The following is a 57,671-nucleotide window of genomic DNA, read 5'->3' as shown; positions in this document are numbered from 1 at the left end:
AGGTCGCCCGGCTGCGGGCCGCCGACAGCCCCGAGGAGGTCTCCCACACCCTGTTAGTGGTGGACCGGTAGTTTGATGCTCGTGGATTCCGTCACTCGGCAGAGTCACATCGTGGAGCTCGCCCGCGCCAACGGACGGGTGGAGGTCAACAGCCTCGCCGACGAACTCGACGTGGCCAGCGAGACCATTCGGCGCGACCTCAAAGCGCTGGCCGGCCGTCGACTCCTCAAGCGCGTCCATGGCGGGGCGGTCCCGGTGGAGACGGCCGGATTCGAATCCGGAGTCGAGTACCGCAGTCAGGTCGATCTCGCCCAGAAGCAGCGCATCGCCAAGGCGACCGTGGGGTTGCTCGACGGCGCGGAAACCGTCTACCTCGACGAGGGTTTCACGCCACGTCTGATCGCCGAGCGGCTTGCCGACCGCCACCTGACCGTGGTCACGTCGTCGCTACTGGCCGCGCAGGCGCTGTCGCACTCGACCACCGTCACCGTGCTACTGCTCGGCGGCCGAATGCGTGGCCGGACCATGGCGGTCGTCGATCACTGGGCCACGCAGATGTTGCGTGGCCTGGTGATCGACGTGGCTTTCCTCGGGACCAACGCGATCTCGCTGGAACACGGCCTGACGACGTCGGACCCGGCGGTCGCCGCGGTGAAGAGCACGGCGATCGAAGTGGCCCGCCGGTCGGTCCTGGTGGCTGCGCATTCGAAGTTCGGGGAGAGCAACTTCTGCCGGTTCGCCGAGATCTCGGAATTCGAATCCATTATCAGCGGAGTCGAACTCGATGCCGCCCAAGCCCGCCGATACGAAGTCGAAGGGCCGGTCGTCCTGCGTGTGTGAGCACGTCCCCGCCCAGACCGTTCGGCGGCCGTTGTCCGCGTCGGATCGCTCGTAGCGTGCGGCGGCTGCCGTGCTTGATGCGAGGTCGATCACTGTGTGTTCGAGGAGATCGGTGTTGTCTTCGAGGCGGGTGGCGAAGTCCGCGAACGCGACTCGCGCGTCATTCATCCGCACCGTGATGTTCTCCTAACGAGATGTACTCAATGGCTCTCTCGACCAACGGTCAGCCACTCGCACCGTCGGAGCCGTCGTCACCGGAGGCGCCTGAACTCCCCGCGCTACCCGTAGCACCGTTGGCGAAGGTGCCGGCACCGGCGCCGCCGCCGGCGCCCGCGCCGCCACCCTGACCACCGGCCGCGGCGCTGCCGCCCTCGCCGCCGGTGCCGCTGGTGCCGTCGCCGCCGAACACCCCTGCGTCACCGCCCGCGCCGCCCGCACCGCCGGGGCCGCCATCACCACCTTGGCCACCTTGGCCACCATTGCCGCCGTCACCGCCATCGCCGCCGAGGCCGCCAAAGTTCGCGTCGGCGTCCCCGCCGTCGCCGCCGTTGCCGCCATCTCCACCCGGAAGTCCGGCACTGCCGTCGCCGCCGTTGCCGCCCTCGCCGCCCTCGCCGCCGTCGCCACTGATCAGCCCGCCGCGGCCACCTTGGCCGCCCGCGCCGCCCGCAGCGCCGGTATTGCCCGCGATCCCGGTGCCGCCGTTGCCGCCGGTGCCGCCGTCGCCGCCAGTGGCGTACGCGACGCCGAAACCACCGTCGCCGCCGCTACCGCCGTCGCCACCGTCTGCGCCGGTTCCGCCGTTGCCCCCGGCGCCGCCATCTCCGCCGGTGGCGTATGAGCCGGTGGCCGAACCCTGACCGTTGCCACCGTCACCGCCGGCCTCGCCCGCGACGGTGCCCGGGTCGCCATCGCCACCGTTGGTTCCGGTCTCCTCGTCCGAATATGGGGTTCCGCCCGGCAGCGCGTACGTCGGATCACCGTCGGCGGCCTGCGTCGGCGTCGCGGCCACGGCATCAGCGGCCTCCGCCCCGTCTCCGCCGGAGCCGCCCGCACCCCCGATGCCGAACAGGAGTGCGGCGTTGCCGCCCTGACCGCCGTCACCACCGGCGACCATATCGAGGATCATCAACGCCGCCATAGCGCCGTCGCCACCATTACCGCCGTTGCCGCCGTTACCGAACAGCGCCCACCGCCCGGCGTCCCCGCCGTTTCCACCGTTGCTGCCGAGATATCCGTCGCCGCCGTCGCCGCCGTCGCCGAAGAAGGCCCCGCCGGTCCCGCCGGCACCGCCGTCCTGGCCCACAGCGGTGGCATCGCCGCCGTCGCCGCCGTCGCCGACCAGACCGGCCCGGCCGCCGGACCCGCCATTGGCTCCGTTACCGCCCTTGCCATACAGGAATCCGGCGTCGCCGCCGTTGCAGTCGGTGCCGGTGCAGTCTGCGGCGGCATCGATTCCATCGCCGATCAGCCAGCCACCGGGTCCGATCATCGGCGCATCGATCGTCGCACTGCCGTTGAACGGGAGAACCGCCGAGGCCCACGCCGCTGTCGATCTGTGTGGCGTTGCCGAGCAGTTCGCATTCCACCACGAACAGAAGGCACCCGGCGCTGCCAGCGGCACGCCGAGCGAGGCCGGCTGCACCGCGGGTGTCGTCGCGCCGTCGGCGGGTACGGTCACCTGCAGGACAGCGGCACCGACTATCGACGCGCCGGCCACTCCCGCGGTGAGGGCCGGGAGGGCATAGCCCAGCCGCCGAACAGGTCCCGCTTCTCGATGCTTGGCCTTGGTCGAAGTCATAATCGAAACTTCCGTTCGCCAGAACGCCGTCGCCGTCAGGTTCTGCGAATTACGCTAGGCCATTCACTACGTTCCCAAGACCGAAACGCGCCGTTTGTCTTACTCATGGCTGCGGACAGTCGCGTCTTTGGCGACAAGTCTGTTCGTTGAGCATCTGCTCTCGACGCGCCGGCGCGGTCGGGCTCGACCCCGTTGACGATCAAGCAGATGATGACGTCGGGGGCCGTCCTCCCTGAACCCGCGATCACAGAACTCGGCGCGTTCCCCAGCCCGGACTCCCGGCGAATCGACGGTGATCCGCGTCACCGATCCAGATCGGGGCCGTTGCCACCCGGACCGACCATGATGGCGGAGGTCGCGGCACAGGGGTCCTTGTACCCCTGTGCGCGTACCCGCCCCAGTCATATCGTTGGTGTAGTAGTCCACTGCCGCCAGCGTCGTCGGCCGGTCATCCGGGGAGAATCCATCTGACAAGGAGCACAGCTCATGACCGCTCATGCAGCCGACCGTCGCACCCCACCTGGCACAGATGACCCGCGCGGTATCGCATGGCGCGGTTTCACTCCCGGTGACTGGTGCGATGCGATCGATGTCCGGGACTTCATCCAACGCAACCACACGCCCTACGAGGGGGATGACTCGTTCCTGCGCGGACCCACCGCACGCACCGTCGAACTGTGGGAGAAGCTATCCGCGATGTTCCCGGAGGAACGCCGGAAAGGCGTCTACGACATAGATTTCCAGACGCCCGCTGCCATCACTGCGCACGGCCCCGGCTACATCGACCGGCACCGAGAGGTCATCGTCGGGTTGCAGACCGACGCACCGCTGAAACGGGCGATCATGCCCTTCGGCGGCTGGCGCATGGTGGTCAATGCACTTGAGACATATGGCTATCCGGTCGATCCGAATCTCGAGAAGGTCTTCACCGCATACCGCAAGACCCACAACGACGGCGTCTTCGACGTCTACCCACCAGCGGTGCGCGCCGCACGCGCGAACCACATCGTCACCGGACTTCCCGACGCCTACGGGCGTGGGCGGATCATCGGCGACTACCGGCGCGTCGCCCTCTACGGCGTCGATGCCCTGATCGAAGGCAAGAAGATCGATCGCCTCGAACTGGACATGGAGCGCTCGACCTCCGAGGTCATCCGCGACCGTGAGGAGAACTCCGAGCAGATCGCCGCACTCGGGGAGCTCAAGCAGATGGCGTCGGCCTACGGCTTCGACATCTCCGGTCCCGCGACCAATGCGCGAGAAGCAGTGCAGTGGATGTACTTCGGCTATCTCGCTGCGGTCAAGGAGCAGAATGGCGCCGCGATGTCGCTCGGCCGCACCTCGACGTTCGTCGATGTGTTCATCGAGCGTGATCTCGCGGAGAACACGTTGTCGGAAACCGAGGCGCAGGAGATCATCGACGATTTCGTCATCAAATTGCGCATCGTGCGGTTCCTGCGGACCCCGGAATACGATGCCCTGTTCTCCGGTGACCCGACCTGGGTGACCGAGACAATCGGCGGGATGGGCGAGGACGGCCGCGCGCTCGTGACCCGGACATCGTTTCGATATCTGCAGACGCTCTACAACCTGGGACCGGCGCCCGAGCCGAACATGACCGTGTTCTGGTCGGATCGGCTTCCGCAGGGGTTCAAGGAGTTCTGCGCCCGGGTCTCGATCGACACCTCGGCCATCCAGTACGAGTCCGACGACCTCATCCGTGACTGCTGGGGTGACGACTCCGCGATCGCCTGCTGTGTGTCGGCCATGGAGGTCGGCAAGCAGATGCAGTTCTTCGGTGCCCGGGTGAATCTGGCGAAAGCTCTGCTCTATGCGATCAACGGTGGCCGTGACGAGTTGTCCGGCAAGCAGGTCGCCCTTGCGTCGGCGCCGGTGGAGGGCGATGTTCTCGACTACGCCACGGTGATGGCGGCCTATGACAGGCTGCTGGACTGGCTGGCCGAAACCTATGTGGATGCCCTCAACTGCATCCACTACATGCACGACAAGTACGCCTATGAGCGGCTGGAGATGGCGCTGCACGACCGTGACATCCTCCGCACGATGGCATGCGGCGTCGCCGGGCTGTCGGTGGCCGCCGACTCCCTCTCGGCGATCAAGTACGCCACCGTGACTCCTGTCCGGGACGACTCGGGTCTCGTCGTCGACTATCGGGTGAGTGGCGAGTTTCCTTGTTACGGAAACGATGACGACCGCGCCGACGAGATCGCGGTGGATCTCGTAGGCCGATTCATGGACAAGGTGCGGCGCCAGCCGACCTACCGCAACGCGACCCACACCCAGTCGGTGCTGACGATCACCTCGAACGTGGTCTACGGCAAGCACACCGGCAACACCCCGGATGGGCGGCGTATGGGTGAGCCGTTCGCGCCCGGGGCCAACCCGATGAACGGTCGCGACGTGCACGGTGTGATGGCCTCCGCGCTGTCGGTGGCCAAGCTGCCCTACTCCCAGGCACAGGACGGAATCTCACTGACCACCTCGATCGTGCCGGAGGGGCTCGGGCGCACTGCGACCGAGCAGGTGACGAATCTGGTGGGCATTCTCGATGCGTACATGGTGTCGCGGGGATTCCACGTGAACATCAACGTGCTCAGCCGGGAGGTGTTGACGGACGCGATGGAGCATCCGGAGAAATACCCGCAGTTGACGATCCGGGTATCCGGATATGCCGTGAACTTCGTCCGCCTGACCCGTGAGCAGCAGCTCGACGTCCTCTCCCGCACCTTCCACGCCGGGCTGTAGGGATGCCGGTGACACGGCCGGACTCACCCCCGATGCAGGTCGCGGACCGGGAGGTCGCCGCGAGCGCACAGATCTCCGATCACCAGGTGGGATCGATTCATTCGTGGGATCTGTCCACCGCCGTCGACGGCCCCGGCACCAGGATGACGTTGTTCATGGCCGGCTGCGGAATGCGTTGCCAGTACTGTCAGAATCCCGACTCGTGGCGGATGGCCGACGGTGTCCGGCACACCGTGGACGAGGTGATGGAACGGGTGCTCCGCTATCGGACCGTCATGCAGGTCACCGGCGGCGGACTGACGATCTCCGGGGGAGAACCGCTCCTGCAGACGCGGTTCGTGATGAACGTCATCCGGCGCTGCCACGAGCTCGATATCCACACCGCACTGGACACCTCCGGTCTGTTCGGTGCCCGTCTGCACGACGTGGATCTCGACCTGGTGGATCTGGTTCTGCTCGACATCAAGTCGGGCCTGCCGGAGACGTATCGGCGGGTGACCGGCCGGCAGCTGCAGCCCACCCTCGACTTCGCGCGCCGGCTGTCCGACCGGGGGCGGCCGATGTGGATTCGCTTCGTGCTGGTCCCGGGGCTCACCGATGACGTGGACAACGTCGAGGCGATCGCAGATCTGGTGGCCGGTCTCGACGGTGTCGAACGTCTTGAGGTGCTGCCTTTTCATCAGCTGGGGCGCGAGAAGTGGGTTGCCACCGGTGAGCCCTACTTGTTGGAGGACACCCGGGCGCCGAGCGTGGACCTGCTCGCGCGTGTCCACGAGCAGTTCGCCGCTCGCGGCATCACCGTCGTCTGAGGCGCGGCCCGCCGCCGTTCTGTCGGTCGGCTGTGACTTCCATACGGCGCGCAAGACGTCACCTTCATCTTCGACGACGATCCGATGCCCCGATTTGCCCACGCGATGAGTGTTCACGCGGGTCTGATATTCCGTCCCCGACTTCGCCTGCGGCCCCGAATCGCCCCAGGTACCGCGGAAGCCACAGTCAAATAGCTCTGACCTGGGCTTTCTCGGAGCCGATGACGGGAATCGAACCCGCGTATTCAGCTTGGGAAGCTGATGTTCTGCCATTGAACTACATCGGCGTGCGAGCCGAGACTCGCGATCGACAGCGTAGCAAACGGGTCGAAGTGCGGTGATGTCGGCGCCCCGATGGATGGTGTGACGGATCGCTCGGTGGCGGAGCGGCCGTTCGGCAGACGTGGGGTGCGGGTCGGTTCCATACTCAACTGACCGCACCTGCCCGACAAAGGAGTCACGCGTGGATTACCGCGACAAGACCGTCCTGATCACCGGCGCCAGTGGAGGTATCGGCGCCGCATTTGCGAGGGCGCTCGCCGCCCGCGGATCGCACGTCATCCTGGTCGCGCGCAATGAGGCCAAGCTCAAAGAGCTCGCCACCGACCTGCACGACAGCCACGGCATACGTGCGGAATACCTGGCGGCGGATCTGTCGGAGCCCTGCGCTTCCGACGACGTCGTCGAGGAGATCGACCGGCGGGGACTCAGTGTGGACATCCTGATCAACAATGCCGGGGTCGGCATGCACTCCGATTTCGCGGACTCGGATCCGGCGCGGATTCGTCGGGAGGTCGCACTCAATGTCGGGGTGCTCACCGACCTCGCCGCCGTCTACATGTCGCGGATGACACAGCAGGGCACCGGCGCGATCATCAACGTGGCGAGTGTCGCTGCCTTCCAACCGGTCCCACACTTGGCCGTCTACGCGGCCAGCAAGGCGTATGTCCTGTCGCTCAGTGAGGCACTGTGGTGGGAGGGGAAACAGCACGGGGTCAAGGTGCTCGCCGTGTGTCCGGGCGCGACCGACACCGGGTTCTTCGAGGCGGCCGGCGCCAACGCCGACTCCGTCGGACCGCGACGGTCCACGAGTCAGGTGGTCAACACCGCGCTGCGGGCGCTCGAGGCGGGCAAGCCCAGCGTTGTGGACGGGCTCTACAACGCGGTGGCCGTCGCCATCAGCCAGGTCGTACCGCGTCGACTCGCGCTTGCCGTTGCCGAACTGGCGGTCCGGGCCAGCGGCCAGGGCTGAGCAGGAGAAACCGCCGAAACAATGGGTAAACCTACCGGAAGGTTTGTAAAAACCGACCGGCAGGTTTATTATTGGGATCGTGAGTCCTGCGCAACCATCCACGGCGAAGGGTGTCGCGACCCGGGCCCGATTGCTCGAGGTGGCTGCCGTCGGATTCGCCGAAAAAGGCTATTCGGCAACGAAATTCAGTGAACTCATCACTGCCTCCGGCCTCACCAAGGGGGCGTTCTACTTCTACTTCCCATCCAAGGCGGCGTTGGCCGCGGCCGTGATCGCCGACCAGGAACGCCGATGGGTCGAGCAGGTGGAGTGTCGGGTGTTGGCACACCCGACGCCGACCGAGCAACTGGCCGACCTGCTGCCGGCGATGCTCGATCTGCTCGAGCGCGAACCCGGCGCCTGGAGTGTGGTGCGGTTGGCCAACGAGCTCGGGGCCGACGACGTGCTGGAGGACGTGACCCAACCGACCGAGGCGTGGGTGGAGTTGCTCACCGGCATCATTCGCGCCGGCCAGCAGACGCGAGAATTCCGTGCCGAACTCGACGCCGAGGGGCTGGCGACGGTCCTGGTGGGCGCCTTCCATGGCATCAAGGGCCTCGTCGACGTCGGCACACCCGCCGACCGTGGCCCGCAGCTGGCCCGGCACGCCGACATCCTCGCCGACCTGGCGTTCGCCGGCCTCGGCATCCTCCACCATCCGACACCCTGACCGACAGGAGCGACCCGATGGACTATCGGGACAAGACCGCATTGATCACCGGCGCCAGCGGCGGCATCGGCGCCGAGTTCGCACACACGTTGGCGGCCGAAGGATCTCACCTGATCCTCGTGGCCCGCAGCGAGGACAAGCTCGCCGCACTCGCCGACGAACTGGCCGCTCGGCACGGCATTCGTGTCGAGGTCATCCCAGCCGACCTGTCCCTGCCAGGCGCGGCCGAAACCCTGATCACCGAGGTGGACAAGCGAGACCTGACCGTCGACATGCTGATCAACAACGCCGGTTTCGGCACACACGGCGACCTCGTCGACGCCGACCCCGGTCGCATCAGCGACGAGGTGGCGCTCAACGTCGCCACCCTGACCGACCTCACCACGGTCTACTTCCAGCGGATGGCCCACCGTGGCGTCGGTGCCATCGTCAATGTGGCCAGTACCGCTGGGTTCCAACCGATCCCACACATGGCCGTCTACGGCGCCACGAAGGCCTACGTCCTGTCGTTGAGTGAGGCGCTGTGGTGGGAGGGCCGACAGCTCGGCGTGAAGGTTCTCGCACTGTGCCCGGGGGCGACCGATACCGATTTCTTCGACGTGGCCGGCTCCGCGGATGCGGCCGTCGGCGCGCGGCGCACGACGCGGCAGGTGGTCGACACCGCGCTGCGTGCGCTGGACGGCGGCAAACCTAGCGTGGTCGACGGGGTGCCGAACCGGATCATGGCCGCGTCGAACCGCTTTGCGCCGCGCCGACTGGTGCTGGCGATCACCGAGCGGGCGGTGCGGCCGCGCCGCCGCGCCTGATTGCGCGCATCACCACCGCGCAGCCGACACCGGCACCCGATTTGTCGACGCCTTCGGTGCGGCCGGGCGCGTGTCCTCGGCGAGACACATCGAACGCAACACGTTGTGGTACACGACGAGTCCGTACAGGTTGGGTGCGCCGAGGAGACCGGTGGACTTCGGGATCATGTCGGCGGTGATGCCGGCGTCGGGGAACAAATCGTTGAGCAGAGCCGCGGCAGGGTCCACCCCGCCCTGGGACCAGGCCAACTCGACCATGTGCGCGGCCAACGCGTAGGCGTAGTACGCCGCGGTCAGCGTCTTGGTCACCGACAGGTCGGCGATCGGTACCGTCGCGGCGAAGTCGTCACCCTGATTGCGGTTGTGGCTCAATCCGATCACCACGTCGAGGGGCGCGCCACCGACGTACGGGATCAGCACGCCGATCTGAGAGATGACGTATTCGGCGGTGTTGTAGTCGGCGGGATCGGCCGGGATGAGGTTCTGATGTACTCGGGTCTGCTGCATCCACTGCCGCACATCGTCGCCCATCGCAGCGATCCGGCGATCGGTCGCCGCGTCGGAGGTAATCGACTGGAGGTACGTCGAGGTCCGCTCGACGATCCGCGACAGCGGCAAGGTGCCGATCGCGGGGCACGTCTCCGGGTCGGCGAGGTCCACCTGATCGGCGATGTCGCGCAGCAGCGCGGGCACCGACCCGGTGAAACGGAGATCCTTGACAGCCTTGCCCGCGTTCTCCTTCTCCGAGCGGGACACCGAGACGATGCACGCATCGATCAGACGCGCACTGACGGCCTGGTACACCTGCGTCGCGGCGAATACCCCGAGCAGGATCGGCAGGGTGATCAGGGTGCCGACGCTGATCGGCCCGGCCACGGTCGCGATCGACGGCACGGTCCGACGGGCGATCGTCAAGGGCACCATCACTGTCACATATAGGTACAGCCACACCGTCTCCACGGCCTGCGCGACGGTCAGGTTCTCCACTGGGATCGCCTCGGTCGCATCACCCTCGCGCACGTTGAGCAACTGGGTCACGATCCACTGCGAGATCGGATCCCGATAGGTCATGATCGGGCTCTCGTCGTCGGCGCCCATGTCATAGGGGTGATTGGAGACCGCGAGCTTCGAGATCCGCAGTCCCTGCATGTCCCGATGGGCCCGCGCTTTGATCGACGGGGCCCGTTTCTGCATCTCGGGTGGCATCGTCGGTAGCAGAGAATCAAAGATCGCGTCGTAGACGGCCCCGAACGTCGCGAACCGTGAGCCGACGCACTCCTCGGGCTCGTCCCTGGCGTCCGCAGGCCGCGGACTCGCCGTGGACGGCGAGACCGGGGCGGCCGACGCCACTGCGCCGACACCGCGTTCGGCACCGAAGGACACCGTGACCGCGGTCACCACCAGCATGACAACCGCGACCACCAGCGCGCGTCGGCGCGCACGACCATCGACCACCAAACCGAAACCCCCACGCCCGCGCATCTACCTCTGCCACCTGTGTCTCGCACACATCACGCGCTGATCACGTGACAGTCACGCGGGTCACTGTAAAAGAGGATTCGGGCGGTTGGCCATGCTTCGGGCAGATTCGCATCTGGTTCGACAGCCGGCGGTCATCGGTCGTTCACCAACCCGCGTCGGCTAACCTCACAGCGTGCTCCTCTCCGACCGCGACATCCGCGCCGAGATCGCCGACGGACGGTTGGCGCTCGAGCCGTTCGATCCCGCCTTGGTGCAGCCGTCCAGCGTGGATGTGCGGCTGGATCGGCTCTTCCGGGTCTTCAACAACACGAAGTACACCCACATCGATCCGGCGCAGCGTCAGGACGAACTGACCTCTCTCGTCGAACCCGCCGAGGGTGAGCCGTTCGTGCTGCATCCGGGAGAGTTCGTGCTCGGCTCCACCCTGGAGGTCTGCAGCCTGCCCGACGACCTCGCCGGGCGGCTGGAGGGCAAGTCATCGCTGGGTCGGCTGGGACTGCTCACCCACTCGACGGCGGGCTTCATCGACCCGGGCTTCTCCGGCCACATCACCCTGGAGTTGTCGAACGTCGCCAACCTCCCGATCACCCTCTGGCCCGGGATGAAGATCGGCCAGCTCTGTCTCATCAGACTGTCGAGCCCGGCCGAACACCCCTACGGCAGCTCGTCGGTCGGCTCGAAATACCAGGGGCAGCGCGGACCGACGCCGTCACGCGCCTATCTGAACTTCACGCGACCCGCCGACTGACGGCGCAGCGTCCGATTCTGATCGCATTCACCTTCGACTTTCCGTGTTCACCCGCTCGATCGGGGCGGGTCACGTCGCCGTAGCGTCAAGGACGGAAACCCCGCGTACCCAAAGAGTCATGAAGCTGACTGTGATCGGGTGCGGCTACCTCGGAGCCACCCACGCGGCCTGCATGGCCGAGTTGGGACACGACGTGCTGGGTGTGGACGTCGACGCGGAAAAGGTGGCCCGTCTGCAGGCCGGCGAGGTGCCGTTCTTCGAACCCGGCCTGTCCGACGTGCTGCGTCGCAACCTGGCCGCGGGACGGCTGCGTTTCACCACCGACCACCGCGAGGCCGCCGACTTCGCGTCCGTGCACTTCCTCGGCGTCGGCACCCCGCAGCTGCGTCGCGGATACGGCGTCGACCTCTCGCATGTCGAAGCGGCCGTCGACGCGTTGACGCCGCTGGTCCGCGGCGAACACCTCATCATCGGCAAGTCGACGGTGCCGGTGGGTACCGCGGCGGCGCTCGCGCAGCGGATCGCGGTGCTCGCCGCGCCCGATGCACACATCGAGCTCGTGTGGAGCCCGGAGTTCCTGCGGGAGGGGTTCGCCGTCGAGGACACCCTCGACCCGGACCGCCTGGTGCTGGGCACCGATCCCAACCGCGCCGACGGCCCGGCCGCACAGGTGCTCGGCGAGATCTACCGCGAGATCCTCGCTTCCGGTGTCCCGTTCATCCAGACCGACTGGGCAACAGCGGAATTGGTCAAGGTATCGGCGAATGCCTTCCTGGCCACCAAGATCTCGTTCATCAACGCGGTCAGCGAGATCTGTGAGAACGTCGGCGCCGACGTCTCCACACTGGCCGACGCGATCGGCTACGACAACCGCATCGGTCGCCGATTCCTCAACGCCGGACTGGGTTTCGGTGGTGGCTGCCTCCCCAAGGACATCCGCGGTTTCCTGGCCCGCGCGGACGAGGTCGGCGCCGGTCGGGCACTGCGATTCCTGCGCGAGGTCGACGCCATCAACACCCGTCGCCGCGCGGCGCTCGTCGACCTGGTGGCCGAGGCGGTCGGCGGGGACGTGCTGGGCGCCAACATCGCCATCCTGGGCGCGGCCTTCAAACCGGAGAGCGACGACGTCCGCGACTCGCCCGCACTCAATGTCGCCGGCCAGCTGTCGCTGCGCGGGGCGACGGTGACCGTTTTCGACCCGAAGGCGACCGCCAACTCGCGTCGTCTCTACCCGACGCTGGAGTACGCAGACTCCGCGGTGCACGCCTGCGATCAGGCCGACGCGGTCGTGGTGGCGACCGAATGGGCCGAGTTCGTGCACATGCTGCCCGAGGAACTGTCCGACGTCGTGCGGGCCCGGGTCATCGTGGACGGTCGGCGTTGCCTCGACGCGGCAGCGTGGCAGGCGGCCGGATGGCAGCTGCATGCCCTGGGCGGGCCGATGCGGCCAACGGTCTCGCACTTTCCGACCGACCCGACCCCGGGCGCCGATCCCGTCGCCCCGGAGATCGCCCGACCGCGCGCCTGAGGCCGTCATGTTAGTGTCGTGACCGCACGTCATCTCGAGCGACATCGCCGAGGCGGGCACGCGGGGGAATCTACGGACGCAGGGCATCGGATCGGATGACAGACGACTCGACGGATGGCGATCGGTCGGTCGACGCGACCACCGACTTCGACGAACGTCCACTCGCCCCATCTCTACTCGGGGCCATCGCGGCCCGGCACGCGGCGCGCGGTATCCCGGCCGATCGGCCGTTCCTCGTGCTCGATGTACGCCCCGGTGGCCTGCGGGTGGGGCTCGCCGACCCGCGACTCGAATCGGTGACCGGCGACCGCGTCGCCCCGGGTATCCGCCCGGCGGTGCTCGACCAACTGCTCGCCGATCATCTCGTGCGCACCGGTCGCATCGCCGAGCCGACCAGCGATGAGTGGACCGCGGAGGTACTCGACCTCGCCGAGCGAGCCCGCGTTCGCCTGTCCACCTCCGACGCCACCTTCATCATGGGTCGCGAGCATGTCCGGTTTGTTCGGGTAGCTCGACGCGACCTGGACGAAGCTGCCGAGTCCCTGACCGATCAAGTCGCCGGGCTCTGCGACGAGGTCGCCCGAACCGCTACCGAACCGGTGACGTCGGTGGTGCTCGTGGCGGGACACCAGTTGTGGCCGGGGCTGCCCACGGCGCTCGCCGCCCGCGTCTCGATGCCCGTCCTCGGGATCGGCTCCGACGACGACACGCCTCACGACGCCCTGCCCACGGCGCCTGCCGGCCCCGAGGTCGGCGGCTCGGTACCCCCGGCGGTCACCGAGACGCCGCGGGCGAACTCGATGACATCAGCGTTCCGCGACACCGGGCGCGACGCCGAACCCGTTGCGGTGGTACCCGTCGCGCAGCCCTCGCAGTCGGGCGACTTCCCGGCCGCCTGGATCGACGATGTGACGACGCCGATCACCGAGCCGATCGCCGTGGTGACGGCAGCGCAGGATCGGGCCGGCGCGCCGGCGGACGACCCCGGTGCGCCGGTTGTTCACCCACATTCCGCGAATGTCGAAGCGGCGACCGCTGCCGTCGACGACCCGTATCTGCTCGACGCGCCCGTCACGCCCGTAGATCCGGCACCGCGAACGGTCGTGGACGCGGGGCCGCCCCCGCCCCCGAGCGGCTACGATCCGCGTGAGTGGGCGTTCGAGCCGACCGGCGCCGAGCGACCCGTATCCGTTCGACAAGCCCGGCCGCGCATACCGAAACGCTTGTTCGCGGGCGTGGGCGCCGCCGGTGTGGTCGCCGTGATCGCCGTGACGGTCGCCGTCGCCGTCACCGGTGCAGAGCCCCAGGATCGATCGGCCGCATCGCCGGCCGCCACACAGACCGTCGTCGATGGGCCACCGCCGGACTACGCCGACCCGGCCGACGTGGTGGATGCCGGGGTCGCAGCGGCACGCTACACGCCGCCTCCGCCGCCGCCACCGACCACCACCAGCGAGCCCACACAGCAGCAGCAGAATCAGCCGCGTCCGAGGCCGCGGCCGCGTCAGCGGGTCATCCCCAATCCGATTCCTGGTCTGCCGCCGATCATCCTGCCCGGCTGACCGAGTGCACCGTCGGGCGTGTGCTGCGGGTTTGTTCGGACTGTGTGCTGTCGAGTTGCGTGTTACCGTCGGGTTTCCGGCAGGTTCGGACACCCGAGCTGCCGGGCCGGTTGATCGATGATCAGGGTGTCCTGACATTTGGAGAACCGGCAACCAGCCGGCATGCGTTCCGGACATGCTCGATACCGCAGGGCATCAGGTCCGATGAGAGATCTCCCAGCAACCCTCGGTCGTGACACCGCCACGACGACCGACGATCCCCCGCGACGCCCGCTCGAACCCGGCCGTCGCGTAGGCCGGCATCGAGACGATACGACGATCGCGCGTGCGGAGCTGTCGCCGGAGTGGCCGGACGATGGTCCGATCCCGAGTGATCACCCGCTGCCCGAGCGGATCGCGACCCTGCCGCCGGAACGTCGGGGTCGTTCGCGGAAGAAGATGGCGAAACCCCTGGTGGCGCTCGGAATCGTCACGGTCTGCGCGATCATCGGGATCGGAGCTGCGCTCGTCGTCGCGGGGGTCATCGCGTTCTTCGCCGGCGACAACGCGGACAATCCGGACGGACTGTCCGCATTCATCGACGGCGCACAGCGCTCGGCTCCGGCACAACCCGCCGGTCCGGCGACCGGCGCTGCCGATCGCCTCGACCCGACACAACTGGCCGATGCCCGGCAGCCGGCGGCACGGTATGTCCCACCGCCACCACCGCAGCAGACGTATTCAACCCCGGATTCGACGCCGGGTGGGCCACCGGCACAGCGTCGTCCGCAGGACCGGCAGGCGACTCCGCCGCCGCCACCGGCCCCACCCCCGATCCCGGTTCCGCCGCCACCTCAGCAGCGGACCATCCCCAATCCGATTCCCGGGCTGCCGCCGATCGTCATACCGTTCTGACGCGGGAGGCCGGCTCCTCAGGGTTCCGAGGTCACCGCGGGGGTGTCCGAGGAATCGCCGGCGGATGCGCGTGCCCGGTTCAGGTATTCACTGAGTTGTCGGGCGAGGTCGCGATCCAACGCGCGGTCGAGGGCGTTGTGCGCCGACACCGAGCCGGCGCGTCGTAGTTCGCCCAGAAGTTCTGTCGCCCAATCAGATTCGGCAGTCGTTTGCGGCAGCCAACCGTCTTCGTGCCCTTCGGTGACCGCACGCCGACCCGCGGAGATGACGATGGTGGCGACGGCCGACATCTGGTGGTCGAGATGGCCGTGCACATCCAGGATGCCGCTGAGGGGGAGTCCGAGTTTCACCAGCCGGCCGTAGGCGGAGACGGTTTCCTGATCGAGGACGACGTAGCGGTCGGGCGGATCGCCCGGGCCATCGGGTTCGACCAGCCCGTACTCGGCGAGCCGCTCGTAGTGGGCGGGGTTGCCCGAGTTGAGCAGGTTCCGCAGGTCGTCGGCGGACACCGTGGTCGAGGTGGCCGTGGACCAGGGCTCGGAGACCAGTTCCTCGAGTCCGAGGACCTTCGCCAGGTTCTCGCCGCGTTGCAGTCCGGAGAGGAACTCACCGATGTGACGGATGGTGAAGCCGCGTTTGAGTAGATCGTTGATCACCTTGAGGCGCGCCAGGTGGGCGTCGGTGTAGATCGCGATGCGGCCGCGACGCAGGGGCCGCGGCAGTAGGCCGCGGTCCTGATAGCCGCGGACATTGCGGGTGGTGGTGCCGGCGGCGCGCGCGAGATCGTCGATCCGGTATTCGGTCATCGCGACATTCTCCCAGATGGTGCGCCATTTCCGACGCGGGACACTGGTCAGGCTCGGATTCCTCGTGCGATCAGATCGAGCAGCTGGGCGTAGTTGACCGACGGATCGAGGAATGGGGGATGCGAGGCGGCCAATTCGAGGCTCACCGCACCGTGCACGCACGCCCACACCTGTCCGGCGAGTACGTACGGATCGCCGGCCATGATGATCGCGGCCGCCTGACCGTAGCGGATGATGTCGGCGAGCACCTCGAACGCCTCGGCCGCCACGTCGTCGTCGGGGTGGCATTCGGTGGAGAACATCAACTCGTAGAGGCGGGGATTGGCGAGCGCGAACTCACGGTAGCGGCGTCCGCTGGCCAGCAGACGCGCGGCGGGGTCGGCCTCGGTGGCCGCGATCTGGGAGCCGAACTCCCCGAAGCCGTCGGTGACCACCGCGTCGAGCAGTCCGTCTTTGCCGTCGAAGTGGTTGTACACCCCCATCGGTGCGACACCGGCCTCGGTGGCCACCGCGCGCACTGTCAGCGCGGCGGCCCCGTCGCGCTCGAGGAGTCGGCGACCCGCGGCAATGAGGTTGGCGCGGACCTCGGTCGCCGGGGTCCGGGAGTTCTTCGTCGGAGACATGTTGACAACTCTACTAGCACAGCGTTCTACTTGAGTAGAACAACGTGCCACAACAGTATGACGATGTCCTAATAATCCTCGTGAAGGAGAAGCCTCATGCGTACTCGCTGGTGGGCCCTGGCGGCCCTGTGCTTTGCCGAGTTGTTGGTGATGGTCGACAACACGATCGTCAACGTCGCGCTGCCGACCATGGCGCGTGACCTCGATGCCGGGATCTCCGGGTTGCAGTGGATCGTCGACGCCTACACCCTGGTGTTCGCCGGTCTGCTGCTGACCGGCGGCTACCTCGGTGACCGGTTCGGGCATCGGCGGATGTTGCTGAGCGGCATCGTCGGATTCGCCGGTGTGTCTGCGCTGGCGGCGTCGTCGCAGACGCTCGGGCAGTTGATCGCGGCGCGGGCCGGGCTGGGTCTGTTCGCCGCGCTGGTGTTCCCGGCGACGCTGGCGATCATCGTGTCGATCTTCGTCGAGTCGCGTGAACGTGCTGCAGCCGTGGGTATCTGGGCGGCGACGTCCGGTGTGGCGGTGGCTGTCGGTCCGGTGCTGGGCGGTTGGTTGCTCGAGCACTATGCCTGGTCGTCGGTGTTCTGGGTGAATCTCCCGGTGGCCGCGATCGCGGTGGTTGCCATCGTGGCAGTGGTTCCCGGTACCCGGCCCGAGCGTGTCTCGCGGTTCGACTTCGTCGGGCTCGGGCTGTCGGTGATCGGTCTCGGGCTGCTGACGTATTCGGTGATCGAGGGACCGCACCTCGGATGGACCGATCCGCGCACGATCGGTGGCCTCGCCATCGCCGTCGGTGCGCTCGGCCTGTTCGGCCGGCGGGAACTGACCATCGATCACCCGATCCTCGACGTCCGGTTGTTCGCCAACCGGCATTTCGCCACCGCCGCGGGCATGATCAGCGTCGCGTTCTTCGCGCTGTTCGGATTCATCTTCCTGATCACCCAGTTCTTCCAGGCGGTGCAGGGCTACGGCCCACTGGAGGCGGGCCTGCGGACCCTCCCGTTCGCGGTGGTGATGGCGGTGTTCTCGCCGGTCGCGATGGCGCTGTCGCACCGTTTCGGTCCGCGCCCGGTCGCTGTCGGCGGTGCGGTGCTGATGTCCGGTGGGTTTGCGCTGGTGGAGATCTCGTCGCGGACGTCGGGATACTGGGAACTGATCATCTGGTCGATGTCGCTGATGGCGATGGGGCTGGCGTTCATCTCCGGGCCGTGCACCCAGGTCATCATGGATGCGTTGACCCCGGCGCAGGCCGGCGCCGGCTCGGCGGTCAACGACACGACCCGCGAGATCGGCGGCACCCTCGGCGTCGCGGTGCTGGGGTCGGTGTTGACCTCGGTCTACACCTCCGGGGTGGGCGAGCGACTCGCCGCGCTCGGGCTTCCACAGGCGGTGACCGGGGTCGCCGAGGAGTCGGTGATGGCCGGTGTCGAGGTGGCGCGTCAGGCGCCGGCGGCCGTCGGTGCACAACTGCAGATCGCGGTGCAGGAGGTCTTTGTCGACGGACTGCACAGCGCGGTGTGGGTCGCTGTCGCGATCACCGCGGCCGCAGCCCTCGCGGCGGCCTATCTGCTGCGCGGTGCGCCTGTCGCTCCCCCGGCGCCGGGCGAGGGTCGGTCATCGGCCGAACCCGCGGGCGCCGCCGGCCTACAGGTCGAGCGTGAGGTCACCGCCGGAACTGCGTGAGACACACGTCAGGAAAGCGCCCGCTGCGCGCTCGGGCTCGGTGAGGATGTTGTCGCGGTGATCGGCGTCGCCGGCCAGCATCCTCACCTTGCAGGTGCCGCAGAATCCTTGCCGGCAGGAGTACGGCACCGACGGAATCTCCCGGCGCAGTGCCGCCAGCGCCGTCTCGTCGGCGGCCACCGGAATCCGGCGGCCGGTCGACGCGAGGGTGATCGTGAACGGCTCGCCGTTGTCCACCGGCGGTGGGCTGAATCGCTCGTAGTGCAGCTCGATGTCGCGTCGATCGGCGAGATGGGCCCAGAGCGCCTCCAGTATCGGCACCGGACCGCAGCAGTACACCGCCAGTCCGGAAGGCGTGCAGCCGGTTTCGGGGTCCACCGATCCCAGCAGGGCGTCCATGGTCGGCAGTCCGTGTTCATCGTCGGTCCGGATCTGGACTCGATCGCCGAAGCGCGCGAGTTCGTCGATGAACGGGATCGACTCCCGGCTCCGGCCGGTGTATATCATCGACCAGTCGAGTCCGAACCGGTCGGCGGCAGCCATCATCGGCAGGATCGGGGTGATGCCGATGCCGGCGGCGATGAAGCGGACCGATCGGGCCGGCGATCCGTGGCCCGGTATGGACAGTGGAAAAGCGTTGCGCGGACCCTTGATCGACACCTCGGTGCCCACGGTCAGCGTGTCGTGGACCTCGATCGACCCGCCGCCGCCGTCCGGGATGCGGCGGACCGCGATGCGGTAGTGAAGCCGGTCGGCCGGGTCGCCGCACAGCGAGTACTCGCGCATGCGGCCGGACGGCAACAGCAGATCGAGATGGGCGCCGGGATGCCAGCGCGCCAGCGGACCGCCGTCGGGCGCGCCGAAGGTCAGCGCGACCACATTCTCGTCCTCGGCCACCATCGTTCGGTCCACGACCCGAAGGACGGTGACCCCGTCGTCGGTGGCCGGTACGTGTAGCGGCGCCAGCGGACGCCAGAACGGCCACCACATCTTCGCGATCAGGGTGCCGACGCGCAGCAGCGGATCGTGACGCCACCGGCCGTAGAGGTGCGGTGGGGGAGAGGTCATCTCCGTGCTGTGCGGGTGTGCGCGCTGATTCATCGGTTCAGCCCGCGTTGCGCGCAGCCGGTGAGGCCGCGAGGTAGGCGACCGCTTGCGCGGTACTACCGATCTCGTTGGGATGGAAGCCCGGTCGGAAGTAGCTGAAAGTGGCCAGCACGATCTTGCGCATCTTGGGTAGCACCCCGGCGCGCACCCCGCGATGGTAGTGGTACTGACGCTGAAAGAAGTTGTACCGCACCGTCGGGTCCTGGCGCATGATGTAGCGGAAGCCCCGATTGATCAGCAGTAGCAGGATCGGTAGCACCACCAGCATGGCGCGGCCGCGTCGCAGGTAGCTGTCGCCGAAGTAGACGGCCACCTCGTGTGCCACCGCGCGGTGCTCGACCTCCTCGGCGCCATGCCAGGTGAACAGATCGGTCATGCCGGGATCTGCGCCGGATTCCACCCAGGAGTTGTTGAGTGCGAAATCGCCGAGGATGGCGGTGTAGTGCTCGAGAGCCGCGATCAACCACAGCCGCTCCACGAGGTGCTTCTGCCGGGCGACGGGGGTCCCGGAGTCCCTGGGGCCCAGCACCTTGCGGAAAATCCACTCCATCTGCCGCTGATAGGGGCGGGGATCGATCCCGCGGGTGTCGAGGAACGCCCAGAGGACATGGTCGTGGGCTTCGGCGTGCATGGCCTCTTGTCCGATGAAACCGCGCATCGTCGCGGCGAGTTCGTCATCGGCGACCAGGGGCAGTGCCTCGTTGTAGGTCTGTACGAACCACCGTTCTCCCTCCGGCAGCAGCAGATTGAGCACGCTGATGAAATTGGATGCCACCGGATGGTCGGGAATCCAGTGCAGCGGGGTCTCGGACCAGTCGAACGTGACGTTGCGCGCGTGCAATTCGACCGGACCCGGATCGGAGCCGTCGACGTCGAGAGGTTGGCCGCTCATGGTTACCCCACCACCTTCTGACGCGCGCCGAGCCGCGACAGCCATGGTGTGAATCGATAGATGCGGTAGCCGATCTTGGCCTCAGGGGTGACCGGGACGACCGCCTTGTTGCCGATGATGGCATCGACGATCTCGCGCGCCACCCGGTCGGGTGTGAATCCGCGGCGCCGGTACAGGCCGTCGAGTCGTCGGCGTTCGGTTTCCTCCTCGGCGGCGGGCAGGCCCGCGATCGGCGTGGCACTGACGATGTGCGTGTCGACGATGCCGGGACAGATCGCCGAGACCCCGATCCGATGCTCGCCGAGCTCGGCGCGCAACGACTCCGAGAACAACAGCACGCCCGCCTTCGAGGCGGAGTAGAGCCCGAGTGACCGCTGGGGTGTGAACGCCGCCGCCGACGACACGTTCACGATGTGCCCGCCGATCCCGCGTTCCGCCATCAGCCGACCGAATACGCGGCTGCCGGAGATGACCCCGCGCAGGTTCACGCCGAGCAACCGGTCGACCTGCTCGTCGGTGGCGGCCAGGACGCTTCCGGCCAGACCGATTCCGGCGTTGTTGATCACGATGTCGGGGGTGCCGTGTCGATCACGCACGGACTCGGCGAAGGCGGCCAGCGCACCGACGTCGGCGACGTCGAGCTCGTAGGGCGAGGCCTGCGTGCCCAATGCCTTGCTCTGCCGGGCCGTCTCGTCCGCGCCGGCGAGATCGATGTCGGCGAGGATCAGTTCACATCCCTGTTCGGCCAGGGCGAAGGCGGTCTCGCGGCCGATGCCGCTGCCGGCGCCGGTGATCACAGCCAGTTTCCCCGACAACGGGTGTGGCGTGCCGAAGACGCGGGTGCGGTCCACCCGCGCGGCGATGGCCGGCGTCGAACGCGACGCATGGGTCGCGATGAAGTCGGATGCGCTGCGCACCAAGTGATCCGGGTTGGTGTAGGGCAGCCAGTGACCGGTCGGGGTGCTGCGCCGCCACAACCGCTGGGTATAGCGGTGGGTGTCGTCGAAGATCGCCGGGCGCAGCGCGATGTCGCGCTCGTTGACCAACTCGAGTGTCGGTACCGAGGTCGGCCGGGTGCGCGGGTCGGCCAGCTTGGCACGGATATTCGCGCGGTACAGCCGGAGCCCGGAGATCATGTCGGCGCGCAGGGTGTCGCCGACGATGACATTCGCCCGCGGCGTGCCCTCGATCAGATGCAGGAATTCGCGCCACAACGTCGGTGACCCGGCGACGCCGAAGAACAGCCGCGGTACTACCGGCAGCTGGAAGAACACCGTATACGCCGAGGAACCAGCCTGTGCCAGCACGTCCTTCACGTGCCGCGGGGTGGGGCGCGACAGACTCTTGCGTGCCCACGCGCCCAGCTGATCCAGGTTGGGGCCCGACACCGACACGAATGAGGCGATCCGACTCTCAGCCCCGGGCTGTGTCACCGCTTCCCACGCCTGCACCGACCCCCAATCGTGCCCGACCACATGGATCGGTCGTTCCGGGCTCACCGCCTCGCCGACCGCGAACAGGTCGTCGGCGAGTGCATCGAGCCGGTAGGCGGCGTCGCCCTCGGGACGGTCGCTCTCACCGAAACCGCGGCAGTCATAGGCGACGACATGGAAGTCGCGGGCCAGCGCCGGCGCGACATGGGTCCACAGATGGTGCGTGTCGGGCCAGCCGTGCACCAGCAGGACCGTGGGGCGGTGCTCGCCGCTGTCGTCGGCGGCCGACCCGGCCACTTCGAAGACGGCCAGCGACACGCCGCCGTTGCGGACCCATTGCTTACGCCAATCGACCATGCGACTCCCCTTCGAGACGATCGAATGGTTGTAGACGTTACCAAGCGTCACACCAATGGGTCCAGGGTTGTGTGTGACGAAGAGTCACGGGAAGGGGCGGCCGTGTGACGTGACTGGAAACCGCACCAACAGAACGACCCGAGGGGATATCCCCTCGGGTCGACGTCAGGAAGCGGATTTCAGGAGGTCACTGTCGGTAGGACGACAGGAAGTTGCCGATCCGGTCGATCGCCTCGTCGAGGTCGCGGGCCCAGGGCAGGGTGACGATCCGGAAGTGGTTGTGGTCGGTCAGATTGAAGCCGGTGCCCTGCACCACCAGGATCTTCTCCTGCAGCAGCAGATCCTGGACGAACAGCTCGTCGTTGTGGATCTCGTGCACGTTGGGGTCCAGCCTCGGAAAGGCGTACAGCGCGCCCATCGGTTTCACGCAGCTGACACCGGGGATGGCGTTGAGCTTGTCCCAGGTCACGTTGCGCTGCTCGAAGAGGCGCCCGCCCGGTGCGACGAGCGCGTCGATGCTCTGATACCCGCCGAGGGCCACCTGAATGGCGTGCTGGCCGGGCACGTTGGAACACAGCCGGGTCGATGCGAGGATGCCGAGTCCCTCGATGAAGCCGCGCGCATGCTCCTTGGGGCCGGTCAGTACCAGCCAGCCGGCCCGGTATCCGCACACCCGGTAGGCCTTGGACAGTCCGTTGAAGGTCAGGCACAGCAGATCCGGCGCGAGCGAGGCGACATTGATGTGCTCGGCGTCGTCGTAGAGGATCTTGTCGTAGATCTCGTCGGCCATGATCAACAGCGAATGCTGCCGGGCGAGTTCGACCAGCTGCTCGAGCACCTCACGGGAGTAGACCGCGCCGGTCGGGTTGTTCGGGTTGATGATGACGATCGCCTTGGTGCGGTCGGTGATCTTGGATGCGATGTCGGCGACGTCGGGGTTCCAGCCGTTCTCCTCGTCGCACCGGTAATGCACCGGGCGGCCACCCGACAGCGAGGTCATCGCCGTCCACAGCGGATAGTCCGGTGCCGGGATCAGCACCTCGTCGCCGTCGTTGAGCAGTGCCTGCATCGTCATGGTGATCAGCTCGGACACGCCGTTGCCCAGGATCACGTCATCGACGTCGAAGTAGGGGAAGTCCGGGATCAGCTCATATCGGGTGACCACCGCGCGGCGCGCCGACAGCACGCCGGCCGACTCCGAATAGCCTTGCGAATAGGGGAGTGCGTGGATCATGTCGCGCATGATCACGTCGGGCGCCTCGAACCCGAACAGTGCCGGATTGCCGATGTTCAGCTTCAGAATCCGATGTCCCTCGGACTCGAGCCGGGCCGCGTGCGCGTGTACCGGACCCCTGATCTCGTAGCACACGTTCTGCAGCTTCTGGGACTGCTCGAGTGGCTTGAGGTTCTGGTTCAGATGCGATACATGCGGTCTACTCACGAGTTCAATTGTGACAGTCCAGCGCAAACGGGTTTTCTGGGCACCGGTGTCCGTGGCAGCGGTGGTGTGGCACACACCTCGAAACGACAACACCACCTTGGTTGCATTCCAAGGTGGTGTTGCCGAAATGAGGTGACGGCCTGCTGACTACGAGTGGCCGGGCCGCTTCTTGCCCGCGGCGATCCCGAAGCCCTTGGCCTTGGAGGCGCCGGCCTCGGCGATCGTCTTGTCCGGAGACCCGTTGGGCGACGGTGCCGATTCCTCGGCAGGGGAATCGGTTTCGGTCGAGTCCTCGACAGGTGCTTGCGCCGTCTCCGGCTCTGCCGCGGGCTCGGCCGGTTCGGGTTCGCGCGCAGCCGGCTCCGGCGTCGCGGCCGGTGCCGCCGATGCCTTGCCGATTCCGCCCGGCCGTTTCTTGCCGGCGGCCATGCCGAAGCCCTTGGCCTTGCCGGGCTTGGCTTCCGTGGCGGCAGCTGTCGTGGACGGCGCTTCGTCGGCCTCGGCCGTGCCGGCGGCCGGGGCCTCGGCCGACTCGGCGGGAGCCTCCGGCGCGGCCGGTGCCGACGGCGCAGCTGCGGCAGGTGCCGCGGCCTTCCCGATCCCGCCCGGCCGCTTCTTGCCCGCCGCCATGCCGAAGCCCTTGGCCTTACCCGCCTTGGCCTCCGTCGCGGCGCCGCCGGTATCGGCGGCTGCGGCTTCGGTGTCGGCGGTCGGTGCGGCCTCGGGCGCCGACTCGGCTTCGGCGACCTTGTTCTCGGCCGGGGCGGTCACGCCGGCCGCGGGAGCAGCGGCGTTCGATGCCGCGCCCGGACGCTTGGCCTTGCCCATGCCGAAGCCCTTGGCGGCCGGCTTCTTCTCCACCGGTGGGTTGTCGGCCGACGTGGTCGCGGCGGCCGACTCCACGGCCGCCGACGACTCGGCCTGCGCCGGTGCGGGTGCCGCGGAACCGGCGTCGGCCTTGGCCGCACCCGGCTTCTTGGCCTTGGCGCCCATGCCGAAGCCCTTGGCGGCAGGCTTCTTCTCCGCAGGCTTCGTCTCGGCGGGCTTCGTCTCGGCAGGCGCGGCCTCCGCAGGCGCCGCGGTCTTGGCCGCCGCACCGGGCTTCTTGCCGCCCTTCATGCCCAGGCCGACCTTCGGCTTCGGCTTCGCCTCGGTCGCCGTAGCGGTCGCAGCAGCCGCGACGGCCGGCTCCGGTTCCTTCTCCGGTTCGGCAGCGGGCTCCGGTTCGGCGCTCGGCACCGACGCCGGGCCGAGGTAGCGGCCGCCGCGCTCCACCTCCGGCGCACCGCGCTTGACCGACTCGAGCAGCAACTGGGCGACGTCGACGACCTCGATCTTGCCCTCTTGCTCGGTGTTCGACGTACGGGCGGTGACCCCGTCGGTGAGCATCACGCGGCAGAACGGGCAGCCGGTCGCGACCTTCTGCGGAGCATCGCCGTTGGGGGTACCCAACGTATCCAGCGCCTCGTCGACCCGGTCGATGTTGATCCGCTTGCCGATCTGCTCTTCCATCCACATCCGCGCGCCACCGGCGCCGCAGCACATGGACCGTTCGCCGTGACGCGGCATCTCGGTGAGGTTGGAGCCGGACGCGGCCATCAGCTCACGCGGGGCGTCGTAGACCTTGTTGTGGCGACCCAGGTAGCACGGGTCGTGGTAGGTGACGCCCTCGCCGAGCGGGGCGACCGGGACCAGTCGCTTCTCGCGGACCAGACGGTTGAGCAGCTGCGTGTGGTGCACCACCTCGTACTTGCCGCCCAGTTGCGGGTACTCGTTGCCGATCGCGTTGAAGCAATGGGCGCAGGTCACCACGATCTTCTTGCGCTGTTGCGGTGCCGTGGCGAAGACCTCGCCGAACATCTCGATATTCTGCTGGGCCAGCATCTGGAACAGGAACTCGTTGCCCGCGCGGCGTGCCGAGTCGCCGGTACAGGTCTCGCCCTGTCCCAGCACCAGGAAGTTCACCGCGGCCACGTCCAGCAGTTCGGCGACGGCCTTGGTGGTCTTCTTCGCGCGGTCCTCGTAGGCGCCGGCGCAGCCGACCCAGAACAGATACTCGAAGCCCTCGAAGGTCTCGACGTCCTGGCCGAACACCGGGATCTCGATGTCCATCTCGTCGATCCAGGCGGTGCGGGCCGAGGCGTTCTGGCCCCACGGGTTGCCCTTGTTCTCCAGGTTCTTGAACATGCCGGCCAGCTCGGTCGGGAAGTCCGACTCGATCAGCACCTGGTAGCGGCGCATGTCCAGGATGTGGTCGACGTGCTCGATGTCCACCGGGCACTGCTCGACGCAGGCACCGCACGTGGTGCAGCTCCACAGGGTCTCGGTGTCGATGACCGCACCCAGCGCCTCGGGGTCGAACTCGCCGTCGGCGGCCTCGATGCCGTCGCCGCCGCCGAGCGCACCCTTGCTCTCGCCGACCAGCTTGCGCGACGCCTCGGCGCGCGCGGACTCGGGAATCGCGTTGAGCTTGGCCTCGTCGACGTTGCCGTCGGCATCGACCAGGCCGACCTCGTCGCCGGCCATGTCCTTGCGGCCGCCGGCCATCAGATAGGGCGCCTTGCCGTAGCCGTGGTCGCGCAGCGACATGATCAGCAGCTTGGGCGACAGTGGCTTGCCGGTGTTCCAGGCGGGGCACTGGCTCTGGCAGCGGCCGCACTCGGTACACGTGGTGAAGTCGAGCCAGCCCTTCCAGGAGAAGTCCTCGATCTTGCCGGCGCCGAACGCGTCCACATCCGGGTCGGCGGTCTCCATGTCCAGGACCTTGCCCTGGCTCAACATCGGCTTGGCCGCACCCAGCGCGACCCCGCCGTCGGCCTCACGCTTGAGGTAGATGTTGAAGAAGGCAGAGAACCGGTGCCATGCGACGCCCCAGTTGATGTAGTAGCCCACCACCGCGAGCCAGACCATGCCGCTCATCAGCTTGATCACCGCGAAGATGGACACCAACGTCGGGCTCGCCGGCAGCAGCTTCGCGACCTGCATGGTGAAGAAGTCCGAACTGGCGTTCGCGTGGCCGTAGGTGGCGATCTTGCCGGCCTTCACGAAGATCATTCCCAGCCCCTCGAGCAGGACCACCAGCTCGACGAAGTATGCAGCGCGGAAGTTCGATCCGGAGAAGCGGGACAGCCGCTCGGGCAATCGAGGGTGGTTCATCTGGCGGATCGCCATCAGCACGAGGATGCCCACCACGGTGGCGATCCCGAGCAGCTCATCCCAGAGATGCCAGATGAACCAATTGCCGAACACCGGCCAGTGGAACTCCGGGTCGATCGACTGGCCGTAGGCCTCGAACCACAGCAGGAATCCGCCGAGGAAGCCGACCATCACCAACCAGTGAGCCCACCCAACCGTGCGGAACTTGACCATCCGCGTGTGCGCGATGAACTCCTTGAGCATCGTCATCAACCGGGGGCCGATGGGGAAGAACCGCGCGCGCTCGACGCTCTGGCCCTGAGCCATCGACCGCAGGATTCGCCAGATGCCGCGGAAGAAGATGGCCCAACAGAACAGACTCAAGACTGCTGCGGTGGTACCGATGGCGATCGTCGTGGAAGTCACGGGCGCGTCCCGGCCTTTCTTTGGGTCGGCATCGGCCCGGTTGCGCAGGGCTTTGGCGCACGTGGGCCGACGTGTACTACAGGTAACCGTAGTTCCTGAGGGTGGACCTGCGCTGCCAAGGCTGACCTAACTAACGCTCGGTGTCCACCGCTGTGTGCACCAGGATAATACTCACGAGTAACTTACTGTCGAGTCAGCTTGGGGTCGCCCCGCGAATCGTGTGGCACGCCTCACGGGGCCACGCCCGCAACCTTCTCCAGATCGCCGAGCGCAGTGTCGAGGTGGGTCAGGATGCGCTGCAGGCTCGGCAATTCCTTGCGCGCACCGATGAGTCCGAAGTTCACCTGGTCGCCCGTGGTGGTGACGGTGATGTTGAGTGCCTGTCCGTGCATGACGATCGACACCGGGTAGCAGCCGTCGAGTTGGGCGCCGTTCCAGTACATGGGCTGAGCGGGTCCCGGCACGTTGCTGATCAGCACGTTGAACTGCGGTGGCGTGGACCGCAGGAAACCCGGAATGGGGGCCAGTGCCAGCGGCGCGAATGTCGCGGCCCCGAAGGTCAGGGCCTGCAGCGGCGTCAGCCCGCGGATCACCTGCTTGGCCTTGCGGGTGGAGGCGACCACCGCCGACAGTCGGCGTTCGGGGTCGGGTTGGTCGGTGGCGAGGTTCGCCATGATGGCGGTGACCGCGTTGCCTTCGCTGCTCGAGTCGTCGCGCATGGACACCGGCATCGCGGCGATCAACGGCTCGTCCGGTAGTGCGTCCTGGTCGATGAGGTAGGCACGCAGCGCGCCCGAGCACATCCCGACGACGACGTCGTTGAAGGTGATGCCGAGCGCGCGACCGATCGCGTCGAGGCGGTGGCGTGGCCACTGCTGGGCGGCGAACCGGCGTGCGCTGCCGATCGGCACATCGAGGATGGTCTTCGGGGCCGGTACGAACGGCGAGGCGAAGTGGTCGTCGGTGACCGCGGTCCAGGCGATCTTCGCCGCGGCGGGGGCGGCGCCAACCACCTGGCCGACGACGTCGATGGCCTGACCGATCGGCGCGGTGATCCGCGAGAGCAGTGACCTGGGCGGACGGGGCCCTCGGCGGCGGATCAGCGCCGGGTCCCACCACGCCGTCCCGTGGCGGGCCTCGGGATCCGGGGACAGTGAGTTCTCGAGAAGTCGCAGCGCCGACACGCCGTCGATCAGCGAGTGGTGAATCTTGGTGTAGACGGCGACGCGCCCGTCGTCGAGGCCCTCGATGATGTGCAGCTCCCACATCGGCCGGGTTCGGTCGAGCAGGGCGCTGTGGTTCAGGGAGACGTAGCGCAGGAGTTCGCGGATGCGGCCCGGGGGCGGCAACACGGCTCGCCGTACGTGATAGTCGACGTCGATGTCGTCGTCGAACGACCAGGCCAGCGTGCCGACCAGTGATGCCGGTGACGCCGGCCGCTTACGGAAGAGGGGCCGGATCTCGGGGCAGGAGTGGAACGTCTCGAAGATCTCCTCGGCGAGCTCGGTTGCCGACTGTCCGGCGCGGGGGATGAACAATTGCAGGCCACCCGCGTGCATGGGTTGCTCGCGGGTCTCGGCGATGAGAAACATCGATTCGGTGACCGGCATATAGGGCATCGAGACAACCTCCGGGGGTTCTCGGGCAGTGCAACGGCGCGGCTGTGCGTCGTTCCAGTATCGGTGTGGAGCCGGTCGGACATGCGGTTTTCGTCGAGCGATTTCGGCGACGTCGGGTCGGTTCGGGCGCGGGTAGACTCCTGCCAAATGGTGGGTGGAGCGCATCGTCGGGACCGCGCGCAACGCCCCGCTGCGCCTCGGACGCCACACTCGGGCGAAGGTCCCCGCGGCTGATGCTGTCGACGGTGGCGCGCTGGGTGGTGATCATCGGGTTGGTGGCAGCCGAACTTGTGATCACCGTCGCCGGAACCTGGATCTACTTCTCCTCGGCCGGAAGGGTTCTCGACGCCGACGAGGTGCCGCCGGGGTCGACTGCGCTGGTGTTGGGCTCCCTCGTCGACGACGGGCTACCCGGCAGCTACGTGCGGGGCCGGCTCGACACCGCGCTGGACCTGTATGAGAACGGTGGGGTCGTCCGGATCATCAACTCGGGCAACGGGAGTGCCGCAGCCGGCGACGAACCCGCGGTGATGCGCAGCTACCTCGAGGAGCGCGGCGTCCCGGCCGACGACATCGTCGACGACCCGCTCGGAATGGATACCGATGCCAGCTGCCGGCGAGCTCACGACGTCTTTGGTGTGCGACGCGCGGTGATCGTGACCCAGGATTTTCACGTCTCCCGGGCCATCGCGCTGTGTCGTTCGTGGGGGATCGACGCGACCGGGGTCGCGGCCCGGTGTGAGTGCGCCACCTGGACGGTCCTGCGCAACCATCTGCGCGAACTGTTGCTGGCGAGGCCTCGGGCCTTGGTGGGTCTGCCGGTTCAGGACGTCGAATCGTCCGCGGGCTCGGCAGAACTCCACGGTTCGGCGTTGACCACCTGAGCCGCCACCGCGGCGAGCGGGGTGTTGGACTCCTGGGACAGCTGCCGCAGGATGTCGAAGGCGTGGACCGCATCGATGCGGTAGCGCTCCATCAGCATGCCCTTCGCCTGACCGATGATGTCGCGACTGGCCACCGCACTGCGGAACTGCTGGCCCCGTCGTGCGCTGCTCAGCGCGATGGCGGCGTGTGCGGCCAGGGTGGTGGCGATGTCCTCGGTGTTGTCGTCGAAGCCGTCAACGTTCTCCGAGAAAAGGTTGAGCGCACCGAGTTCGAGGTCGGTGACGAAGAGTTGGATCGACAGGATCGAGCGGACCGGTGTCTGTTCGGCGACCTCCCGCATCAGGGCGGGCCAGCGCGGCTCGTCGGTGGTGTCGCAGATCAGGACGGTCTGCTGGGTCCAGACCGCCTCGAAGCACGGACCGTCACCCTGTTCGTCCTGGAGCTTGTCGAACAGCCGGGGGACATCTCCGGTCGCGGCGACCGACGACAATTCGGGCGGCTTGTTCTGTCGGTGTTTGCGAACGACCGTGGCGCCCGCGTGGTCCACCCGCGGGAGCAGCTGCACAGCTGTCCGGGTGACCGTTTCCAGCAGTTCGTCGGGTTCGACGGCCCCGGGCGATGCGCCGTGGACCGAGCGAGCCAATCGCGCGATCTGTGCATGGACGGCGGTAGGGTCCGCCGCGGACCCGGCTCTCGGGTTGGTCATTGCTGCCTCCTCCGAACGCAACAAGGTTGTGACAACCGCAACTCGGCCATTGTCCCAAAGCAGCGATTCACCGTCGACAGTCGAAGACGGTCCGGGTGGCCTCAGCGAGTCGCGCGATGGATCGGTAGTCGTGGACGCCCGGTGAGATACACCGAACCGGGCAGACGCCGTAGCACTTCCATCAGTAGCAGGGAACCGGCGATGGTGAGGAGGTAGGTGGCGATGGTGCCCAACGGCTGTCCGAGTGTGGCCAGAATCCAGGGTCGATCACCCGATTGGGGTTTGAGCACAAAGTAGAGCACCAGCACATGCGCCAGGAAGACCCCGAACGACCGGTTCGACGCAAACGCCACGACCCGCGCGAATCGTGGGGTGAACTCCCGCCACGTGGTGCCCCAGTGCGCCGCCGCGGCATACAGGCAGGTGACCGCGACGACGAGGAACGGCAGCAGCCAGGGGAAGAACGCGGAGTCGTGGTCGTGCACCGGTTGCCCGCCGAACCAGACGCCGCCGAGGTACACACCCACGGCGAGCGCTGCGGTGGCCACCAGGGCGCCGCACAGCCACCAGCCCTTCCCCTGCAACCATCGGCCGATGGCATCACGATGGACCGCGGCCACCGCGCCATAGAGGATGAAGAACTGGTAGGGCACGAATGTCGCGTAGTGATGCCACCAGTACTCCGCCACCGATGGCGTGGGAGTCCAGTAGGTGATGATCACGGTGACCGCGACCTGGACGGCGAGACTGGCACCCAGCAGCAGTCCGTGACGTCCCGTCGTGCGGCGAACCAGCCACAGGATCAACGGGAACAGCAGGTAGACCTGCAGCATCACGAACAGGAAGTACATCTGGAAACCCGACAACCCCCAGGCGACGAGCTTCCCGTACTCGCGCAGCCCGCCGATCGGGTCCGAGATCAGCTCGCCGACGCGGCCGCGCGCCCACACCTGCTGCACCAGCCAGTAGATGGCCGACCAGATCAGGTACGGGAAGACCACGAGCTTGATGCGTCGACGCCAGAATGCCGTGCTCGAGAAGTCGGCCTTGTCGTAGTTCTGGTACATCAGCACGAACCCCGTCAGGGCGAAGAACGTGTTGCGGGTGAAGTGCAGCAGCAGTGACGTCGTGTTGACCGGGAGGTTGTTGAATTCGTCGGTCGTCTGGGTGAGGCAGTGGACGAAGATGACCAGCGAGAACGTCGTCGCCCGGATGAGGTCGAGGTGATGGAGGTAGGCGCGCTTGCCGACCCGGCGGATCGTTTCCGCCGACCCCACGGGGGCGGTCGGCATCGTCGATCCGTCGTCGTGCGTCGATACGGAAGTCGTCATTCGTGTGCCAGGGCCTCAAACTGCTCGATGGCTGGTCCGCCGATGCGCGGATCGCGCGCTCAGAGTAGTAACCCTACCTGGGCAAAGACTGAGTGGTCGGCGCTGACCGCGCAGGTGGGCCGGCTCCCATTGTGGCCGGTGACGGGCTTCACCACCACTGCAGCGCCGGGCCGAGGTCGGCATCGACGGCCGGGATGAGGCTGCGGACGAAGGTCGCCGACAGATGGTGGTAGTCGTGCCAGAGCAGGATGTTGCCGACCACCGCCGGGCAGTAGGTGGGGTCGCACATGGCGTCGGTGTAGTCGAGGAAGTTCATGTTGGGGTAGTCGGCCGCGATCGCCGACGCGGGGTCGGTGGGGGCCAGCGCCCGATCGCGGTCGACGCCGCACACCTCCGGCTTCTTGCCCTCGGCCAGGCATTCCGGCGGAGTGAGTTTGCCGTGTGCCCAGGGGTTGTCGCGCACGGCCACCACGCGCTGACCGCGGTCGCGGAATTCGGCGAAGATGTCCTTGTAGTCCTGGGGGACGAAGTCGCCGCGAGCGCCCTTGCCCTCTACCGGGCGGGTGGAATTGGTGAACACGACGTCGGGTTTGTCGGTGGCGAGCCGATCCATCACGCGGCGTGACCAGTCGTTGCACTGGTAGTACTTCTGCCCGAACCAGATGAAGACGTGGCTGGTGGTCAGGGCGCACCCGACCTTGAGATACGTCGTCACCTTGAAGCCGCGCTGTTTGCCGATGGCGTCGAGCGCGGTGATCCAATACTCGGCGTGTGAGCCGCCGACCAGTGCGACGGTCCGCGTCGCATCCGGGTCGCCGTACATACCGACGTGGATCGACGGGTCCTTCCACCCGGAGATCACCGAGTCGTAGGAGGTGATCGGCCAATCCTTGTCGACGACCTCGGGGCTCGGTTGCGGATCGACCTTCGGCACGGCTGCACCGTCGAGGAAGGCGCGGGCGCCGGGATACAGACGCGGATCGAGGTTGGCGGTGTTGACCGTCGCGGTGGCGGCGTTGCGCTGCCAGACGACGGCGGTGGTGCCGGCGACGACTGTGGAGATCACGATGAGCGCGACCAGGCCGCGACGGAGGCCGCGCGAGACGCCGCTCGCCCGCCCGGCGCGCAGCGGGGTCTCGATGAACCGGGTGGTCAGCCACGCCAACAGCAACGACACCGCGAGGATGCCGGTGCCCTCGAGCCAGTTGACGTCGTCCTGGTAGCGCCACGCCAGGTAGAAGATCAGTAGCGGCCAGTGCCACAGGTAGAGCGCGTACGCGACCGAACCGAGCCACACCAGCCGCGGATGGGCCAGTGTCCGGCTGACCGCGGCGGGCGCCGCGGTCGCATCGGGCAGCGTGGCCGCCGAGCCGATCCAGATGAGCAACAGGGTCGCCCCAACGGGCACCAGGGCCATCACACCCGGATACTGCTGTACGCCCGAGATCCACCACCCGCAGGAGACGATCAGCGCGAGGGCGATGAGACCCAGCGCATTGCGTAGCCAGGCCCGCATGGGTATCCGGGGCAGCCAGACGGCCAGCAGACCGCCGGCCAGCGGCTCCCAGAGGCGTGCGACGGTGTCGTAGTAGTTGAACGGCTGATTGATCCCATGCCGGTAGTTGGCCCACGCGAACGACACCAGCGCGACGGCCGCCAGCGACACGCCCACCACAGCGCGGACGGCCATCGGGTTGGCGAAGACGGCGAACCGCCGAGCCAGTGCCCGCAGCACTCCGCCGAGGGCCAACGCGCAGAGCAGGGTGAGGACAAAGAACTGCCCCTGCATCGACATCGACCACAGATGTTGCATCGGGCTGATCGCCGAGTCAGCGGCCTGGTAGTCCTGCGAATCGAACGCCAGATGCCAGTTCTGGTAGTACAGCGCGCTGGCCTGGATCTCCGCGCCCAGCGGACCCCAGCGGGTCTTCGGCATGATCAGCGCGATCATCGCGGTGACGAACACCAGGACCACCAGCAGTGCGGGCAGAAGTCGCCGCACCAGCCGCCACAACCGCGGCCACGGATCGACGGCACGTCGCCACGACACCGACGCCGGCTGGGTCGCCAGCACATGCTTGAGCAGCGACGCCACGAAAAAGTAGCCCGACAGGGTCAAGAAGACGTCGACGCCACCGGACACCCGGCCGAACCACACGTGGAAGATGGCGACGAGTGCGATCGCGACACCGCGCAACCCGTCGAGATCCAGCCGGTACCCCGAGGTGTTGCCGGTCGCGGCATCCTCATTCGGGGTCCTGGTGGAGGTGACGGCCGTGCTCACAGGCAGGGATGTTACGTGGCGCGGCAGCCAGAACCCGCATTTGAGCGCGACACTCACGGGCCGTTGTGTCCGACGTTTCATCGGCTGCGGCGCTGGGGAACCTGGTCGCAAGTGATTCCGACAGCAAGGGGGCCAGATGACCGACCCGGAATCGACGAACGGCGGAGGCATCCCGCACGGTCACGAGGAGCAACCGGACCCACGCACTGCGCGCGAGACCGTGGATGACCTCGAGAAGAAGGTGGTGAACCCGCCCGACGACGAGCCCGCCGTCGATCCCACGTCTGCGACCGATGTCGAGACCGGCGACCCGGACAGCCCTGAGGCGGGCGACGCCGAGCCACCGGACTAACCGGTCGAGGGACGCAGGGGACGACGAAGACAGTTACCCCGCTTCGCCGACATCACCGTGTGACGGACCCAAGGTGATGTTGGCGAAGTGGGGTAACTGTCTCTGCCGACGCCCAGGGCGATGGCGACGGTCCGGTGCGGGTGTCGAATGTCCACAAGATGGGTACGCTCGCCCGCGATATGGAGAAGCCGCCAATGCCCCCACGCCCCCAGGGTCTGCGTCTCGTCACCGAACCCGGACTACCCGCCGCGCTCGTCGACCACGCCGACCTGCGGATACATCGGCTCCTCGAGGACAGCGCCATCAAGTACCGCGAGTTCGCGGTCACCCAGGAGACCTCGCTGCACATGTCCCCGCAAGGAGACCTCGACTCGGGGTGGTCCGGAGATGCCGAGGGAGAAACCGATGCGGTGATCTTCGTGACCGAACTTCCTCGCGCGCAGCACCGAGATGTGGTGGTCATCGAGCTCGACCACGCTCGGTCGGCCGCGGTGATCTGCACCCCGGCCCTGGGACTGTTGCCGACGCGCGCTTTCGTCGCGTGTATCGAGGCGATCCTTTCTCGACTGTCCGGCGGCGAGCGCACCGCAACCGGTCCGGTGGGCGGACGCTGGCGTGGCGGGGACGACGGCAGCACCGAGCTGCTGATCGCGCGGGGTATGTCGAGTCGGTTGCGATTGGTCGCCGGCATGATCCGGGGCAACCGTCCATGGCGGATGATCCCCACGCTGACCGGCATGACCGCGGCAGCCGCGGCAACCGCATCATTCGGCGTCTTCTTCTCGTCGATCTGGTCGATGGCCAATGCGCTGAGCCCTTGGCGGCTGACTCTGATCAGCGTGTTGTCGGTCACATTGGGCTCGCTGTGGCTGATCGTCAACAATCGACTCTGGGAGACCTCCGATCTGATGCCGAGATGGCGGCGGACGCTGTACAACACCGCCACCATCGGGACCGTCGGTTTCAGTGCAGTGGTGCTCTACGTCGGATTGTTCGTCGCGACGCTCATCGCCGCGGTGGTGGTGATCGAATCGAAGTTCATGTCCCAGACTCTGGGGCAGGCGGTCGGCATTCGCGAGTATGTCGTTCTGGCGTGGCTGGCGACCTCGATGGGTATGGTCGCCGGAGGCCTGGGCTCCAGCGCGGACAGCTACGACGACGTCCTGCGCGCCACCTACGGGCATCGGGAGCGTATCCGCCGCCGGCGCGCGGATGAACGTGAGCGCCGGCGAGAGGAGTCCTGAGGGCATCGAACGCGTGTTCATCGATCCGTGCGCGGAGGTTTCGGGCCGGCCGATGCCGGGTAAGAATGGTTGGATTGCACCGAAACCGTCGTTTGAGGAGTTTCCAGTGGCTGACTTCGGAGGGATCACCGACGAGCAAGAGGTGATGGATGTGATCACCGAGGCCGCTGCGGCTCCGGTGAAACTATCGGTGATCGCCGGCGCGGATCGTCTGCCGATCGTACGGTCGGTGGTGGAACGCACATTGTTCATCGACGACTGGAGCGTCGACGATGTGGCCGATGTGAAACTCGGTGTGGACGAGATCTGTTCGCAACTGATCGCGGCCGCCGAACCGGGCAGCAGTATCGCAGTGTCCATCGCGGCCGGACCGGCGGGCGTGACCGTGCAGATCGACGGTTGGCCGGACAGCGCCTTCGCGTTCGACACAGCCGGATTCGGTTGGCGTGTGGTGGAAACGGTGACCGACGCGCAGACCGTTGCCTATGTCGAGACCGGAGGTGGACGGCAGGTCGTGGTGCGGGTGGCCAAGAGTCGTACGCCCTGACCAACCGCATCGAACCTCACCGAGGCGGGGTGTTGAGCGCAGTCCCCGCGTCCTCCACGGTCTCGTACACGGCGATGAAGTCGGTCAGTCCGCACGCCGCCAGAGGGCGAGCGACAACTCGAGGGCACACCATGGCAATCGGAATGTGCACGTCGGCCGCGTCCGAGGCGAACCGCGCGAGAATCGGCAGCCCGGAGGTACCGAAGAACGAGATGCGGGACAGATCCAGCACCACGCACTCGGGTTTACCGCTCAGCACGCGGTCCAGCGCAGCAGCGAAATCAGCTGCACTGGCCATGTCGATTTCGCCGGAAAAGCGCTGTACACAAAAGGAATTCTCGGCGGTAAGGCCCCTGGTGGAGCCATTGTCCGTGGACTTCTCAACGGTCCGCGACGGTTGGAAAGTCGTTTGCGTATTGAGGTTCATCGAGCACGCCCGTTCAAATCGGGATCGAGCGCGGACGGAACACGTGAGACCACGGCCGCCCGCATGCAGCTTTTCACTGAACCGCTTCCTCCACCGTACGGTGCCCAGCACACACCAGCAAGCCGTGTTTCCGATCCGTGCAACGCGGGTAGTCGATACTGTCTCAATCGTCGATACCCGCGCCAAGCAGATCGGAGGGCTGTGTTGCCGTCGTCACCATCGGTCGAGCCGGGGTCGGCCGTGAACTCGGATTCGGATTCGGTTCCCACCTCCGAGACGGACGACAAGACCGTCCAGGCCGGGTCGCGCTCTGGGCGCCAAACTTCGGGGAGTGACGACTACGCCGATGTGCCCGAGTCGTTGCGGCGCATGCACGAACAGGGCGACAGTGATCGTCGAACCGCACTGCGCGCCGAGATCGTCGAACGGTGTCTTCCGCTGGCCGAGCACGTCGCACGACGGTTCAGCGACCGTGGAGAGGCCTTCGAGGACCTGCTCCAGGTGGCGCGCGTGGGTGTGGTCAACGCCGTCGACCGGTTCGACGCCGACCGCGGCAACAACTTCCTGTCCTTCGCCGTGCCCACCGTGATGGGCGAAGTGCGTAGACATTTCCGCGACACCATGTGGTCGATGCGAGTTCCGCGCCGCGCCAAGGAGACGTCGCTGCGGATCGGTCGGGCCAGCGATGAACTCGTCCAGGAGCTGGGTCGCTCGCCGCGACCCACCGAACTTGCCGCTCACCTGGACATGCCGGTCGACGAGGTCATCGACGGGCTGATGGCCCGGTCGGCGTACAACGCCATGTCCATCGACGCCGAGCCCGACGGCGACGACGACAGCCGTTCCATCCGGGACACCCTGGGAGAGGACGACGAGCGATTCGCGCAGGTGGAGGAGTTCGTCATGCTCCGTCCGGCGCTCGAGAAGCTCCCGGAACGTGAGCGGGAGATATTGTCGCTCAGATTCTTTCACTCCATGTCGCAGAGCGAGATCGCCACCAAGGTGGGTATCTCGCAGATGCATGTGTCACGGCTGCTGTCGCGCACGTTGACTCAGCTGCGTGCGGAGATGGCGCCGAAGCGGGCCGCAGCGGATCCCGGAGACGGGGATGACGCCGCGGCCGCTGGCGACTCGGCGTGACCCGGTCAGGGCTTGAGGACCATCTTGACTGCTCCGTCGGCCTTGCGCTGGAAGATGTCGTAGGCATGCGGCGCATCATCCAGCGGGAGTTCATGTGAGGCAAACGAATCCACGCCGAGCGGATCGTCGTCGCCGAGCAGCGGCATGATGGACGGGACCCACCTCTTCACATTCGCCTGGCCCATCCGAATCTGAATCTGTTTGTCGAACAACGTCATCAGTGGGAGCGGGTCGGCGGTTCCGCCATAGACCCCGATCAGCGACAGTGTTCCGCCGCGGCGGACGATGTCGATCGCCGAATACAGTGCGGAGAGCCGGTCGAGACCCGCATTCTTCATCAGTGGTTCGGCGACGGCGTCGGGTATGGCGCCGACGATCCGCTGCATCATCTTGTTCACCGGGGAACCGTGCGCCTCCATGCCGACCGCGTCGATGACGGCATCGGTGCCGCGGCCTTGCGTGCGCTCCCGGATCTCCCCGGCGACATCGTCGACCCGTTCGAGATCGATGGTGGCTATCCCGCGAGATTCCAGGCGTGCCAGCCGTTCCGGAACGCGATCGACACCGATGACCTGAGCTCCGCGATGGTGGGCGATCCGCGCCGCCATATCCCCGATCGGCCCGAGTCCGAGCACGGTAACCGACCCGGCGGGTGGGATGTCGGCATACTCGACGGCCTGCCACGCGGTCGGCAGCACGTCCGAGAGATAGACATAGCGTGAGTCGGGCGCGTCTGTGGGCACCTTGATGCGGGTGAACTGGGCCTGCGGAACCCGCAGATACTCGGCCTGACCACCCGGCACCGACCCGTAGAGTTCGGAGTACCCGAAGAGCGCGGCCCCGGTGCCCTGCTCGCGCACCTGCGTCGTCTCACACTGGGTGAAGAGATCATGCGAACACATATAGCAACTGCCGCAGGAGATCTGGAACGGGATCACCACGCGGTCGCCGACGTGCAGATCCCCGACGTCACTGCCGACCTCCTCCACGACCCCCATGGGCTCGTGGCCGAGGATGTCCCCGGGATTCATGAAGGCTCCGAGTACTTCGTACAGGTGCAGATCGGAACCGCAGATGTTGGTCGAGGTCACCTTGATGATGGCGTCGGACGGCTCCTCGATCTTGGGGTCGGGAACAGTGTCCACGCTGACATTTCGCTTGCCCTGCCACGTGACTGCGCGCATCGAGCACTCCTAATCTCCGTTCCGCGGCGCGGATTCCGGTCGACGACGATCTGTCGGCAGAGTGCCCCGCCGGTTCGCGAGGCAAACGCGAAGACGGCCGGGTGTCGCGGTCGACGGCGCGGATGAGGTAATCCGGGACGCCCGCGTTGGGGAGCGGCGTCGAGTGGGTTGTTTACCACCGGCTTCGCGCGGGTACCGCATCATCGTCATGACGATCCTGTGAGAAGCCCACGTGTCAGACAGATCGGAGCCATGAAGATCACTTGCGATGTCTCGGTCGAGGTCACGGTGCCGGCGGTGGCCGAGCGGGTGTCCCTGGTCCGGCATGCCATCGGCGACGTGCTCGACGACACGGCCGTTCCCGAGACGAGCGCTGTTGATCTGCTTCTCGCGCTGGATGCGATGTGCAGTGTGATCATCCAGTGCTCGGACGAGTCCCGCCCGTTGACGTGCCAGTGCACGGTGGGTGACACCCATGCGCGATTGCGGGTGACCGGCCACTTGGTCGGCGATGTCGAACTGCGGCGTCGAGGATATGCGTGGCGCCTGCTCGACAGCGCCGTGGATGGCCTTACCGTGGCGAGCCACGATGACGGCTCCGTGCAGCTGTCGGGGCACAAGGCGCATCGCTCCGCGGATTGACGACCAGAAGCGGTACGCCGCTGGGTATCGTGAACCATCCGTCGAGACCAGGGGTGGTGGATGTCCAGGAGTGGGTGGGGGCCGTCGCAGGCGCCGCGCATCGACGGTCGTGTCGTGGTGGTGACCGGCGCCAATTCCGGAATCGGTCTCGAGACGGTGCGACATCTGGCCGGCCTGGGTGCTCGTGTCGTGATGGCCTGCCGCAACCTCGACAGCGCCGAGGCAGCGCGGGCCGACGTGTTGGGAACGGTGCCTGACGCAGACGTCCAGGTGGTGCAGACCGACCTCAGTGATCTCGGTTCGGTGCGCAAGGCGGCGAATCAGATCGCCCTCGAGCATTCTGTCGTGGATGTGGTGATCAACAACGCCGGCGTGATGGCCGGGCGGCGGGATCTGACCGCCGACGGGTTCGAGATGGATTTCGGCACCAACTTCCTGGGCCACTTCGCGCTGACGGGCTTGCTGCTCGAGCGTCTGCTGGTCGCGGATGCGGGTCGGGTGGTGACGGTGGGCAGCAATGCGCACCGCGGCGGTGTCGTGGACTTCGACGATCTGACACTGGCCCGGTCGTTCAGTACGTCCCGCGCCTATCAGCGGGCGAAGTTCGCGCAGCTGGTGTTCGCGATGCATCTACAGCGCCGCTTGACGGCGACGGGTCATCGCACCCCGATTTCGGTGGCGGCCCATCCCGGTGCCACCCACAGTGGCGTCATGCGCGACTCCGGTCGCGTGCTCAGGTGGCTGTTCACCACGCCGTCGCTGCATCGGGTGCGCAGAACGTTCATCATGGAGGCACCCGACGGCGCGCTGCCGTCGGTGCGGGCGGCCACGGATCCGGAGGTCACCGGCGGTCAGTATTTCGGTCCGTCGGGCCCGATGGAGTTCAGCGGGCCACCGGTGCCGGTGCGGCCGAGCCCGCGGGTGCGGGACCCCGCTCTGGGCAAACGCCTGTGGGAGGTCGCCGAAGCGCTGACCGGTGTGCGCTACCCCTTCTGATCAGACGCCCACGGCGCTGAGCATCGCCAGCTTCTCATGGTCGTCGCTTCCCGGGGTCGCCGTGTACACGAGCAGCACCTGCGCCGTATCCGGGTCGAGCAAGGTCTGGCAGAACACCTCGATCACACCGAGCTCCGGGTGGAGTAGCCGTTTGCGCTCATCGGTGAGTCGGGCACCGACATCGTGGCGATGCCACAACTCGGCGAAGGACGGACTGATCGGCAGCAGTGCCTCGGCGATCTCGGCGGCGCGTGAGTCCGGTCCCTCGCGGGTCGCCGCCACGCGCAGACGACCGGTGTGCGCGCGAGCGTGATGATCGTGGTCCTCGGCCGGGAAACGTTCTCGGGTCGCCGGATCGGTGAACCACCGATATGTGATGCTGCGATCGAGTCCCTGGAACGCCATGTCGTCGCCGACGAGTGCGGCCGCCGGGCCGGTCTGGAACAGCGTCTCCCCGGCGCTGTTGACCACCATTGCCGGGGTGTCGGCGAGGCGGTCGACGATCCGCATCATGCCCGGCCCGATGTGGTCGATCCGTGCGCGCCGGACGGGGCTGTGCTGGCCCGCGAGCTCGAACAGATGATCGCGTTCGTCCAGCGAGAGATGCAGGGCGCGAGCCAGCGCGGCCAGCATCTGTTCGGACGGATGCGGTCCACGCTGCTGTTCGAGGCGGGTGTAGTAGTCGGTCGACATTCCGACCAGCATCGCCACTTCTTCGCGGCGTAGTCCGCGGGTGCGGCGCCGCGCGCCTACGGGCAGACCGACGTCGGCCGGTTGCAGGGCCTCGCGCCTGCGGCGGAGAAACCCGGCGAGCCCCGCCCGATCCATCGCCATCGGTGGCTCCTCTCCTGCGGTCATTCGTTGATCGCATCGTCGACGTCCACTGTGGCTCATCGGCAGCCCGGCATCCAGGGATCGGCGATCCCCCGATCGGTGCGTCCTTGTTGTCACCGGCGATCCGGATTGGACTGGACCCCATCGATCGATGCACTGGCATCGATCGGGAACCGACAACGCAGGAGACGAGATATGCGCATCCACGACAACACCATCTTCATCCCGGGCGCTACCTCCGGTATCGGCCTGGCACTGGCGGTTCGGCTGCACAGCGAGGGCAACCATGTGATCGTCGGTGGCCGACGCACCGAACTGCTCGCGCAGATCGCACGGCAGTATCCCGGTATCGACACCGTTCGGATCGACGTCGCGGATGCCGCGGACGTGGACCGTGCCGCTGCCGAGGTGCTCGAACGGTTCGGCGGTGTGAACGTGCTGATCACCATGGCGGGTCTGATGCGCGCCGAGAACCTCCGCGACCGCGGCTTTCTGCCGACAGCGGTCACCGAGGTGCACACCAACATCCTCGGTCCGCTGCGCCTGGTTTCCGCCTTCGTGGAACATATTGTGGCACAACCACAGGCGACCATCATCACGGTGTCGTCGGGGCTGGCGTTCACGCCGATGGCCACCACGCCCACCTACAGTGCCAGCAAGGCGGCCATCCACTCCTTCACTGACAGCCTGCGTCTGCAACTCGCCGGCACCGGTGTGGAGGTGCTTGAACTGGCACCGCCGGCGGTGCAAACCGATCTGATGCCCGGTCAGGCCGACGCCGAGTGGGCGATGCCCCTCGACGGCTTCGTCGACGAGGTCATGTCCCTGCTGCCTTCCGCGACGCGCGAGATCCTGGTTGAGAATGTGAAGCCGCTCCGCTTCGCCGAGTCGGCAGGTAACCGCGACGACCTGATGGCGGCCCTGGCACATCAGGCCCACTGAATCACGCTGCAGATCACCGGGAGACATGACTCAACGACCGGCCAGGAAGGTCGGTTGCGGAGTTCATGCACAGGTGTGGGGCGGGCCTCGCCGAGACCCTGCAGGTTAGGGGTGTCGGCAGCGGTAGTCGCGGTAGCGCACGATCCGGTGGACGCGTGGGGTAGCCGCGCAGCGGGATTCGAGCACTGCAGGTGCCGGTGCGAGGACGGCAGGGGTGGACTGGTTCCAGCGCACTCGCCGCACGTCGACCGGGCGCTGTCTCCCGTTGACTGGGCGCTGTTTTCCGTCGAGTGGGCTTTCGTGGCCAGGGCTTTCGTGGTCGACCGTGCGTTCGGCGACGTCATGGTGTGCGAGCGGATCGACTTCGGTGGGGTTGTGTGCAGACCCAATGTTGTCGGGGCAGGCGTCTGACGACACGCTCTCATCGGGGCTCGGAGCGTCGCAGCGCGCGGTCCAGGGCCGGGTCGATTCGCTACCGTCGCCGGGGTCGTCGGATGTCGGATCAGGGGCGGTGTCGGTGGTATCCGATTGTGCAGCAGAAGGTTCGACAGTGGTGATGTCGGGTTCGATGGGCTCGGCGGGGTCGGCGGAGTCCGTGCTCTCGTCGACGGGCGTGGCCGTGGCCTCGGGTGTGGTCGCGTCGTCGTCGATCGCCGCCGACGGGGTCGCGTCGGCGGTTGCGCGGGTGCGGGCGGTGCAGGTGTCGTAGCCGCATTCGCATTGCAGGTGTGCGCCGGGGACGCCGTGGATTTCGGCGAGGGCGATGGCGCGGCGGTGTCCGACGCGGCGGGGGTCGCGGCGGCAGACGCGTTCGTCGAGGAGGTCGGCGATGCGGTGTTGTAGGTGGATGGCGTGTTCGGCGCTCAGGCAGGCCGACATTTCCATGTGGCCGAAGGCTTCTTTGGCGAAGGTGACGTTCTGGAAGGCTTGAGCGACGTCCTCGCGGGCTTGGGCGTGGGCGTCAGGGTCCAGGCTGATCAGTGCGCTGTCGAGTTCGTCGCGTAGCACGGTGTCGGGGGTGGGTCGGTAGGCCAGTTCCAGGGCGATGTCTTCGAAATCGACGGGCGCTTCGGCCGGGTCCTGGGCCGGGTCCTCGGGCGTCTTGTCGGAGCAATCCGGGTCACCGTCACCGTCACCGTCGGCGCAAGCGTTTGCGTCTGGGGCGGGTTCCTCGACTGGGGTGTCAGGTCGGGGACCGAGCGCCTCGTCGAGGATCTCGTTGAGGCGTGGTCGGAGGTTGCCTTTCGGGGCGGTCTGCGAACTGGTGGCCAGTTCGGTGACGCGGTGGGTGCTGAAGTCTCCGGCGAGGTAGGCCAACCGGATTTTGGGCAGGTCCGCCAGCATGTGTGCCAGTGAGGCCCATTCGCCGGCTTTGCCGCGGGTGATGCCCAGTTGCAGGGAGATCTCGCCGATGGCGTATTTGTGGGCTTTCGTGTGGGAGCGGGAGTTGGCGTGCGGGCCTTGTCCGTTCATGCGGTCGTTGTAGGCGCGGTCGCCGATCATGCCGGCACCGAGCACGGTGCGGGCTTCGGATTGGCGGCTCAAGCGCAGCGTGTCGCGCACGCCCTCGGCGTAGGCCATCTCCTCGGCGACACCATCGAGCGGCGCCGACAACACGGTGTCGTCGGCGTCGTGATCGGTGAACGAGAACACGAGACGACCTCTCTACGAGACGGTGGCGGGCAACGAATCAGGAACTACAGTCAGGCTAACGGCGGGGTCCGACAACAACGGTCGACCAGCATCGGAGGATGTGGAGCAGGTGCGGCGTCATCGAACAGATTCAGAGTATCGACGGGGTACGACAACAACAGATCGACGACGATCGGCACACTGAGGCAACGCATGACAGCAGGGTAGCGATCGCCTCCGACAGGTACCGCTGCGCGGCGTGCACCGGTAGACAGTCGACGACGGCCCGCGACTACTTTCGGTTGAATGCCACTGCGGCACGGATCAAGTCGGCGAAAGCGTCATCGTTCACGGTGTCCGACTCTCTGATGTCGACGGCGCGGCGCGTACCGGCGGTCAGACTGGCATTGAAGACGTTGGCCGGATCAGGTAGCGCGGCGCCCTGGGCGAAGGTGACCTTGACCTTGTCCTTGTAGGTTTCCAGCGTGCACACCAGCCCGTCCAACGAGAAGGTCGGGACCCGTCCGGGTTCGACGGCTTGCGCCACTTGATCTCTTCGGTGATGTCGGGTTCGGCCTTGACGATGAGCGTCCGAATCTGCTGGGCACGCGTGTCACGCCAGTCGGCCGTCATGAGATCACAGTACTCGGCGGGATGACTCGGTCCAGGCCGTTCGGCCGCAATCCAAGCAGCGACCGACGCCCGATCGGACGTGCGGTCGCCGTGGGCGCCCCATCACCTACTCTCGTCTCCCTTGGTGCCCGGGAGATACTGCTGCACCTTCTGTTTTGTGCCCTCGCGGATGATGTCCCAGGCGTCCTCGTCGCCCTTGACCAACGCGGCGCTCAGCGACATCGCCTGGTCTAGGGTGGCGTGCGGCGGGATGGGCGGAACGCTCGGATCGCACCGGACGTCGAGCAGCGTCGGTCGGTCGGCGGCAAGAGCCCGGTCCCAAGCGTCGCCGAGCTGATCGAGTTCGTCGACGTTGATGCCGCCGAGTCCGATGCTGCGCGCGAAGGCGGCATAGTCCATCTCCGGAAGGTCCTGGGAAGCAGAGAATTTAGGAGAACTGGACATCGCCCGCTGTTCCCAGGTGACCTGGTTGAGGTCGTTGTTGTGCAACACGACCACGATCAGTTGCGGATTGGTCCACTGCTGCCAGTAGCGGGCGACGGTGAGCATCTCGGCCAGGCCGTTCATCTGCATCGCGCCGTCACCTTCGAAGGCGATCGTCGGCCGGTCGGGGTGTGCCCACTTGGCGCCGATCACATACGGCACGGCCGGGCCCATGGTGGCGAGCGTGCCGGACAACGATCCGCGCATCTCGTCGCGGAAGGTGATGTGACGGGCGTACCAGTTGGCGGCACTCCCGGAATCGGCGGCGATGATGGCGTTCGACGGTGCGCGTTCGGAGAACTCGTGGAAGATCCGCATCGGATTGATCGGGTGCGCGTCGGTCATGGCCTGGCGTTGTGCGGTTTTCTGCCAGCGGGCCACCTGCTTTTCCACCGACTCGCGCCATGAGCGGTCCTGCTTGTACTCCAGTTTCGGGATGAGTTGCTGCAGTGTGCGTTTGGCGTCGCCGATCAGGTTGACCTCGTTCGGGTAGCGCATGCCGATCCACTTGCCGGATCGGTCGATCTGCACGCCGCGCGCCTGGTCGAGTTCCGGGAGGAACTGCGTGTAGGGAAAGTTGGATCCGACGGTCAGCAGGGTGTCGCAGTCACGCATCAGGTGGTAGCTCGCGGTGGTGCCGAGCAGTCCGATGGAGCCGGTCACCCACGGCAGGGTGTCCGGCAGGACATCACGACCCAGCAGGGCCTTGGCACACCCCGCTCCCAGCGTATCGGCGACCTGGGTGAGTTCGTCGACACATCCGCGTGCGCCCTGGCCGACGAGAATCGCGACCTTCTCGCCCTCGTTGAGCACCGTCGCCGCCCGGGAGACCGCGGCCGGGTCCGGATCCGGTGTCGCCTCGTCGATGCCGAGACTGGATGGCACCTGCTTGAACTCGTGTTGCGGTGGTGAGTAATCGAGTTCGAAGACATCCGAGGGGAAGATCAGCGCGGTCGGAACCCGCTCGGTCATCGCGATCCGGAAGGCGCGATCGAGGAGATTCGGGATCTGCTCGGGCACCGTGCACATCTGCACGTAGTCGCTGCACACATCCTTGTACAGCGCGAGCATGTCGATCTCCTGCTGATACGATCCGCCCATCGCCGACCGCTCGGTCTGCCCGACGATCGCGACCATCGGCACGTGGTCGAGTTTGGCGTCGTAGAGACCGTTGAGCAGGTGAATTCCGCCGGGCCCGCTGGTAGCCGCGCATACTCCGACGCGGCCCGAGAACTTCGCGAAACCGACAGCTTCGAAGGCGCTCATCTCTTCGTGTCGGGATTGCACGAATTGTGGATCGTCGCCCGCATCGGCCCAGGCGGCGAGAAGTCCGTTGATCCCATCACCGGGGTATCCGAAGACCTGGTGCACATCCCATTCGCGCAGACGGGACAGCACGACATCGGCGACCGTGTCACTCATGACAGCTCCTACGCATCTCGTGATTCGTGGTCGCACTTCGGCTACCCGGTATGGCCAGGTTTGACACCTGGGTGACTCAGAGAAGATAGAAGAATCGAAAGACGTTCGACGCCTGACCTATTCGGCCGCGATCACACCGATGCGAGCGCGTTCGCGGCCCGCACAAACGCGAGATGCGACAGCGCCTGCGGGGTGTTGCCCGCCTGTCGTTGCTCGTCGACGTTGTACTCCTCGGAGAACAGGCCGACGTCGTTGGCGGTGGCGACCGCGGTCTTCATCAGTGCGGCCGCATCGTCGGCGCGCCCGCTGCGCGCGTATTGCGTGACCAGCCAGAAGGTGCACGCGAGGAACGGGTGTTCGTCGCCCTGCAGGCCGTCGACGCCGGTGCCGGTGCGGTAGCGCAACACGAGACCGCCACGCAGCAGGGTGCGTTCGATGTGCTCGACCGTGGCCAGCATTCGCGGATCGTTCGGCGCGCAGAAACCGACCTGCGGGAGCAACAACAGCGAGGCGTCGACCTCGTCGGTTCCCGCATACTGCACGAACCGACCGGTCCCGGGATCGACACATTCGGTGTCGATCTCGTAGCGCAGTCGGTCGCGTAGGTCACGCCAGTGCTCGGGTGAGCCATCGAGGCCGTAGCGCTCCACCGCCCGGACACCACGGTCGAACGCGGCCCACTTCATCACTCGCGACTGGGTGAACATGCGGGGTTCACCACGCATCTCCCAGATCCCGTTGTCGAGCCATTCGAGTTTGGCCTCCACCTGCTCGAGCAGCGCCTTCTGCAGCGCCCACGACAGCCGTGTCTCCGCCAGCCCCGCATCACGGGCGTCGTCTAGGCCCACCATCACCTCACCGATCACGTCGCCCTGATACTGATCGACGGCGCCGTTGCCGATGCGCACCGGTGCCGAGTTCGCGTATCCGGGCAATTGCGGCAACTCGCGCTCGATCAGATCGCGTTCCCCGGCAATGCCATACATGATCTGGATGTCCTCGGTGTCGCCGGCGATGGCGCGCATCAGCCACATCCGCCAGTGTTCGGCCACATGCAGGAAACCGTGGTTCACCAGCGCCTCCAACGTCAGCGATGCATCGCGCAACCAGACGTAGCGGTAGTCCCAGTTGCGGGCTCCGCCGAACTGTTCGGGCAACGACGTGGTGGCTGCGGCCACGATGCCTCCGGTGTCCATGTTGCTCAACGCGCGCAACGTGATCAGCGAACGGATGACCTGTTCGTGGTGGGGTCCGGTGTGGTCGATGCGGCTCGCGAACTCCGTCCACCAGGCGCGGGTGCGGGTCAGCGCGTCGTCGACCGCCAACGGCCCCGGTTCCTCGCGGTGCGAGTGGTACCAGGTCAGGGTGAGATCCATGGTGACGTCGGGTTCCACGGTGAAGTATCCGCGATGGACGTCGCCGTCGGCATGCAGCGGAAGACCGCGCACGACACAGGCGTCCGGCCCGGCGATGCCGCGCAGCGCCGGACCCGTCGTGTCGCCCACCTGCAGCACCCACGGGATCGACTTCGCGTAGTCGAACCGCATCCGGAGTTCGGTCTCGAAGTCCACGTAACCCGACACGCCGACCACTCGTCGGACCAGATCCACCCGGCCGCCGTCGATCGGCATGAACTCGTGGACCTCGGCGGTGCCGGTGGAGGTTTCCCAGCGTGTGGTCAGGATCAGCGTGTCGGCGTCGTAGCCGCGCGTCGCCCGGGCGGCGGGGTCGCGGGGCGCCAACCGCCAGTGTCCGTGTTCCTCCGAGCCGAGTAGCGCGGCGAATATGGACGCCGAATCGAACCGGGGGACGCACAGCCAGTCGATACTGCCGTCCGCGGAGATCAGCGCGGCAGTCCGGCAGTCGCCCACCATTGCGTAGTCCTCGATGCGTGCGCCCATGACGTCGATTGTCCCCATCGGTGCCCTTCGGCGTGGCAAGGCCGGCAGATCCGCCCGCTCGAATCCACCCGAGGGTTACCGTCGGATATGGCCACCACGACGTTGTTCATCTTCGGTGCGATGGGGGATCTGACCTCACGCCTGCTGCTGCCGGCGCTTGCGCAACTCCTTGCTCTCGAACCCGACCGCGAGGTGCGGTTGGTGGGCGTGGGTCGCCGCGATGTCTCCGACGACGAGTGGCGCGAGCGGGTGTCGGATGCCTTCGGCGACGACATGGCGGAGTCGGCGCGTCAGGTCGCTGCCCAGACCACGTTCCGCCAGGCGGACGTCAGCAGCGCTGACGGCTTGCGCACGGTTCTCGACCAGGCCGGCGACGGCCGTTCGGTGCTGTACTTCGCGGTGCCCCCGTCGGTCGCGCAGCAGTCCTGCGATGCCATGGCCGAGCTCGACGACCTGCCCGACGATGTGTTGCTGGCTCTGGAGAAGCCATTCGGCACCGATGAGGACAGCGCACGGGGCTTCAATGCCAAGTTGGCCCGGCTGGTGCCGGAGAACCAGGTGTTCCGCGTCGACCATTTCCTCGGTCAGTCGATCCTGCTCGATCTGTTCGGTATTCGCTTCGCCAACCGGGTGTTCGAACCCGTCTGGTCGGCTGAGCACATCGAGTCGGTGGTGATCCGCTACGACGAGACCTTGGGGCTGGAGGGGCGAGCCGGCTACTACGACAAGGCCGGCGCATTGGTCGACATGATGCAGAGCCACCTGCTGGAGCTGCTGGCCGTGGTTGCCATGGACCCGCCGGCGTCGTTGAACGAACGCGATCTGCGCGACGCGACCGGAGCTGCGCTGCGCGCGACCCGCATCGCGGACGGCGATCCGGTGCGCTCGTCGCGTCGTGCGCGGTACACCGCGGGGGAGGCCGGCGGCAAGCAGCTCCCGTCCTATGTCGACGAGGACGGTGTCGATCCGGCGCGTGGTACCGAGACGTTGGCCGAAGCGACCTTCGAGGTGAACACCGCCCGCTGGGCGGGCGTCCCGTTCACGCTGCGGTCGGGCAAGGCGCTCGAACCGGCGGTGAAGGAGATCGCCCTGCATTTCCGTCCGGTGCGTCATCTGCCGCAGCAGTTCAGCGGGGACGTCGCGCCCAACGTCGTGCGCCTGACCTTCGGTCCCGACGCGATGTCGTTGCGGCTCAACGTCCATGACGGAACCGACCCGTTCGACCTGGCAGCCACCGAACTCGGTGCCGACCTCGGGGAGGGCTCCATCCGCGCCTACGCCGAAGTGCTATCCGGCATCCTCGACGGCGACGCCACCCTGGCCGTGCGCGGCGATGCGGCCGAACAGTGCTGGCGCATCGTCGGGCCGATCATCGATGCCTGGCAGGCCGACCGGGTGCCGCTCGAGGAGTATCCCGCGGGTTCGGCCGGGCCCGACGGGTGGCGTCGGGTGTGACGCTCCGATCGCTTCCCGGATCGGTCAGGAATCGAGAAGCCTGGGTGGGGAGTCGCGGCCTAGCGTCATCGGCATACTCGCATCGACTCCATCACCCTCCACGTTCCCGACGCCGCCGCCGCGAAGATCTTCTACGACAAGGCCTTCGGCATCGGCGACCAACTCAACTTCCGCGCCTCCGATGCCCCCACGAGTGGGTTCCGCGGCTACGTCCTGTCGCTCGTGGTTCCTGACCCCGCCGTCGTCGACTCCCTCATCGTCCCCGCCCTCGACGCCGGCGCCACCGCGATCAAACCCGCGAAGAAGTCGTTCTGGGGTTACGGCGGGGTGGTGCGGACGCCCGATGGCGCCCTGTGGAAAGTCGCGTCCTCGAGTAAGAAGGCCGCCGGCGCACCCGCGCGGCAGATCGATGATGTCGTGCTGCTCATCGGAGCCGCCGACGTCGCCGAGAGCAAGAGGTTCTACGTCGACCACGGACTGACCGTCGCCAAGAGTTTCGGCCGCAAATACGTCGAATTCGCCGGTGACGGCACTGACATCACCCTCGCCCTCTACGGGCGCAAGGCGGCCGCAAAGGACGCGGGCGTGAACGCCGCCGGCAGTGGATCGCATCGCATCGAGATCGGCGGCGATGCGGGCGCTTTCACCGACCCCGACGGATTCGTCTGGCGCGCCTCGGCGGATGTCGCGGGCTGACTCTTCTGTTGACCGGTCCTACCGGCGTAACCTTGGAGAGCGAGCAGTCCAGGAGCACGTCATGGCCCTTCCCGATCTCTACCGACGCTGGATCGACCAATTGTGGAACGGGCCGTCGGATGCCGACGCCCTCGCCGAAATCGCCAACCACCTGGTGTCTGCCGGGTTCATCGGACACTGGCCCGGCCACGATGTGCACGGTCCGAGCGAGCTCGCCGCTATGGTCGCGGAGATGAAAGAGATGTTCGAGAGAATGGAGATCTCGATCGAGGTGCCGCCGATGACCGACGGCGTCTATGTGTCGGCTCGCTGGAACGCTACCGGTATGCGTAGCGGACAGCGAAAGCGCTTCGTGGGAAATGACATCCTGCGGGCGCGGGATGGCCGTTTCGTCGAGTACTGGGCGGCGACGGTCCAGATCCAGAACTAGGGGGTGTCTCCCGTTCTCTTTGCGGGCCTTGCCAGACACGCTCTGTTCGCCTGCGCCCAGACCATGCGACGTCCGTAGACTCGCGGACGTGGGCAGTACATGACGTTCCCGGGAGCGGACGGATCATCATCGACCGGTATCGCTGCGGCGTCGTCGGCCGGCCGATGGCTGATCGCTGCCGCAGTCCTCGGCTCGGGAGTCGCCTTTCTCGACAGCACCGTGGTGAACGTGGCGTTGCCCGCGATCGCTCGCGACCTCGACACGGGTCTCAGCGGGCAGCAATGGGTCCTCGACGGATATCTGCTCACCCTGAGCGCGTTGCTGCTCGCCGGTGGGGCGGCCGGCGACCGCTACGGGCGCCGCCGGATCTTCGTCGGCGGCCTGGTGGTGTTCGCCCTTGCCTCGGCGGCCTGTGGTCTGGCCCCGACCGCGGAGGCGCTGGTGGTCGCGCGGATCGTGCAGGGGATCGGCGCGGCGGCGGTGGTGCCCGGAAGTCTGGCGCTGATCGAGGCCGAGATCACCGAGGACGACAGGGGACGGGCGATCGGATTGTGGGCCGGGATGTCGGGCGCCACAACCGCGTTGGGTCCGTTCGTCGGAGGCTGGCTGGTCGACGCGGCATCATGGCGGTGGGTGTTTCTGCTCAGCGTGCCGGTGGCACTCGGCGCGATCTGGATCGCGATGCGTCACGTCGTGGAGTCGCGCCACGAGCAGTCGACGGGAGGTCTCGATGTTGCCGGTGCCGCCACGGTGACGATGGGTCTGGCCGGGGTCATCTACGCGATGATCGAAGGACCCTCCCGCGGATGGGGGCCCGTCGCGCTTGCCGCGCTGCTCGGTGGGGTCGCACTGTTGGTCGCGTTCGTGGTGATCGAGTGGCGGTCGTCGGCGCCGCTGCTGCCGCTGGGGCTGTTCCGGGCCGGTCAGTTCGCCGGTGCGAATCTCACCACCCTGCTGGTGTACGCGGCGCTGGGCGGCGCGCTGTTTCTCTTGGCGCTCCAGTTGCAGCAGAGCATGGGCTACTCCGCGCTGGAAGCCGGCGTGGCCACCCTGCCGGCCACCGTCATCATGCTGTTCGGTTCACCGCTGTCCGGGAAGTCGGCGCAGGTCACCGGCCCACGTCTGCCGATGACCATCGGACCGTTCATCGCCGCGGCCGGTCTGGCGATGATGTCGCGGATCGTGCCCGGCGCCGGCTATGTGACTGCAGTGCTGCCCGCGGTGGTCCTGTTCGGTCTCGGCATGACCATCACCGTGGCGCCCCTGACCGCCGCCGCGCTGGCCGCGGTGCCACCGGGCCGGGCCGGTATCGCGGCGGGCGTCAACAACGCGGTGGCCCGGCTGGCCGGGCTGCTCGCCGTCGCGGTGCTGCCCGTGGTGGCCGGTCTCGACGCCGGCCCGGCACAGCCGCTGGGCCCCGGCTTCTCCACCGCGATGCTGATCGCGGCCGGCTGCTGTGCAGTGGGCGGCGTGATCGCCGCCCTCACCATCCGCACCGGCATCGGTTTCGCCCCGCACGTCCAACCGGGCGTCAATCACGGCTGTCAGCAGCCCGAGGTTGTGCTTCGCTGAGTTTCTGGCCGCACCTGCAGGTTCCGGCCGCAGATCCGGCGCCAAGCCGGAACCCGAAACTGCGGCCGGAACATCAGCCCAACCTGTCAGAGGTGCGCCTTGACATAGTTCGCGGCGTCGAGGGTCATGCCGTTCACGGAGTACAGCACGTGCAGACCGTTGGGCTGACCCACCGGCGATCCGTCGCAGATGTTGTCGCCGGGAATGCAGTACGTCTTGGTCTTGGCCTGGTACTCACGATCGACCTGGATGGCCGGCGAGCCGATGTCGCGCAGGAAGCGGTCCGACGGCGGCGCGAACAGGACCACGGCGGAGACGTTGTCGGCGACGTCGGCCGGCAGCGGCGGCGGCACCTGGTTGCGGTACTGGCGGTACTCGTTAGGGACGTCGATGCCGGTCGCCGTGGTGAACCCGGCGACGGCCGCGCCCTGCGAATAGCCGCCGAGCACGATCTTCGTGTCGGGGCAGTCGGCGGCGAGGTACTTGATTCGTGCCTGTGTCGACCGCACGCCCACGGCGACCGAGTTGGCGATCGCCAGCCGATTGTTGAACTGGTCGCTGGCCGGATAGTTCACGCCGTAGCTGCTGACCGTTTTACCGGGCAGTTGCGAGCGCACCGCCTCCACGAACGACAGTCCCGTCAACCCAAGCGGTGGGGCCGGCTCGATGGTGCCGCGCGCGAAGATCACCTCGACATCGGCGCAGGACGCGGCTGTGGCCTGGGCATTCGAGAACACCAGCGAACCGCTCACTGCCATGGCCAGGCAGGCCAACGACGCCGCGAGACGTCGGGCGAGGGTCGGGACGGTCATTTCACGCACTCCTCGGGTGAGACAACGGGACGGTCGACACGTGCGTCATTCGTTTGAGGACGCGCGGCGGATGGGTCGTGCGATCTCGAATGTAATGCGCGCCACACGAACTGTCCGCTCCTGGCGAAATATCCTCGGGAACAAACATCCCGCCACCCAGGTTGAGTCGATCAGACTGAACTTTGGAGGTTTGATGACCCAGAAGACATCGCCACAGACGTATTCGTTGCCCGTCCTGTTCGTTCCCGATCTGGTCGTCCTGCCCGGCATGGTCGTGCCCATCCCGCTCGACGACGCCGCGCAGGCGACCATTGACGCGGCACGCGCCAGCGAGTCCGGCAAGCTGCTGGTCGCGCCGCGCCTCGACGACCGCTACCCGACATACGGCGTGGTCTCCTCGATCGTGCAGGTGGGCCACCTCCCCGGCGGTCAAACCGCCGCGGTGATCAAGGGCGAGCGCCGGGCCCACATCGGAACCGGGACCACCGGCAACGGCAACGCGCTGTGGGTGGAGGTCGCCGAGGTCGACGACCCGGAGACCACCGACGAGGTGAAGACCCTGGCCGCCGAGTACAAGAAGCTCGTACTGGCCATGCTGCAACGGCGCGAGGCGTGGCAGATCATCGACGCGGTCAACAAGATGACCGATCCGTCGGATCTCGCCGACACCTCAGGCTATAGCTCGTGGCTCTCCGATGAGCGCAAACGCGAACTGCTCGAGACCCCGGACATTGCCGAACGGCTCACCCGGCTGATCGAGTGGACCGGCGAACACATCGCCGAGACCGAGGTCAGCGACAAGATCGCCGACGACGTGCGCAGCGGGATGGAGAAGCAGCAGAAGGAGTTCCTGCTGCGCCAGCAGCTGGGCGCCATCCGCAAGGAACTCGGCGAGGACGAACCCGACGGCGCCGACGACTACCGCGGTCGCGTGGAGGCCGCTGACCTACCCGACAAGGTGCGCGAGGCCGCGCTGCGGGAGGTGGGCAAGCTCGAGCGCGCCAGCGATCAGTCGCCGGAGACCAGTTGGATCCGCACCTGGCTCGACACCGTGCTGGAGTTGCCGTGGAACGTCACAACCGACGACTCCACCGACATCAAGGGTGCTCGCGAGATCCTCGACGCCGACCATCACGGTCTCGACGACGTGAAGGACCGCATCGTCGAATACCTCGCGGTGCGCGCCCGTCGTGCCGAACGCGGCCTGCAGGTCGTCGGCGGCCGCGGGTCGGGTGCGGTGATGGTGCTGGCCGGCCCGCCCGGGGTCGGCAAGACGTCGCTGGGTGAGTCCGTCGCCCGGGCATTGGGCCGCAAGTTCGTGCGCGTCGCCCTCGGCGGCGTGCGCGACGAGGCCGAGATCCGCGGTCACCGCCGCACCTATGTGGGTGCCCTGCCAGGCCGGATCGTGCGGGCCATCGGCGAGGCGGGATCGATGAATCCGGTGGTGCTGCTCGACGAGATCGACAAGGTCGGGTCCGATTACCGGGGGGATCCGGCGGCGGCGCTGCTCGAGGTGCTCGACCCCGCGCAGAACCACACGTTCCGCGATCACTACCTGGACCTCGATCTGGACCTGTCCGACGTGCTGTTCCTGGCGACCGCGAACGTGGTGGAGAGCATCCCGTCAGCTCTGTTGGACCGGATGGAACTGGTGACCCTGGACGGTTACACCGAGGACGACAAGGTGGCCATCGCCCGCGACTTCCTGTTGCCGCGGCAGGCCGAACGGGCCGCACTGACCGCCGACGAGGTCGATGTGAGTGCTGACGCGTTGCGGGAGATCGCCGCGAACTACACCCGCGAACCCGGTGTGCGACAGTTCGAGCGGCTGCTCGCCAAGCTGTTGCGCAAGGCTGCGACCAACCTGGAGTCCGGAAAGTCGCAGGCACCGATCGCGATCGGCGAGTCCGATCTGACCGACTACATCGGCCGGGCCCGGTTCACGCCGGAATCGGCCGAGCGCACGGCGGTCCCGGGTGTCGCGACCGGTCTCGCGGTGACCGGCATGGGCGGCGACGTGCTGTTCATCGAGGTCAACAGTGTCGACGGGGAACCTGGTCTGCAGCTCACCGGGCAGCTCGGCGACGTGATGAAGGAGTCGGCGCAGATCGCGCTGTCTTACGTCCGAGCCCACGCCGAGCAGTTGGGCGTCGACCCGGCGGTGCTGAACAAGACCATCCACGTGCATGTTCCGGCCGGAGCGGTGCCCAAGGACGGTCCGAGCGCCGGCGTCACCATGGTGACCGCCCTGGTGTCGATGGCGACCGGCCGCAAGGTCCGCGCGGAGGTCGGGATGACCGGTGAGGTCACGCTCAACGGCCGGGTTCTGCCGATCGGTGGGGTCAAGCAGAAACTGCTTGCCGCCCAGCGCAACGGCCTGACGACGGTGTTCATCCCGCAGCGCAATGAGCCCGACCTCGACGACGTGCCCGCCGAGGTGCTCGAGTCACTCGAGGTGCGTCCGATGGTCGACGTCGCCGACATCCTGGCGCAGGCGCTGGAACCGGCGACAGATCACACGGTGGCAGATCACGCGGTGGCAGATCACGCGGTGTCGGCTGCCTGATCGGCACAATCGACACCACAGCGGGCCGCGACGACGACAAATGGTGTCGCGGCCCGCTCCGGTGTCAGCTGAGTCCCGCACTGTGAACCCGCGTGCCGGCCAGACCGAGCGTCATTACCGGGCAGAACACGCCGGTGAACAATCACTGAGAAATTCGGCGACGGCCTTGTGTCGTCGCCGTGCGGTGACAAGGGTGTGAGGCATGAACCGCCGATCGCTGGTCATCGGGTGTGCCGGGCTGAGCGCCCTCATCGTCGTCATGGTGATGACGACGGTCGCGGTCACGGCCGCACCCGCCGGCGGGCACACCACCGAACGCGTTGCCACATCTACCGGTGACCGCACCTACGAGATGTATCGGCCGGCCGGACTGGGTACGCCGGCACCCCTGGTGATCGTGTTGCACGGCGGATACGGTTCGGGACGGCAGGCGGAGTCGAGCTATCACTGGGACACGCATGCCGACCGTGGACGGTTCGTGGCCGTGTTCCCCAATGGTGTCGGGCGCTCATGGAACGCCGGCACCTGCTGTGGGCCCGCCCAGCGGCGAGATGTCGACGATGTCGCGTTCGTGCGGACGGTGCTCGATGACGTGAGTAGCCGGGTGTCGATCGATCGTTCCCGCGTCTACGTCACCGGCATGTCGAACGGCGCGATGATGGCCTATCGCCTGGCCTGTGAGACCGACCTGTTCGCCGCGGTCGCGCCGGTGGCCGGGACCCGATTGGTCGGCTGCGCCACCGCCGCACCGACGTCCCTGCTGCACATCCACGGCACCGCCGACCCCACGGTGCCATACACCGGTGGTCCCGGGCGCGCGTACAACCTGCGGGGCACAGCCCGGGTCGACGGGCCGGCCATTCCCGCGGTCGTCGCCGGATTCCGTCAGCTCGCCGGCTGTCCGGACCCGACGAACCGCCGCCTCGGCTCGGTGGTCACGTCGACGGCCGACTGCCCTGACGGTAGGACCGTGGAACTGATCGCGGTGACCGTGGCCGGCCATCAGTGGCCGGGTGCGACGCCGTCACCGGTCATCGAACGATTGCGGCCCGGGAACGAACCGTCCGGGGCATTCGACGCCACCGAGGTCATCTGGGACTTCTTCGCGGCTCACGGTTTGTGAGGACCGTTCGTGAGGACCGCGTCCGTGTGGCGCGATCCGGTGCTGCCTCACGACGCCGTGGACCGCGGAACCGTGGCTACGGCGTGGGCGTCGACCACTGTGACGATTCGCTACCGATCGTGCAGATGTGCGACATCGCCATCTTCACCATCGGTCGGGTCACCGTGTCGAGCTTGCCCAGTACGAGTTGCTGGATGAGGCCGTCCATCAGGGCGACAACGAGATTGGCCGCTTCTTCTGGGTGCTCGGGGCGGAACGGCGCCCCCACCACCACCGACAGCTGGACGAGCTCCTGGCGGTGCGCCTCGATCATGTCGGCCAGATCGGGATGGAACTGCGCCTCGATCAACAAGGCATGGCGTGCGGTGACGGTCTTGCGGCCCTGGGTGCGGGAGGACTCCACGAATTGGGTGCCACATTCGACGACATCGTCCGGACAGTGCGGACCCGGCGTCATCAGGGGGCCGAACGACTCCAGCGCGATGGCCCGAAGCTGTGCGTGCACTGTCTCCAGCGCCAGCGCCAGCAGCCGGCTGCGCGTGGGTGCGTAGTAGTTGATCGATCCGGGCGGGTAGCCGGCCGTCTCGTCCACGGTGCGATGGGTCAACGCATGCAGACCCTGGGTGGCGATGATCTCGACGGCCGTCTCGCCGAATGTGGTCCGGCGTTCACTGCCGCGGCGTGACTTCGACTCCGCCATGTGAACGTTC

Annotated in this window: 47 protein-coding genes, 1 tRNA gene and 1 pseudogene (1 of these 49 cut by a window edge); 26 read left to right on the top strand and 23 right to left on the bottom strand. The window is 67.2% G+C overall.

Annotated features, from left to right (window positions below):
- Positions 1–71, top strand: partial view of a PTS mannitol transporter subunit IICBA gene (locus tag NWF22_RS07600; RefSeq protein ID WP_373691985.1) — the end only. Its footprint begins 2,026 nt before the window's first position; 71 of the gene's 2,097 nt are visible here — the last part of the coding sequence; its start codon lies off the left edge, out of view; its stop codon occupies positions 69–71.
- Positions 72–81: 10 nt separating this feature from the next.
- On the top strand, positions 82–840 hold the full coding sequence (locus NWF22_RS07595; RefSeq protein WP_160903818.1) for a DeoR/GlpR family DNA-binding transcription regulator: 759 nt from the start codon (positions 82–84) through the stop codon (positions 838–840).
- 223 nt (positions 841–1,063) lie between these two features.
- On the opposite strand, the gene NWF22_RS24480 is transcribed toward NWF22_RS07595, so the two are convergent.
- On the bottom strand, positions 1,064–2,641 hold the full coding sequence (locus NWF22_RS24480; protein ID WP_160903817.1) for a hypothetical protein: 1,578 nt from the start codon (positions 2,639–2,641) through the stop codon (positions 1,064–1,066).
- 486 nt (positions 2,642–3,127) lie between these two features.
- On the opposite strand from NWF22_RS24480, the gene pflB reads away from it, so the two are divergent.
- On the top strand, positions 3,128–5,407 hold the full coding sequence (gene pflB, locus NWF22_RS07585; protein ID WP_160903816.1) for a formate C-acetyltransferase: 2,280 nt from the start codon (positions 3,128–3,130) through the stop codon (positions 5,405–5,407).
- Positions 5,408–5,439: 32 nt separating this feature from the next.
- Positions 5,440–6,216: a pyruvate formate-lyase-activating protein gene (pflA, locus tag NWF22_RS07580; RefSeq protein WP_233751777.1), complete on the top strand. Its 777-nt coding sequence runs from the start codon at positions 5,440–5,442 to the stop codon at positions 6,214–6,216.
- 216 nt (positions 6,217–6,432) lie between these two features.
- On the opposite strand, the gene NWF22_RS07575 is transcribed toward pflA, so the two are convergent.
- Positions 6,433–6,503 (bottom strand) — tRNA-Gly (locus NWF22_RS07575).
- A gap of 176 nt (positions 6,504–6,679) precedes the next feature.
- Here NWF22_RS07575 and NWF22_RS07570 point away from each other — a divergent pair.
- The 3 genes from NWF22_RS07570 (at position 6,680) to NWF22_RS07560 (ending at position 8,983) form a co-directional block, all read left to right on the top strand.
- Entirely contained in the window at positions 6,680–7,468 is a 789-nt protein-coding gene (locus NWF22_RS07570; RefSeq protein WP_160903814.1) for an SDR family NAD(P)-dependent oxidoreductase, read from the top strand.
- A 79-nt stretch (positions 7,469–7,547) separates the two neighbouring features.
- Entirely contained in the window at positions 7,548–8,177 is a 630-nt protein-coding gene (locus NWF22_RS07565) for a TetR family transcriptional regulator (protein WP_160903813.1), read from the top strand.
- A 17-nt stretch (positions 8,178–8,194) separates the two neighbouring features.
- Positions 8,195–8,983 (top strand): SDR family NAD(P)-dependent oxidoreductase, encoded by a 789-nt coding sequence (locus tag NWF22_RS07560; protein WP_160903812.1) that lies wholly within the window; start codon positions 8,195–8,197, stop codon positions 8,981–8,983.
- A gap of 9 nt (positions 8,984–8,992) precedes the next feature.
- Here the strand turns inward: NWF22_RS07560 and NWF22_RS07555 are convergent, their stop codons facing one another.
- The gene (locus NWF22_RS07555; RefSeq protein WP_160903811.1) at positions 8,993–10,465 is read right to left on the bottom strand and encodes a hypothetical protein; all 1,473 of its coding nucleotides are present in this window, start codon (positions 10,463–10,465) and stop codon (positions 8,993–8,995) included.
- Positions 10,466–10,637: 172 nt separating this feature from the next.
- Here NWF22_RS07555 and dcd point away from each other — a divergent pair, with 172 nt between their 5' ends.
- The 4 genes from dcd (at position 10,638) to NWF22_RS07535 (ending at position 15,197) form a co-directional block, all read left to right on the top strand.
- A complete protein-coding gene (dcd, locus tag NWF22_RS07550; protein ID WP_160903810.1) occupies positions 10,638–11,213 on the top strand; it encodes a dCTP deaminase in 576 nt (191 codons plus the stop codon).
- Positions 11,214–11,331: 118 nt separating this feature from the next.
- A complete protein-coding gene (locus tag NWF22_RS07545) occupies positions 11,332–12,741 on the top strand; it encodes a UDP-glucose dehydrogenase family protein (RefSeq protein ID WP_160903809.1) in 1,410 nt (469 codons plus the stop codon).
- Positions 12,742–12,836: 95 nt separating this feature from the next.
- Positions 12,837–14,303 (top strand): Hsp70 family protein, encoded by a 1,467-nt coding sequence (locus NWF22_RS07540; RefSeq protein ID WP_160903808.1) that lies wholly within the window; start codon positions 12,837–12,839, stop codon positions 14,301–14,303.
- Between the two features lie 204 nt (positions 14,304–14,507).
- Positions 14,508–15,197: a hypothetical protein gene (locus NWF22_RS07535; RefSeq protein WP_160903807.1), complete on the top strand. Its 690-nt coding sequence runs from the start codon at positions 14,508–14,510 to the stop codon at positions 15,195–15,197.
- A gap of 17 nt (positions 15,198–15,214) precedes the next feature.
- On the opposite strand, the gene NWF22_RS07530 is transcribed toward NWF22_RS07535, so the two are convergent.
- Both NWF22_RS07530 and NWF22_RS07525 read right to left on the bottom strand, forming a co-directional pair.
- Positions 15,215–16,003 carry a MerR family transcriptional regulator gene (locus NWF22_RS07530; protein ID WP_160903806.1) on the bottom strand — a complete coding sequence of 263 codons (789 nt, stop codon included), beginning with the start codon at positions 16,001–16,003 and terminating at the stop codon, positions 15,215–15,217.
- Between the two features lie 47 nt (positions 16,004–16,050).
- Positions 16,051–16,626 carry a TetR/AcrR family transcriptional regulator gene (locus tag NWF22_RS07525; protein WP_160903805.1) on the bottom strand — a complete coding sequence of 192 codons (576 nt, stop codon included), beginning with the start codon at positions 16,624–16,626 and terminating at the stop codon, positions 16,051–16,053.
- Between the two features lie 96 nt (positions 16,627–16,722).
- Between NWF22_RS07525 and NWF22_RS07520 the strand changes: the two genes are divergently transcribed.
- Complete coding sequence (locus tag NWF22_RS07520; RefSeq protein WP_160903804.1) at positions 16,723–18,312, top strand: DHA2 family efflux MFS transporter permease subunit; 1,590 nt, start codon at positions 16,723–16,725, stop codon at positions 18,310–18,312.
- Here NWF22_RS07520 and NWF22_RS07515 read toward each other — a convergent pair.
- The 6 genes from NWF22_RS07515 to NWF22_RS07490 all read right to left on the bottom strand — a co-directional run bounded on the left by NWF22_RS07515 (position 18,274) and on the right by NWF22_RS07490 (position 28,722).
- Positions 18,274–19,413 carry a PDR/VanB family oxidoreductase gene (locus NWF22_RS07515; protein WP_160903803.1) on the bottom strand — a complete coding sequence of 380 codons (1,140 nt, stop codon included), beginning with the start codon at positions 19,411–19,413 and terminating at the stop codon, positions 18,274–18,276. The genes NWF22_RS07520 and NWF22_RS07515 overlap by 39 nt on opposite strands.
- Before the next feature lie 4 nt (positions 19,414–19,417).
- On the bottom strand, positions 19,418–20,311 hold the full coding sequence (locus tag NWF22_RS07510; protein WP_160903802.1) for a metal-dependent hydrolase: 894 nt from the start codon (positions 20,309–20,311) through the stop codon (positions 19,418–19,420).
- A gap of 2 nt (positions 20,312–20,313) precedes the next feature.
- A complete protein-coding gene (locus NWF22_RS07505; RefSeq protein ID WP_160903801.1) occupies positions 20,314–22,101 on the bottom strand; it encodes an SDR family oxidoreductase in 1,788 nt (595 codons plus the stop codon).
- Between the two features lie 187 nt (positions 22,102–22,288).
- Positions 22,289–23,542, bottom strand: a complete 1,254-nt coding sequence (locus NWF22_RS07500; RefSeq protein WP_160903800.1) for a pyridoxal phosphate-dependent aminotransferase — start codon at positions 23,540–23,542, stop codon at positions 22,289–22,291.
- Between the two features lie 147 nt (positions 23,543–23,689).
- The gene (locus NWF22_RS07495) at positions 23,690–27,103 is read right to left on the bottom strand and encodes a (Fe-S)-binding protein (protein ID WP_160903799.1); all 3,414 of its coding nucleotides are present in this window, start codon (positions 27,101–27,103) and stop codon (positions 23,690–23,692) included.
- 230 nt (positions 27,104–27,333) lie between these two features.
- Positions 27,334–28,722 carry a WS/DGAT/MGAT family O-acyltransferase gene (locus tag NWF22_RS07490; RefSeq protein ID WP_160903798.1) on the bottom strand — a complete coding sequence of 463 codons (1,389 nt, stop codon included), beginning with the start codon at positions 28,720–28,722 and terminating at the stop codon, positions 27,334–27,336.
- A 233-nt stretch (positions 28,723–28,955) separates the two neighbouring features.
- Between NWF22_RS07490 and NWF22_RS07485 the strand changes: the two genes are divergently transcribed.
- A complete protein-coding gene (locus NWF22_RS07485) occupies positions 28,956–29,606 on the top strand; it encodes a SanA/YdcF family protein (protein WP_160903797.1) in 651 nt (216 codons plus the stop codon).
- On the opposite strand, the gene NWF22_RS07480 is transcribed toward NWF22_RS07485, so the two are convergent.
- The 3 genes from NWF22_RS07480 to NWF22_RS07470 all read right to left on the bottom strand — a co-directional run bounded on the left by NWF22_RS07480 (position 29,546) and on the right by NWF22_RS07470 (position 33,928).
- On the bottom strand, positions 29,546–30,313 hold the full coding sequence (locus NWF22_RS07480) for a GAF and ANTAR domain-containing protein (RefSeq protein WP_160903796.1): 768 nt from the start codon (positions 30,311–30,313) through the stop codon (positions 29,546–29,548). The two genes, NWF22_RS07485 and NWF22_RS07480, sit on opposite strands and share 61 nt — an antisense overlap.
- A gap of 101 nt (positions 30,314–30,414) precedes the next feature.
- The gene (locus NWF22_RS07475; RefSeq protein WP_160903795.1) at positions 30,415–31,644 is read right to left on the bottom strand and encodes an acyltransferase; all 1,230 of its coding nucleotides are present in this window, start codon (positions 31,642–31,644) and stop codon (positions 30,415–30,417) included.
- A 148-nt stretch (positions 31,645–31,792) separates the two neighbouring features.
- Entirely contained in the window at positions 31,793–33,928 is a 2,136-nt protein-coding gene (locus NWF22_RS07470) for an acyltransferase family protein (RefSeq protein ID WP_258321353.1), read from the bottom strand.
- A gap of 136 nt (positions 33,929–34,064) precedes the next feature.
- Between NWF22_RS07470 and NWF22_RS07465 the strand changes: the two genes are divergently transcribed.
- The 3 genes from NWF22_RS07465 (at position 34,065) to NWF22_RS07455 (ending at position 36,071) form a co-directional block, all read left to right on the top strand.
- Entirely contained in the window at positions 34,065–34,280 is a 216-nt protein-coding gene (locus tag NWF22_RS07465; RefSeq protein ID WP_202398942.1) for a hypothetical protein, read from the top strand.
- A gap of 194 nt (positions 34,281–34,474) precedes the next feature.
- Positions 34,475–35,524 carry a hypothetical protein gene (locus NWF22_RS07460; protein WP_233751772.1) on the top strand — a complete coding sequence of 350 codons (1,050 nt, stop codon included), beginning with the start codon at positions 34,475–34,477 and terminating at the stop codon, positions 35,522–35,524.
- Between the two features lie 106 nt (positions 35,525–35,630).
- Entirely contained in the window at positions 35,631–36,071 is a 441-nt protein-coding gene (locus tag NWF22_RS07455) for an anti-sigma factor (protein WP_258321352.1), read from the top strand.
- Between the two features lie 16 nt (positions 36,072–36,087).
- On the opposite strand, the gene NWF22_RS07450 is transcribed toward NWF22_RS07455, so the two are convergent.
- On the bottom strand, positions 36,088–36,498 hold the full coding sequence (locus NWF22_RS07450; protein ID WP_160903793.1) for an STAS domain-containing protein: 411 nt from the start codon (positions 36,496–36,498) through the stop codon (positions 36,088–36,090).
- Positions 36,499–36,867: 369 nt separating this feature from the next.
- Between NWF22_RS07450 and NWF22_RS07445 the strand changes: the two genes are divergently transcribed.
- Positions 36,868–37,638, top strand: coding sequence for a SigB/SigF/SigG family RNA polymerase sigma factor (locus tag NWF22_RS07445; RefSeq protein WP_160903989.1), 771 nt, complete (start codon positions 36,868–36,870; stop codon positions 37,636–37,638).
- Positions 37,639–37,643: 5 nt separating this feature from the next.
- Here NWF22_RS07445 and NWF22_RS07440 read toward each other — a convergent pair whose 3' ends face one another.
- Positions 37,644–38,822: a zinc-dependent alcohol dehydrogenase gene (locus NWF22_RS07440; RefSeq protein ID WP_160903792.1), complete on the bottom strand. Its 1,179-nt coding sequence runs from the start codon at positions 38,820–38,822 to the stop codon at positions 37,644–37,646.
- A 297-nt stretch (positions 38,823–39,119) separates the two neighbouring features.
- On the opposite strand from NWF22_RS07440, the gene NWF22_RS07435 reads away from it, so the two are divergent.
- Complete coding sequence (locus NWF22_RS07435; RefSeq protein WP_160903791.1) at positions 39,120–39,464, top strand: ATP-binding protein; 345 nt, start codon at positions 39,120–39,122, stop codon at positions 39,462–39,464.
- Positions 39,465–39,524: 60 nt separating this feature from the next.
- Positions 39,525–40,460: an oxidoreductase gene (locus tag NWF22_RS07430; RefSeq protein WP_160903790.1), complete on the top strand. Its 936-nt coding sequence runs from the start codon at positions 39,525–39,527 to the stop codon at positions 40,458–40,460.
- Here the strand turns inward: NWF22_RS07430 and NWF22_RS07425 are convergent, their stop codons facing one another.
- A complete protein-coding gene (locus NWF22_RS07425) occupies positions 40,461–41,318 on the bottom strand; it encodes an MmyB family transcriptional regulator (RefSeq protein WP_233751753.1) in 858 nt (285 codons plus the stop codon). It lies immediately after the preceding gene.
- A gap of 171 nt (positions 41,319–41,489) precedes the next feature.
- Between NWF22_RS07425 and NWF22_RS07420 the strand changes: the two genes are divergently transcribed.
- Positions 41,490–42,236: an SDR family oxidoreductase gene (locus NWF22_RS07420; protein ID WP_160903789.1), complete on the top strand. Its 747-nt coding sequence runs from the start codon at positions 41,490–41,492 to the stop codon at positions 42,234–42,236.
- Between the two features lie 105 nt (positions 42,237–42,341).
- On the opposite strand, the gene NWF22_RS07415 is transcribed toward NWF22_RS07420, so the two are convergent.
- From NWF22_RS07415 to NWF22_RS07400, 4 genes and pseudogenes are all read right to left on the bottom strand, one after another.
- The gene (locus NWF22_RS07415; RefSeq protein WP_160903788.1) at positions 42,342–43,889 is read right to left on the bottom strand and encodes a hypothetical protein; all 1,548 of its coding nucleotides are present in this window, start codon (positions 43,887–43,889) and stop codon (positions 42,342–42,344) included.
- 271 nt (positions 43,890–44,160) lie between these two features.
- A pseudogene (locus tag NWF22_RS07410) lies at positions 44,161–44,501 on the bottom strand (DUF1801 domain-containing protein).
- 102 nt (positions 44,502–44,603) lie between these two features.
- A complete protein-coding gene (locus tag NWF22_RS07405) occupies positions 44,604–46,406 on the bottom strand; it encodes a thiamine pyrophosphate-requiring protein (RefSeq protein WP_160903787.1) in 1,803 nt (600 codons plus the stop codon).
- A gap of 131 nt (positions 46,407–46,537) precedes the next feature.
- The gene (locus tag NWF22_RS07400; RefSeq protein WP_160903786.1) at positions 46,538–48,307 is read right to left on the bottom strand and encodes a glycoside hydrolase family 15 protein; all 1,770 of its coding nucleotides are present in this window, start codon (positions 48,305–48,307) and stop codon (positions 46,538–46,540) included.
- 87 nt (positions 48,308–48,394) lie between these two features.
- On the opposite strand from NWF22_RS07400, the gene NWF22_RS07395 reads away from it, so the two are divergent.
- The 4 genes from NWF22_RS07395 to NWF22_RS07380 all read left to right on the top strand — a co-directional run bounded on the left by NWF22_RS07395 (position 48,395) and on the right by NWF22_RS07380 (position 52,460).
- Positions 48,395–49,762, top strand: coding sequence for a glucose-6-phosphate dehydrogenase (locus NWF22_RS07395; RefSeq protein WP_160903785.1), 1,368 nt, complete (start codon positions 48,395–48,397; stop codon positions 49,760–49,762).
- Between the two features lie 81 nt (positions 49,763–49,843).
- Complete coding sequence (locus NWF22_RS07390) at positions 49,844–50,458, top strand: VOC family protein (RefSeq protein ID WP_160903987.1); 615 nt, start codon at positions 49,844–49,846, stop codon at positions 50,456–50,458.
- 61 nt (positions 50,459–50,519) lie between these two features.
- Positions 50,520–50,888, top strand: coding sequence for a nuclear transport factor 2 family protein (locus tag NWF22_RS07385; RefSeq protein ID WP_160903784.1), 369 nt, complete (start codon positions 50,520–50,522; stop codon positions 50,886–50,888).
- A 99-nt stretch (positions 50,889–50,987) separates the two neighbouring features.
- The gene (locus NWF22_RS07380) at positions 50,988–52,460 is read left to right on the top strand and encodes an MFS transporter (RefSeq protein ID WP_160903782.1); all 1,473 of its coding nucleotides are present in this window, start codon (positions 50,988–50,990) and stop codon (positions 52,458–52,460) included.
- 86 nt (positions 52,461–52,546) lie between these two features.
- On the opposite strand, the gene NWF22_RS07375 is transcribed toward NWF22_RS07380, so the two are convergent.
- On the bottom strand, positions 52,547–53,272 hold the full coding sequence (locus NWF22_RS07375; protein WP_160903781.1) for a cutinase family protein: 726 nt from the start codon (positions 53,270–53,272) through the stop codon (positions 52,547–52,549).
- A 193-nt stretch (positions 53,273–53,465) separates the two neighbouring features.
- Between NWF22_RS07375 and lon the strand changes: the two genes are divergently transcribed.
- Together lon and NWF22_RS07365 are read left to right on the top strand one after the other, a co-directional pair.
- On the top strand, positions 53,466–55,838 hold the full coding sequence (gene lon, locus NWF22_RS07370) for an endopeptidase La (RefSeq protein ID WP_160903780.1): 2,373 nt from the start codon (positions 53,466–53,468) through the stop codon (positions 55,836–55,838).
- Positions 55,839–56,040: 202 nt separating this feature from the next.
- Positions 56,041–56,961, top strand: coding sequence for an extracellular catalytic domain type 1 short-chain-length polyhydroxyalkanoate depolymerase (locus tag NWF22_RS07365; RefSeq protein ID WP_160903779.1), 921 nt, complete (start codon positions 56,041–56,043; stop codon positions 56,959–56,961).
- Positions 56,962–57,037: 76 nt separating this feature from the next.
- Here NWF22_RS07365 and NWF22_RS07360 read toward each other — a convergent pair whose 3' ends face one another.
- A complete protein-coding gene (locus NWF22_RS07360) occupies positions 57,038–57,661 on the bottom strand; it encodes a TetR/AcrR family transcriptional regulator (RefSeq protein WP_160903777.1) in 624 nt (207 codons plus the stop codon).
- Between the last annotated feature and the right edge of the window lie 10 nt (positions 57,662–57,671).

Origin of the sequence: Gordonia mangrovi (genome assembly GCF_024734075.1) — a bacterium.
Taxonomy (GTDB): domain Bacteria; phylum Actinomycetota; class Actinomycetes; order Mycobacteriales; family Mycobacteriaceae; genus Gordonia; species Gordonia mangrovi.
Note: the sequence above shows the minus strand (reverse complement) of the source record. Positions and strands in the feature narration are given on the sequence as shown.

Excerpts from the sequence above, each read along its gene's own strand:
- NWF22_RS07375 (WP_160903781.1), bottom strand. The coding sequence starts at position 53,272 with ATGACCGTCCCGACCCTCGCCCGACGTCTCGCGGCGTCGTTGGCCTGC.
- NWF22_RS07485 (WP_160903797.1), top strand. The coding sequence starts at position 28,956 with ATGCTGTCGACGGTGGCGCGCTGGGTGGTGATCATCGGGTTGGTGGCA.
- NWF22_RS07440 (WP_160903792.1), bottom strand. The coding sequence starts at position 38,822 with ATGCGCGCAGTCACGTGGCAGGGCAAGCGAAATGTCAGCGTGGACACT.
- NWF22_RS07515 (WP_160903803.1), bottom strand. The coding sequence starts at position 19,413 with ATGAATCAGCGCGCACACCCGCACAGCACGGAGATGACCTCTCCCCCA.
- NWF22_RS07365 (WP_160903779.1), top strand. The coding sequence starts at position 56,041 with ATGAACCGCCGATCGCTGGTCATCGGGTGTGCCGGGCTGAGCGCCCTC.
- NWF22_RS07530 (WP_160903806.1), bottom strand. The coding sequence starts at position 16,003 with ATGACCGAATACCGGATCGACGATCTCGCGCGCGCCGCCGGCACCACC.
- NWF22_RS07520 (WP_160903804.1), top strand. The coding sequence starts at position 16,723 with ATGCGTACTCGCTGGTGGGCCCTGGCGGCCCTGTGCTTTGCCGAGTTG.
- NWF22_RS07385 (WP_160903784.1), top strand. The coding sequence starts at position 50,520 with ATGGCCCTTCCCGATCTCTACCGACGCTGGATCGACCAATTGTGGAAC.
- NWF22_RS07395 (WP_160903785.1), top strand. The coding sequence starts at position 48,395 with ATGGCCACCACGACGTTGTTCATCTTCGGTGCGATGGGGGATCTGACC.
- NWF22_RS07535 (WP_160903807.1), top strand. The coding sequence starts at position 14,508 with ATGAGAGATCTCCCAGCAACCCTCGGTCGTGACACCGCCACGACGACC.
- NWF22_RS07505 (WP_160903801.1), bottom strand. The coding sequence starts at position 22,101 with ATGGTCGATTGGCGTAAGCAATGGGTCCGCAACGGCGGCGTGTCGCTG.
- NWF22_RS07560 (WP_160903812.1), top strand. The coding sequence starts at position 8,195 with ATGGACTATCGGGACAAGACCGCATTGATCACCGGCGCCAGCGGCGGC.
- NWF22_RS07405 (WP_160903787.1), bottom strand. The coding sequence starts at position 46,406 with ATGAGTGACACGGTCGCCGATGTCGTGCTGTCCCGTCTGCGCGAATGG.
- NWF22_RS07490 (WP_160903798.1), bottom strand. The coding sequence starts at position 28,722 with ATGCCCTATATGCCGGTCACCGAATCGATGTTTCTCATCGCCGAGACC.
- NWF22_RS07475 (WP_160903795.1), bottom strand. The coding sequence starts at position 31,644 with ATGACGACTTCCGTATCGACGCACGACGACGGATCGACGATGCCGACC.
- NWF22_RS07540 (WP_160903808.1), top strand. The coding sequence starts at position 12,837 with ATGACAGACGACTCGACGGATGGCGATCGGTCGGTCGACGCGACCACC.
- NWF22_RS07545 (WP_160903809.1), top strand. The coding sequence starts at position 11,332 with ATGAAGCTGACTGTGATCGGGTGCGGCTACCTCGGAGCCACCCACGCG.
- NWF22_RS07380 (WP_160903782.1), top strand. The coding sequence starts at position 50,988 with ATGACGTTCCCGGGAGCGGACGGATCATCATCGACCGGTATCGCTGCG.
- NWF22_RS07555 (WP_160903811.1), bottom strand. The coding sequence starts at position 10,465 with ATGCGCGGGCGTGGGGGTTTCGGTTTGGTGGTCGATGGTCGTGCGCGC.
- pflB (WP_160903816.1), top strand. The coding sequence starts at position 3,128 with ATGACCGCTCATGCAGCCGACCGTCGCACCCCACCTGGCACAGATGAC.
- NWF22_RS07525 (WP_160903805.1), bottom strand. The coding sequence starts at position 16,626 with ATGTCTCCGACGAAGAACTCCCGGACCCCGGCGACCGAGGTCCGCGCC.
- NWF22_RS07420 (WP_160903789.1), top strand. The coding sequence starts at position 41,490 with ATGCGCATCCACGACAACACCATCTTCATCCCGGGCGCTACCTCCGGT.
- NWF22_RS07450 (WP_160903793.1), bottom strand. The coding sequence starts at position 36,498 with ATGAACCTCAATACGCAAACGACTTTCCAACCGTCGCGGACCGTTGAG.
- NWF22_RS07360 (WP_160903777.1), bottom strand. The coding sequence starts at position 57,661 with ATGGCGGAGTCGAAGTCACGCCGCGGCAGTGAACGCCGGACCACATTC.
- NWF22_RS24480 (WP_160903817.1), bottom strand. The coding sequence starts at position 2,641 with ATGACTTCGACCAAGGCCAAGCATCGAGAAGCGGGACCTGTTCGGCGG.
- pflA (WP_233751777.1), top strand. The coding sequence starts at position 5,440 with ATGCAGGTCGCGGACCGGGAGGTCGCCGCGAGCGCACAGATCTCCGAT.
- NWF22_RS07510 (WP_160903802.1), bottom strand. The coding sequence starts at position 20,311 with ATGAGCGGCCAACCTCTCGACGTCGACGGCTCCGATCCGGGTCCGGTC.
- NWF22_RS07480 (WP_160903796.1), bottom strand. The coding sequence starts at position 30,313 with ATGACCAACCCGAGAGCCGGGTCCGCGGCGGACCCTACCGCCGTCCAT.
- NWF22_RS07465 (WP_202398942.1), top strand. The coding sequence starts at position 34,065 with ATGACCGACCCGGAATCGACGAACGGCGGAGGCATCCCGCACGGTCAC.
- NWF22_RS07460 (WP_233751772.1), top strand. The coding sequence starts at position 34,475 with ATGCCCCCACGCCCCCAGGGTCTGCGTCTCGTCACCGAACCCGGACTA.
- NWF22_RS07445 (WP_160903989.1), top strand. The coding sequence starts at position 36,868 with ATGCACGAACAGGGCGACAGTGATCGTCGAACCGCACTGCGCGCCGAG.
- lon (WP_160903780.1), top strand. The coding sequence starts at position 53,466 with ATGACCCAGAAGACATCGCCACAGACGTATTCGTTGCCCGTCCTGTTC.
- NWF22_RS07425 (WP_233751753.1), bottom strand. The coding sequence starts at position 41,318 with ATGACCGCAGGAGAGGAGCCACCGATGGCGATGGATCGGGCGGGGCTC.
- NWF22_RS07430 (WP_160903790.1), top strand. The coding sequence starts at position 39,525 with ATGTCCAGGAGTGGGTGGGGGCCGTCGCAGGCGCCGCGCATCGACGGT.
- NWF22_RS07400 (WP_160903786.1), bottom strand. The coding sequence starts at position 48,307 with ATGGGCGCACGCATCGAGGACTACGCAATGGTGGGCGACTGCCGGACT.